Below are 56966 nucleotides of genomic sequence, written 5' to 3'. Positions count from 1 at the left end.
GTGACATTGATAGTTAATGTCGCTGTTGAACCTGTATTAGTGGTGTAGGTGATAACAGGAACTTGGCCGTTCCAATCAGCATTTGGAGTAAAGCTGTAAGATCCGTCGGCATTAATCAGTAATGAACCACCTTCGAGAGTCACCGCGGTGCCCGCAGCAATGGTTTGTCCGTTAACTGAGTAGCTGACAACAGAAAGGGTATCATCAATATCGCTATCGTTATCTAGGACATTTCCGGTAGCTACCGTATCTTCATCGACGGTATTAGTATCGTTTGCTAGTACCGATGGGTCATCAACAGGGGTGACGCTAATGGTTAATGTTGCAGTTGAACCTGTATTAGTGGTGTAGGTGATAACAGGAACCTGGCCGTTCCAATCTGCATTTGGAGTAAAGCTGTAAGAGCCATCGGCATTGAGTACTAAGCTACCACCTTCTAGAGCGACAGTGGTACCCGCGGCAAAAGTGCTGCCTGATACAGTAAAGCTAACAACACTTAAGGTTGAATCCACATCGGTGTCGTTGTCGAGCACATTGCCTGTAGCAATCGTATCTTCATCGACAGTATTGGTATCGTTTGCTAATACCGATGGGTCATCAACAGGAGTGACGTTAATGGTTAATGTTGCAGTTGAACCTGTATTAGTGGTGTAAGTGATGACAGGTACTTGGCCGTTCCAGTTTTCATTTGGTGTGAAGGTGTAAGAGCCATCTGCATTGAGTACAAAGCTACCGCCTTCAAGGGTAACAATCGTGCCTGCGGCGAAGTCGGTACCATTAATATTAAAACCCGCCACACTTAATACTGTATCTGCATCTACATCATTCGTGAGCACATTGCCTGAAGCAACGGTATCTTCATCAACGGTAATACTGTCGTTTGCTAATACTGAAGGAGAATCCGTTGCTACGGTTTGGTCAGGAGCCGCAGTCGTCGTTGCTGTCAGTGTTTGTGAAGAGGTTGAGTAACCTGATGTGGCTAAGGCTTCAGTGCCATCACGGGCAAGGGTGACATAACCTGAGTTACCGTCACTGCCAGCTGGAGCATTACCTGCGGCGGTTTCTGGTAGATTTTGAGTTGGGTCTTCACCAGAGGCGATCAGATCTTGTAGTGCTTGGATTTCGTCTTGGGTTGCTTGATCGCCAGCGTTGGGAGTGGCAGCAATACTCGGTGCAACTTCGTTAGACAGCTTAGTGCCATCATCGAAGGTGATTTCGTAGGTTGCATTTTCACCGATATGGAGAACAGCACCTTTTGGGAGTTGTTCGCCGTCCTTAGCGGGTTGATTTGAACCATTAACCTCGACTTCGATTTGCCCTTTTACCAGTTTGAGCAAACCTTTCTTTGTTGTAATGATCGATCCCATAATAAGCTCCCAACAGCTAACTGTGTTAATCCAAAGATGCACAGATCCAACAAATGTGATGGATTGTGATACAAGTGGTGAAATTTTAGCTTGGTACTAATGGGAAGTCAATTTTTTGACGCGACGCGATAACTTGCTATGACTGGGTTTTACGGAGAGTGGTGCGAAAAATTGGCGTTTAAATCTGCCTTAACTAGATGTGGTATCTTAAAGCAGAATAGACGCTGCATCTAGTACCTTTGTTTTATATATAGAAACATATTTATAACAAAATAGTCTGTGTATAGACATTAAAATTTTATGAATTCTGTTAAAGCGGCGTTTAGACAAGTCAAAATGGAAGTGATTGGTTAGATTTGAGGAGCTGAGAAGCCGCAACTCCGATAGTGGAGCTGCGGCTGAAGCACATTACAGGTTTATCGCTTGGCGATAGCTTTGATTAGCGTTGCCCTGTTCGCCTAACTGCTCTTGAATACGGGCTAGCGCTAGCCAAGAGTCTTTACTCGGCGCAAGACGACACACATTCTGCCAGCAGGTTTTCGCTTCTTTCATGTCGCGGGTTTGTTGATACAGCAGCGCTAAGCATTTTTGGTAATCAGCATTATTCTCATGGGTGATTTCATGCTTGAGCAATTGCTTGCGGATCTCTTCGTCATGGGCGGTGACTATCTGTGGTATCACTTCTAACAGTGCCGACTCTGGCGAACTACGCAGCTTTTTCGAGAGTAATTTAAGCGCTTGGTCTTTGCGATTGAAGCGGCATAAGCCCATGGCGTAAATCGCTAAAAACTCAGACTGGTTACGTTCATCGCGTGAAAGCCATTGCCAACATTGCTCTAGGGCGTCTTCCCCTTTAAGACTCGCTGCTTTTAATAGGGCGCAATGGGTTTCAACGCAGAGTGCAGTTAACTTTGCATCATCTAGAATTTGGCGTTTCTTCAATATTGGCAGCAATAACTTAAGCGCTTCCCAATCTTGTTGCGCCCGGTATAACTCTAGGGCGAGTTTCAGTACAGGAGCTTTGCTCTTACTGGTTGGCGCTAACTTATCGAGTTCCGCTCTGGCTAAGGTTAATTCCCCTTGCTTGAGCAAGTAACGGGTACGAGTGGTTGCCACCGCATTGGCCGTCATAGGTTGGGCTTCTGCTCGGGCAAGATATTGATCTCGCTCGGTGATTTTATTTTGGTGTTGCGCGGCACGCGCTGCGGCTAACAAATTTAATGCGGGCAGTTCCCCGTTGTCGGCCCCTTTAATCATGGCGCGTTCTGCCGCAGGCCAATCTTCTTCGGCAATCGCGAGTGCGCCGATTAAGGTGTTTTTCTTGGCGGAGCGGCGACGCCAATGTTGTGGGATAAAACGGCTGCGTAGCAGCAGGTTAATCACAGTGATCACTAGCCATTCCAGTACTTGGAATAGGGCATAGAACACGATTAACATGATGATCCCAAAGACTAAACTGGTTTCAAGCTGATAATCACCCGCTGCAATATACACATAGCCAGTATTGCCGACAATCCAAGGGCTGATACACAGGCCTATTAATATGATCCCAAGAAATATCAATGCCTTAATCATAGCTGTGGTTCCTCTGAAGAGGTGAGTTCACCATAGCTGGTTAACTGTAATAACAGTGGTTTAGCGGCAAAGGATTTCAGCGTAATAGGGTCAAGTTCCAATGTCGCCAGTTTGTCGATTTCGGCAATGGCTTCAGTGGTTGGGTGTGCTTGAACATCAAAATAGGTTTGGATCCACTGGCGTGCCATCATCAGTGATTGATGATAAGCCGCTCTATCATAGCGATAGAGTGCCAGTTGTGCTTGCAGCAGTTTATGGCGCACATTCTCAACCAGATACCATTGTTGCTCAGGCGCTAGCAGGGCTGGCGCATCGGCGGTTCTGTGGCGAATGGTAATAAAATCTTGGGTCAACGCCTTCCAAGTTTTACTTAGATTGCTTTGCCAATCATTCAGATCGCCAGAAATGGTGGTGTCTTCTGGGGCGCTTGCGTTAGTATCGGCACGGTTTAGCGGTAATTTGTCGAGTTGATCGATTAAGGCATCGATTGCTAACACGCTGCCTTCAATATCCGCACTCTTAATATTGGTGGTCGCGGCGATATCCTTGGCTAGCGCCTTACGGATTGGCAGTAAGGCTGGGTTGTTCATCGCGGCAATGGTTTCATCGGCGGACTTTAATAAGTCGGTCGCCGTGCGTGGATCTTTTTCGAGCCAAAGTTTACGCCCTGCCATGTTCACCAAATATTCGGCTTCCGAGGCCATCCAGTGAGTTGGGCTGCGCTGGGCCAGTTTATTTAACCTGTCCTGCAACTGGCTTTGGTCTGTAGCGAGTTTCGCTAGCTCTTGGAAGGTTTTGGCATCGGACAGTTGTTGTTGCTCAAGCTGTGCAATGCGCTGATTCGGGGCGAGTAAAGCCTGCTGCAACTGATCTTGTAGGGCTAGATTTTTTGTCTCTTGCAGTTGAAGCTGTTGCTGCATTTGTTGATACAGCAAATAGCCGCCACCTATGGTGCAAACGGTTAAGCCTAAGGCCAGTAACACACCGAAACGAATCGCCCAAGAGCTGCGATTCACTTGCACCACTTGGCGAGTCGCTTGGGTCGATTCGGGTTTGCTGGCTTGCGGCTTAGTATCGGCAGGTTTGACAGCTTTATCTTCGAGCGGATTGACCTGCGGTTCAGTCGCTTCGGTCTTTGCTGCAACGTCATCGGTATTGACCGATGGAGCGAGAACTGGGGTAGCCTGTGACTCTGGGCTTTGGGCGTCGTGCTTGTTGTTATCCATTTAACAGTCCTTAAAATCATGCTACTGCCGAAATTCGAGTAAAATCGGGCTAAATAGCGCTTAGAGTTTAAGGGCGTTTAGCACGGCTTTGCTGTTGGCGGCATTGGCATTGGTGACTTGGGTTATACCAAAGGCATGAGCTTGAGCTTCTACTCGGTTACTGGGGACTATGATATGACATGAGCGCAGCCATGCAAATAACTCTTTTGGCACTAGATTAATCAGATTATCCAGTACTTCACCACTCGTTACGACGATAGTATCTATCCCTAAGTCACGCCAGTGTTGGCTAACCGCAGCGCCATCGAGCGGCGGGCAAGCGCGTTGATAGACTTCCCAATAGCGTACCTTCGCACCTCTGGCACTCAGTTGCTCGGCGAGGGCTTCACGACCACCGACACCTCGAATGATAGTGATGTGTTTGCCTTGGATATGATGTAGCTGAGGCAATGTCAGCAAGCCTTCCGTTTGCTGGCAATCATCCGGTGCTTCGAGAGCTTCAATTCCTTTCTCTTGCAGCGCTTCCCAAGTCGCATGACCCACGGCGAAATAAGGTACGCTTGGCCAGCCTGTAACTTGGGCAGTATCGACTTTAAACGCAGCATCAGCAAAGCTCACCGCATTAGCGCTGATACAGATAACCAGATCGACATGGGTTAGGGGATGCGAAGTGTCAGGCGGCAGAGGAGGCGTAGCCTCGACACAAAGGAGTGGGGTAACGCAGTGGTCGATACCTTTTTCAGTTAAGGCATCGACCATGGACTGATTGCGCCCCTCGGGGCGCGTCAGTAAGACTTTCATCGTCTTAGGCTTTTGCGTAAACAGCGTCGAGGATGCTTTTAGCGCCTTTGCTGAGCAGTTCTTCTGCAAGGGCGACACCGAGTTGCGTCGCTTCGGTCTTTGGACCTGTGATCACGCCTTCGATGATTTCGCTACCATCGGGATTACCCACGAGGCCGCGCAGAGTCATCTCATCACCGTGGATTTCGGCAAAGGCACCAATAGGTACTTGGCAACCACCTTCGAGACGAGTATTCATGGCGCGCTCGGCGATCACGCGGTAGCGAGTCTCTAAGTGTTCTAAAGGTGCTAAGAGTGCTTTTACGCGTGCATCGTTAGTGCGGCATTCGATACCGACAGCGCCTTGTCCGTTGGCGGGTAAGGATTCTTCCGCAGAGATAAAGCTGGCGATACGCTCAGACAATTTCAGGCGGATTAAACCTGCAGCAGCCAGGATAATCGCATCGTATTCGCCGTTATCGAGTTTCGCGAGGCGAGTACCCACGTTGCCGCGCAGATCTTTGATAATTAGGTCTGGGCGTGATGCGCGCAGTTGGCACTGACGACGTAGGCTTGAGGTGCCTACTGTGGCGCCAAGTGGCAGCTCACTGATTGACTTATACAGGTTAGACACAAAGGCATCGCGCGGATCTTCACGTTCACAAATCACTTCCAGCCCTAAGCCTTCGGGGAAATCCACTGGCACATCTTTCATTGAGTGCACTGCGATATCGGCTTGATCTTCCAGCATGGCGACTTCGAGCTCTTTCACGAACAGGCCTTTACCGCCAACCTTAGCTAATGGGGTGTCTAAGATAACATCGCCCTTAGTGCTCATTGGCAATAGCTCCACCACGATACCTGGGTGAACGCGTTCTAATTCTGCTTTAACAAATTCAGCTTGCCACATGGCCAGCGGACTCTTGCGGGTAGCGATACGTATGCGGTTTTCAGACATGCCTAGTTTCCATCCGAGATCTTAGTTGCGCCAATGCTAACATTGGCTATTCGTGAATGTAAGGAAGCCGTATCGATTCTTTGAAGTCGGCGGTGTTCTAAATAGCTAAAAAGTGTGATGGAGTTCTCATTTAGTTGCTCAGCTTTGCAAAAGTGTTAACATGAGCACACTTCTTACTCGTGCTTGAGCGTCGTTTTCTTGGATGGATCAACAAGGTCAATTTCCTGATATCGCAGAAAGACTTAATCAAGTTCGTATCGCACGAGCTTTAGCCTTGTTGTCGCCGCTGCAAAAGCATTTGTTCCGTTTAATCCCCTTTCTTATTCAGCAGAATAGCGTTCAGTATCCTGGTTTTGTTGACCCCAATACCCCAAGTGGCATTCAAGGCTATAGCCCAGAGTCATTTGAGGCGCAGGCCTGCGATGTGTTTAAGCTCCCCTTTAGCGCCAGCGAGGCTGAAAATCCGGCTTTTGAAGGGGTTTACGCTATGGGCAGCACAGCCAGTTTTGGTCAGAATGCCAAGAGCGATGTGGATGTATGGTTAGTGCACCATGCACAGCTGTGTGATGACGACTTAGCCTCAATTAAATTAAAAACTGAGCGCTTAACCGCTTGGTTTGCCGAATATCAATTTGAGGTGAACTTTTACTTGGTTCACCCGCAGCAGTTTTGTGGCGATATGTCGCAGCGTTCGGGTTGCCAATCGTCGATGGCCCATGAACACAGCGGCAGTACGCAACACTGGTTATTGCTTGAGGAGTTTTACCGTAGCCAAATTCGGTTAGCGGGTAAAACCATTGCATGGTGGCCCGATGCCAAGCTCAATCCAGAGCTGTTGTATCTAGGTAATGTGCACGAGCTACCGGCGAGTGAGTACTTTGGGGCGTCGCTGTGGCAGCTCTATAAAGGCCTTAATAAGCCTCATAAGGCGTTGATAAAAGTACTGCTACTGGAAGCCTATGCGAGTGAATATCCCCATTCGCAGCTGTTGTGCGATAGGTTGTGGCAAAAGACCTTAGCGGGCGATTTCTCCACCTCTAACGATGCCTATTACGCGATTTATGAGGTCATTGAGGCTTACCTGTTAAAGCAGAATGATAATCGTAGACTCGAGATTGTGCGCCGCTGTTTTTACCTCAAATGTGGCGTGTATTTGAGTGTGGCGGACCAAGGCAAAGACTGGCGCTACGCCAAAATGCAAAAGCTCGTGCAAGAATGGCAGTGGCCCGACAGTTTGATTTCGACCTTAGATGACTGTGAGCATTGGCATAGCGGACAACTGAACTGGTTTAACGAGCAACTCAACGAGTTGCTGCTGGCGAGTTACCAGACGCTGCTGCGCTTCGCCTCGACCCATGAGTTGAACGAGGGACTCAGGATTGAAGAGCTGGGGATGCTCACCCGCAAGCTGCACACTTACTTCAGCCAAGATGAAGACCAAATCGCTAAGTTAAACCTGCTCTGGAGCCGCTCGGTCGCCGAATCTGAAGTGACCATGGTGTCTAGCACCAAGGAAAACCAATATTACCTCTACCGCCAAGGGCCAAAGCCGCAAAATCTATTGGGTGAATCGGCGATATGCAAGGGGAAAACCCCCTCGGCATTGATGATCTGGGCTTGCTTGAATGGTGTGTCGACGCCAGAAACCAAATGGTACGAGTTTGGCCAGAGTAAGGTTAAATCTCGGCGCTTAACCGAGGCATCAAGGCGACTGCTTAACTTTATCGACCATGACTGGCGGGTATCGAAACTCGACCTATGCCAGCCTTGGCATTTTAGAAAGCTTATTTTTGTGCTCAATCTTGACTGCGACCCAACCGTCCACTGGCACGGGCAGGAGATGATGGTCGATGTGATGAATGCCAACGTGTTTTCATTGGGCCGTAAGAAGGAAAATATGCTTGGCGCCCTCGATGCCATCTGCCTCAATAGTTGGGGAGAATGGCAATGCCACCGTTTTGAGGGCGAAACCGCGGTGTTGCAGGCGCTATCGTTTGTCACCCCTGGATTAAGGCGAGCGACCCATCCAGTGGATATGGATGTGATTAGCTGCTCGCAAAAACTCAGACCTCAGCTTAAGTTAGCGGTGAAAAACCTGCTGAAACAAACCGTGCGCCTATGTCAGCAGGTACAACAATCGAGCACCTTAGTGCAGCCGCTGCAAATCAGTCATACCCGTTATGGGATCTTCTTTAATCCCTTGGGGATGGCGTATCAGGACTTGAGTGATGCCAAATCCTTTTATCAGCAGTTGTCACGCAGTCATCTAGTGCAATTGCCTCGGCCAGAGTTGGGCGACGATCCCTTTTCGAGTATGCCGAAAATTATTCAGAACTTTGCGGCTAAGGGGGCGATTCAATATTTCTTACGGCAGCGGCCCGAAAGCTTGGACGTGTTTATTCTCGATGAAGATAATCAGCTCAGTCATTATGTGCAGCCGGGCTCGAATATGGTGGAGTTGGTCAACAAAGTGAGTCATCACTATGTGTTTGATGAGTATTATGCCGCGAAGGCGAGGTTTAATATTCCGCAGTTTTTCCATCTGGTGCGGGTGGCGGGCGAGCTAACGGTGATGCCCTTTGGGGTCGATATCAATAACGCTAATGTGGAGTTTTAAGCGGGAGTTGCTCCCGCTTAGCAATGCTGCACGCGCTTATTAGAAGCTCAGTGCGATACCGCTCTGGCGAAGGATGGAGTCCTGCACAAAGGGCATAAACTCGCCGCCATTACGACCATCAATCCATTTACCATCAACAAAACCAAAGTGATAGCCACCGAAACGGGTTGCAACCCAAATCTCATGCAAAGGTTCTTGTTTGTTGATGACGATTTTCGAACCATCGACAAATTCCAGCTGTAACACGTTACCGCTGGCATCAATATCGACATCGGCGTCTTGTTCATCAATTGCGGTTTCGATAGCGGTCTCTATCGCTTGGAACATGTCATCGGCGAGCTGGTGAAATTCTGTATCTGTCATGGCCATGCATTTCTGTCCTTTGCTTTCGTCAAGATGGGTGCGATTATAAGGCTATTAGTCACCAGATGCACAGATGTTGAGAAAAATGAGACTGTTTTTATTGTTATTGCTTGGTAGCCTATTCATTACAGCATGCGGTCAAAAAGGCCCCCTGTATAAATCCTCTCCCGCAGAGGTGAGTCAGCCTACAAAAATCAAGGCGCCGAAGAGTGAGGCAACCCCAGCCGACACGGCGGAGCCTCAAGCTGAAACTGAAAAAACACAATAATAATCAGCATAATTACAACAAAGCGCAGTAAGGAATCGGACATTGGATCACTTTCTCTACCAAGACAATACCCTGTACGCCGAAGGCTGTCGGGTCAATGATTTAGCCCAGCAGTATGGCACGCCACTGTATATCTATTCCCGTGCGACGCTCGAACGTCACTGGCATGCATTTAACAATGCGGTGGCCGACCATCCACATTTAGTGTGTTACGCGGTGAAAGCCAACTCGAACTTAGCCGTACTGAACGTCTTGGCTCGTTTAGGCAGTGGTTTTGATATTGTCTCGGGCGGTGAGTTAGCGCGGGTGATTGAAGCCGGTGGCGACCCTGCCAAAGTGGTGTTTTCGGGCGTAGGTAAAACCGTTGACGAAATGGAGCAGGCGCTTAACCTTGGAATTTATTGCTTTAATGTCGAATCGAGTGCTGAGCTAGAGCAGTTGAATCAGGTCGCAGGCCGCTTAGGTAAAGTTGCCCCCGTGTCACTGCGGGTGAATCCCGATGTCGATGCCGGTACGCATCCTTATATCTCGACGGGTCTCAAAGAAAACAAATTTGGTATCGCCATGGATGAGGCCGAAGTCGTATTTGCCCGTGCCCATGCGCTGCCACATTTGCTGGTCAAAGGAGTCGATTGCCATATTGGTTCACAGCTGACCGAGATCCAGCCTTTCCTCGATGCGATGGACAGAATGTTAGCCCTTATCGACCGTCTGGCCGAGCAAGGCATTGTGATTGAACACTTCGATGTAGGTGGTGGTTTAGGAGTGACCTATGATGATGAAACCCCGCCGCATCCAGATGTTTACGCCGCTGCACTGCTCGCGCGTTTAGGCGAACGTAAGCTCAAGTTAATTTTCGAGCCGGGTCGCGCCATTGCCGCTAACGCGGGGATTTTCGTCACTCAGGTACTGTACCTTAAAGAAAACAGCGATAAGCGTTTTGCGATTGTCGACGGCGCGATGAACGACTTAATTCGCCCCGCACTCTATAGTGCTTGGCAAAATATCATTCCGGTAAATCCAAGGGATGAACAAGCGCAAGTATTTGATATCGTAGGGCCAGTGTGCGAAACCGGTGACTTTTTAGGTAAAGACAGAGCACTCGCGATTGCGGCGGGGGATTTACTGGTTGTGCGCTCGAGCGGCGCCTACGGTTTTGCCATGGCCTCAAACTATAACACTCGTCCGCGTGCGGCCGAGGTGATGGTCGATGGTGACAAGGCTTATCTGGTGCGTGAGCGAGAAAAATTAGCGCAGCTCTGGCAAGGTGAGCAACTCCTGCCGTAAACTAGAAAATTATATTGATTCAGGCGCTTGGCTAGTTAATGGCGGCGCCTAGGCTTAAAGGATAAGTATCTTGATCCAATTCACTAAGATGCACGGACTGGGCAACGATTTTATGGTGGTCGATGGTGTCACGCAGAACGTGTTCTTTTCGCCTGAGCAGATCCGCCGTTTAGCTGACCGTAACTTTGGCATAGGTTTCGACCAACTTTTACTGGTTGAGCCGCCCTATGATCCCGATTTGGATTTTCACTATCGTATCTTTAATGCCGACGGTGGTGAGGTCGAAAACTGCGGTAATGGCGCCCGTTGTTTTGCGCGCTTTGTTCGTAATAAAGGACTGACGAATAAGAATAAAATTCGTGTAAGCACCTCTGCGGGTAAGATGACTCTGCGCCTCGAACGTGACGGCACAGTCACTGTGAACATGGGCGTGCCCGTGCTCGACCCAAGCCAAATTCCTTTCAAAGCCAAAAAGGCCGAAAAAACCTATCTGTTGCAGACGCCGCAACAAACCTTTTTATGTGGTGCGGCGTCGATGGGCAACCCCCATTGCGTGCTCGATGTCGAAGATGTTGCTAAGGCCAATGTCGCCGAAATTGGTGCGCTGCTCACTAAGCATGAGCGATTCCCGCGCGGAGTAAACGTCGGCTTTATGCAGGTAGTTAACTCGGGCCATATCAAGCTTAGAGTTTATGAACGTGGTGCGGCCGAGACCTTAGCCTGTGGTACTGGCGCTTGTGCCGCCGTGGTGGTAGGGCAGATCCAAGGCAAACTTGACCAACAGGTACGTGTCGACTTACCGGGGGGCACCTTAACCATCAATTGGGAAGGCGAAGGCAAACCCCTGTGGATGACGGGACCTGCGCAGCACGTTTACGATGGACAAATTCAGTTATGACCGAGCCTTTGATGCCGCAGACCGATCTTCCTTTTGATGAGTTGATTATTCGCGAGTACCTACTCGATAACCCGGACTTTTTTAATCGTTATCCCGAGCTGTTATTGGCGATGCGTTTACCCCATTCGGAGCGAGGCGCGATTTCCTTGGTCGAGCGTCGTCAAGAGTTGCTGCGCCAACGGGTTGGGCAACTCGAAGAAGAAATTACCAGTCTGCTGGCGATGGCGGCACGCAATGAAAAGATATTTCGGTTTAACACTGAGTTGTCTTTCAAGCTACTCAATTGCGTTAATTTAGAAGCCCTTAAAGAAGTGCTGGCCGATAGTTTAAAGACGCAGTTTAATTTTACCCATGTGCGTTTGATCAGCGTGTTAGATGCCGATGTGGAGATGCAAGCGATTTGGGCGCAGCGTCTGCGTAAGGATTACTACTTTGGCCGCTTAACTCAGCAGGAAGCGAAACGCCTGTTTGGTAGCGAAGTGGGCTCAGTCGCGTTAGTGAAGTTAGCCGATGAAATTCCGATGATTTTTGCCGTTGCCAGCCAAGATGCGGCGCATTTCCATCCCGATATGGACAATATGTTGCTCGAACAATTACGCCGATTACTCGCACATATGCTGGCCAAACTTTAAGGTAGATCGTTCGTCTTGCCTCAATTCCCTAATGATGAGGAGCTGGAGATGACCCCGCGGTGTCAGTCCTATTTGCAGCAGTTTGAAACCTATATGCAGTCTGAGCGCCAGTTATCGGCACATACGGTTCGCAATTATATGTACGAATTGCAGCGGGGAAGCGAGTTACTGCCCGAGGGCGTTGATTTGCTCAATGTGGGTCGTGAGCATTGGCAACAGGTGCTTGCTAAGCTGCATCGCAAGGGTTTGAGTCCGCGCTCGTTATCATTGTGGTTGTCGGCTATCAAACAGTGGGGAGAGTTTTTATTGCGCTCAGGCGTGATAGAACTTAATCCCGCCAAGGGGCTGAGCGCGCCCAAACAGACCAAACCGTTACCTAAGAATATCGACGTTGATTCTATCTCGCATCTGCTCGCGATTGAGGGTAATGATCCCCTGATCCTGCGTGATAAAGCCATTATGGAGCTGTTCTACTCCAGCGGATTGCGCTTGGCTGAACTGGCGGCGCTGGACTTATCCAGTGTGCAATACGATCAACATGAAGTGCGCGTGTTAGGCAAAGGCAACAAAGAGCGCATCGTCCCCGTTGGGCGTTACGCCATAGAGGCCATCAGTGCTTGGCTTAAGTGCCGCAAACAAATTTCCTGTGAAGATAACGCATTGTTTGTCACCGAGAAGGGCAAGCGTTTATCCCATCGCAGCATTCAGGCGCGTATGAGTAAATGGGGGCAGGAGCAGGCGCTTTCTATGCGGGTGCATCCCCATAAGTTACGCCATTCCTTTGCGACGCACATGCTGGAATCCAGTGCCGATTTACGGGCGGTGCAGGAATTATTGGGCCACGAAAACCTGTCGACCACGCAAATTTATACCAGTTTAGATTTCCAACACTTAGCTAAGGTGTATGATAACGCCCATCCTAGAGCGAAAAAACAACAGGATAAATAATGCGTTGTTATCTTAGACCCCAGAATATCCGTGCGATCAGCTTCGATCTCGATGATACCCTATACGATAACGAGCCTCATATTCTGAATGCCGAAGCCGAGCTAACGCAGTTTTTGCATCAGGCTTTTCCGCTGACTCAGGCATGGCAACCGCAGCAATGGCGACTGCTCAAGTTACAGTTATTACAGCAAAATCCCGCCCTAGCCCATGACACCTCGGCTGCGCGAATTGCGACTCTGCATAAAGGCCTATCGCTGCTCGGTTATAGCGAATCGGAGGCAAAACGGGGCGCGCAAGAAGGTTTGGATTGTTTTTATTTTCATCGCAGCCATTTCCAGGTTTCAGACGACGTCTTGGCGTTACTCACACGCTTATCGGCCCATTTTCGGTTGATTGGTATCACCAATGGCAATGTGGACGCAGAGCGTATTGGCTTAAGTAATGTGTTCGAATTTGTGCTGCATCCTGGCAGTGGTGTACGGATGAAGCCTGCTAAGGATATGTTTTCACAGGCCTGTGAAAGGTTAGATATCGGCTTAGATGAACTGCTGCACGTTGGTGATAGTATGAATGCCGATGTTCGCGGTGCACGTTTGGCAGGGTGTCAGTCTGTTTGGCTCAACCCGAGTTTTGGCCGCGTGGCGTCGCTACCTATCGCAGCGCTCTTGCCCCATATGGAAATTGCGAACCTCGATGCGCTACTGGAAATGTTACTGCCTTAACTTGGTTTAAGAACTTGAGCAATGTTATCGGTTGAATTAAGCGATAGCTTAAGGTGATAAGGATCAAAGACTGCTTCGCGGCTTTACCGTAGAGTGTTCACAATCATTTCACTCGGTTGTTACGCCATCACTAACAAGGAATTTGTATGGTGCGTTTAAGTTTGTTGCTGCTCTTGAGTCTATCTTTTATTGCCCCTGCCTCGGCGCACGAAATCCACTCCGGTGGTGGTTTTATGGCGGGCTTTAACCACCCTGTTTTAGGGTTTGACCATCTCCTTGCCATGTTGAGTGTGGGCATGCTCAGTACTCAATTGGGCGGCCGCGCCATTTGGACTGTGCCCTTAGCCTTTGTGTGTTTTATGTTGGTGGGTGGCATTTTAGGTCTTTATGCGATTCCGGTGCCCTTTGTCGAAATTGGTATTGCGCTATCTGTCTTATTGCTTGGGCTCGCGATAGCCTTCGACCGCCAACTTCCGCTGTTGTTTGCCATGGCCTTTGTGGGCGTGTTTGCGATTTTCCACGGTCATGCCCATGGGATGGAAATGCCTGAACTCGCCAGCCCCGTACTCTATGCCTTCGGTTTCTTGTTTGGCACTGCGGTCATTCATCTCGGCGGAGTGATGTTAGGATTAGGCATGCAGCGCCTGACGGGCCAGCGCAGCTTAATGCGGGTATCGGGCGTGGCGATTGCCGCTATGGGTGGATATTTACTCGCAGGTTTTTAATGGCTTAACGTGCCTTGAGTTGCTTAGTGCAATGATGGGCGCGGCGCAGCATTTGTGTGACTTGTCTTCGGCTGGCGTGCATGTCGGCATCCCCCACGCGAAAATAAGTCCCCGTATAAGCATCGGTGCCGATAAACACCGGCTTTAGGTGCTCTGGCGCGAGTGGTACACGAATTCTTATCAGCTTTTTATTCATAATTTCAATTAGCTGCACATCGGAAATCGCCAGAATATTATGGCTGGTGCGGCTTGGATCATCGAGGATTTCCCAAAACTCCTGTAATACGGGTAGGGGATTCGGAATGCCTTCAATGGTGAAATGACCGTGTTCTTCACGCACCCCGAGGATAATCTCGCCGCCTAAGGTGTTGGCGAAGGAGCTGTAGGTCGCCCAAATATCTTCGGGGAGTTGACCTTGACCATCGCGGCCCCGCGCGAGTTTAAACTCCACTTGGGCGGATTCATGCAGTGAACCAATATCATCGAGTGCAAATGTTGGGTATGTCATGGCGGCGGCTCCTTGCGTAGCACACCACTTTTTGTAACACGCCAAAATAACAAAGGCCAGCAGTTGTGCTGGCCTTGGGTGTGAACGAGCAGTCTGTACTAGGCAAGTTGTAGCGCCTTAGGGAAGAGAATGTTGTTCTCTAAATGGATGTGTCGGTGCAAGTCCGCCTCAAATTCGACCAGAGTCGCGTAACAGACGCGCCATGTGGTGCAGGCGTATTCCGGCGGTGTAAAGTCATTGGTTAACTCGTGTAGCTTTTGCAAAATTTGCCCAGCTTCTTCGTGCTCGTATTGCATCGCATTGATCGGGTTGCCTATATGGCCGAAACAACCTTGCACTTGCTCGCCTTGGCTCATGGTGCGGATCGCGGGGAAGAGGATATTTTCTTCCTTCATCAGATGCGGCATTAAGTCTTCAATTAAGGCGCGCACCCAGCCAGCGAAGGGAATAATCTCCGCATAATGTTCGCCATGGGCGCGTACCATTTTTTCGGAATATTCGAGCAATAACGGCGCCTTAGCACGAACGTATTGATGGTGGGTGCGCTCGATATAATCAATCAACTCGTCGAGTGGCAATTGATTGAGTTCATCTTCTTTGGCACCCGAGTGGGAAACCGCCTCCAATGCCGCAACAACCTGCTCAGGATTGGCCTCTGCTCGCTCACAGGCATTGGCGAGTACTCGACCACCCCCGCAGCAGAAATCGATACCAAATTGGCTAAATACGTGGGCGCGGCGAAAATCCTCCGCGACTAATTCACCCACTTTGCGTTCAAGCCATGGGGTGATTGAGGCTGACGGTGCTTCAACTGGGTTTTCGGATGAGAGATGGGCAGATAACATAGCAACACTCCAAAGCGAGAATAATTTTACATGCATAATATTTGCAGCTTTATGTTGGCGCAATAAATCCTGACTAAATTAGTCGGGCATATCACATTTCATGCGATGAAATATCTCTAAGGGAGTAGCGATGTTGCCTCAAGGTCAGTGCAATTCTATTGCTGTACTACGGCGAAGAATTGTCGCTAATAAAGCAAAAAGGCGAGTCATTGCTGACTCGCCTTTTTAATACAACAGCTTAATCCTTGCGGATTAGTTCATGCCGTAGATTGCATTTAGGTGTTTTCAGTGGTTTTCACATGTCTCTGTTTCACATAAGTTTTTATTAGTTATCAACAGCTAAGAGGATTTTAGTGTCTTGGTTGGTATTGATGCGTATTGGTTCCTATGGTGACATGGGGGTACATATGGGGGTACATGGATTTGACCCTTTTTCTGCCTTTATTGAGTGAAAAATGCCATGTTATACGAAACCAGTCTGCGCGCCTTAAACGGTAAATCTCAACCTAAACCGCTAGAGCTTTCTGATGGAAGAGGTCTTGGCGTACGAGTGTCTAAAGAAGGTAAAATCCGCTTTCAGTACCGCTATAAAATTCAAGGTCGAAATAAGCGAATGGACTTAGGTAGCTATCCTGACCTATCGCTCAGCAAGGCGCGGGATATCGCAGAGGAATGCCGCACATGGCTCGCTGAAGGACATGATCCCAAAATTAAGCGTTCTATGGGGCGAGAAAAATCATTAGCTCCCGTTACTGTTAGGCAAGCGCTTAACTACTGGATAGATGAATACGCCCGCGAGAATCGTGTCAACGTAGATAAGTGCCTTAAGCAGTTTGAACTTCATCTATACCCCTACATCGGTCATTTTCCATTAGAACAAACGGAAACTCGCCATTGGATTGAGTGTTTTGACCGTATCCGTAAAGGCATTAAGGGCAAGCAGAAGCCAGCCCCTGTAGCATCAGGCCAAATTCTACAAAATGCGAAACAGGCGCTGAGGTATTGCCGAGTTAGGCGGTATGCTGTGAGTCATGTGCTTGATGATTTGATCGCCAGTGACGTAGGCAAGAAACAGGGGAAAAAAGATAGGGTGTTAACCGATGTTGAGTTACACGATTTATTAAGTGCAATTCGTGAGCGGCAAGGCAGTTTATATATGCGCTATCTGTGTCAGTTTTTAATCATTTTTGGTGCCCGTACACAGGAGTTACGGTTATCAACCTTTGATGAATGGGACTTAGAACGCGGCATTTGGACAGTGCCAAAAGCCCACAGCAAAACTGATAAGATCATCATCAGACCCATACCTGCTAAAGTAAGGCCGTTGCTTGATTTACTTTATAAACGCCACGGCCATACGGGTTACCTTTTAGGGGAGCTTAAAAGTGGTGAAACGGTCAGTGCTTCTGGCAGTAAATTTCATCAAAAACTAAAGCAAAATGAATGTTGGTCATTACACGATTTGCGGCGAACCTTCGCAACCAAGCTTAACGATTTAGGCGTTGCCCCCTATGTGGTCGAACAGCTATTAGGGCATACCCTTGGTGGTGTTATGGCTATTTATAATCGCAGCCAATACTTACCAGAAAAACAAGCCGCACTCGATATGTGGTGCGATTGGTTAGATTTACTGATTAATCCCGCTGACAATGTCGTGTCTATTAACGCGAAAAGGGCGGGTTAGGCTGGCCCGATGTTATAGACGTTGTTTGGTTCCGCAACATAGCAGTCTGGTAAATCCCTTTACTGGAAGCGACAGGGTCATTAAGCATGATCTCCATGCGTTCGCGTATGTAGCGTTTACAGCGAACCTCAATACGGCTCAATGATTACGTCAATAATCGCCCATGACCAGCCATGGTATTCAGGTGCCATTTTTAGCGCCTCTAGTTGGCTTGCCTGTGGCGGTGGTATTTGGCGTTCGGCCAAATCTTCGAGAAACATTTTAGCGGCCTCATGGGCGTTGTTAAGCGCTTCGTCTAGCGTGTCGCCAGCTGAAAAGCAGTTGGGTAAATCGGGAAAGGTAACCCCGTAGGCGTGTTCGTTGTCGCCAGTTTCGATGGCCACTGGATATAACATAGTCATTCCTTAGTGATTTAAGCTTAAAAACGTAGAGTCGCCAATCATCCTATAGCTATATGACAACGAGCGGCCCTTGTTATGAGGTGTTAGCTTTTTAAATGAAAAGCGCACGGGGGATATTAAAACGCGCGGCTAACTTTTGGATATGGGTAAGGCTCAATTGCATCTTGTCATTGACTATCATGGATACAGTTGCAGCATCGCCGATTTCCTCTTGAAAATCGCTATTATTTAGGCCGTGCTGAGTCATTAAAACACGCAATACTGCTGCGCCTTTATCGGTGTTATTCACCGTATCGTTAAAATCTTTGAATTCGTCGCTTTGTGCTTCGTACTCGCTAATCCTCAAGACGAGTAAGTCGAGCAACAGCCCATTCGTCTCTAGGTCGCCAATTAAATCGTCGATCAAGTTCAGAGCCGCTAAATAATCCTGTTTGCTTCGAATACCAATGATAAATGGAATTTCGGTTTCTAATTCAGCCACCAGCTGCCTTACACGCGCAATATTCATATACGTTGCCATGGATTAACCCGTCGCTAACGATTATGCGCTTTGCTTGGGGTGTTCACAAATTAAACCGAGCTAACCTATTGCGAAATAACAAAAAGGGAGCATTGTATTGATTGGCTCAGATAATTGGCACCCAAACAACGGATTGAAGGTTTAGATGACAACAGTAAGGCTGTTAGTTGATGGCGAGGTTGATGTGTTTTTGCTGGTGGCTGAGCCTCGAGGTATGCGCCGCTCTTATGAGAAGGAGATCGACGCCCCGTATGAATTCGACTCGGTCCCCCCTGAGTGTATCCGCAGTCTTTCATATATTCTTGATGGATTCATGCTGTGCGGGCATATTTCCCATGAGGGCGGGGATGCGGTTATATGCTCGATACCCAAGATGATTGGGCTTTTGCAAAGCATGGGCTACGAAGTTACCCCTGATGAAAATTATGATGCCATGGTCGAGGATGCCGCTATTCCCCTGACCGATGCGCAGTTGCGCGCAATGAAAGCTGATATGCAAAAAGAGCGCGAACAAGGAATCGTGTATTAATGAGCCGAAAGCCTCGATATCATCAGTTTGGCTGGTTGGCGTATATTTAGCTTATGGTTCCGTGCTCATTACCTGACTGTATTAAACCTTCACCACTAAGTTAACACTCTTGGTGTTACGCCTTACATCGTAGAGCTGCTATTGGGTTATACCTTAGGGGTGTTATGGCTATCTATAGTCGCAACACGTATTACCCGCAAAAGTCATGTCACTGAATATAGTGGCGTGGCTTGGAGCTCTTTGCAAACCCTGTTGAGAAAGTGCTCTTCATTAACCCCCATTAAAGCAGGCTAACAATGCGTCAGAGCGACGTAATCCGAACTTAGTCATCTACACCTTATTTCCATTATCGCGCGTCAATTCTGTTTTTAGCCGCATTTAAATTGATATTGATTGTTGACGTGGTAAGGAGGATTAATGCCCTCTTTATAACGTCAGCTTATCTATACCGTTAAGCGCTAAGTATCTTTTTGATCTCGCACTGAATACGCTAAGGAGTATTGTGTATAATCGATGCCATTATCGGTGCATAACACCCCATTTTTATACTGAGTCATCATGGTCGAACTACATCAACAAGAGCTGAAAAAGCAGCTATGGAACATCGCTAATACCCTACGCGGTAACATGTCGGCTGACGATTTTCGTGATTACATCTTAGGGCTGATTTTCTACAAATACCTGTCTGACAAACTTAATCGTTATGCTGATCATCTCCTTGAGCAAGACGGCTTGCACTTTGCTGATATTGATGAGACAAGCGCTGGCGGCAAAGAGACGTTAGACGACATTAAAAAAGAGACCCTCGATAAACTCGGCTATTTCTTTAAGCCATCCGAGCTGTTTCATGTGCTTGCCGAGCGAGGCGAAAACGGCCAGTTTATTCTTAGCGATTTGACTAATGTGCTTAACCATATCGAGCAAAGCACCATGGGCGCAGACAGCGCCGATGACTTTAATGGCCTGTTTGATGAGCTCGATTTAACTTCAAATAAGCTCGGCAAAACCCCTGATGCGCGTAATAAGCTGATCGCGCAGGTGTTAGCGCATTTAGATAATATCGACTTTCACCTTGAACACACCGAAATCGACATCCTTGGTGATGCCTACGAATACCTGATTGGTATGTTTGCCAGTGGCGCGGGTAAAAAGGCGGGGGAGTTTTACACCCCGCAAATGGTGTCTAAATTGCTTGCCAAGTTAGTGACCCAAAATAACGCAAATCTTAAAAGCGTATACGACCCTACCTGTGGCTCCGGCTCCTTGCTGCTTCGGGTCGCTAAAGAAGCTAATAATTCCGACCTTAAATTTTTCGGCCAAGAGAAAAACCCAAGTACCTATAACCTTGCCCGCATGAATATGATTATGCATGACGTGCACTATAGCCGCTTCGATATTCAAAACGACGACACCTTAGAAGCGCCGCAGCATTTGGATTTGCGTTTTGATGCCGTGGTGGCTAACCCGCCGTTTTCGGCGAGCTGGTCTGCCAGTCCCTTGCACCTTAATAACGACCGTTTTGCCGACTATGGCAAGCTTGCGCCGCAATCTAAGGCCGATTTTGCCTTTGTACTGCATATGCTCCACCAGCTTAACGACACTGGCACCATGGCGGTGGTCTTGCCCCATGGAGTGCTGTTTCGCGGCGCGGCCGAAGGTCATATCCGCCAGCACCTGATTAAAGATAAAAATTACCTCGATATGGTGATTGGCCTGCCTGCTAATATCTTTTTTGGCACCTCCATCCCCACCTGCGTACTGGTGTTTAACAAACACCGCCAAGCCGATGACAATGTGCTGTTTATCGATGCCAGCCAATACTTTGAAAAGGGCACCAATAACAACCTGATGCGCGAAGAGGATTTAGAGCGCATTTTGGACGCCGTCGCCAAGCGTGAATCCATCGCTAAATTTGCCCATGTTGCCAGCCCTGCTGAGCTTAAGGATAACGACTACAACCTTAATATCCCGCGCTATGTCGATACCTTTGAGGATGAAGACGCAGTCGATTTAGCCCAAGTGGCGAAACAGCTGGTGGCTAATGATAAATCCATGCGCGAAACCGATAAGATGATTGAAAAATTCTGTGTTGAATTAGGCATTGATAAGCCGTTTGGAGGTTTTTGATGCCTGTATCTAGCTTGCCAAGTTTAAGATTTTTCGATTTCACAGATAAGTGGTCAGAGAGCGACCTTCAAGAAGTTTCCGCAAAAAATATCTCTTATGGCATCGTTCAAACTGGAGAATACGTAGATGATGGTGTTCCTTGTATTCGTGTAATGGATTTAACTAAAGAAAAAATTAATACAAACGAATTGATCAAAACTAGTGTAGAAATTAGCCAGTCATACAAAAAGACCATTTTAGAAAAAGATGAACTAATGATCGCACTGCGTGGTGAAATCGGTCTTACTAAACTAGTTAATTCAGAACTCGAGGGCTGCAACTTGACTAGGGGGATCGCAAGAGTATCACCCAAACTTGATATTATTGACCCTCGCTTTTTAGAGTTATATTTAAATAGTGAGAGTTCTCGTGTCATATTCGATAAACGGAAAAATGGCTCAGCATTGAAAGAAATCCCTATTTCTGAGCTAAAAAAAATTCCGGTTCGTTACCCTAAGCTAAGCGAACAGCAAAAAATCGCTGATTTCCTGACCGCTGTCGATAGCAAAATTAGCCAGCTTACGGAGAAGCATCGCCTGCTTAATGAGTACAAAAAAGGCGCTATGCAACAGCTGTTTAGCCAACAACTGCGCTTTAAAGATAAGGATGGCAACGCGTTTCCAGATTGGGACGAAAAGTCTATCGGCGATATTATGAGCGAAAGTCGCGTTAAAGGTAGTGGTGGTGATATTGCAAAAAAACTGACCGTCAAAATTTGGGGTAAAGGTGTCATTCCAAAGAATGATGATGGCAGGGGGAGTGAAAATACCCAATATTACAAACGCAAAGCTGGCCAATTTATTTATGGGAAATTGGATTTTTTAAATTGCGCTTTCGCAATTATTCCTGATGATCTTGACGGTTACGAAAGTACACTCGATTTGCCAAGTTTTGATGTCTCTAGCAGTGTAAATAGATATTTCATTCTTGAATTGGTCAAGCAAAAGAAATTTTACAAACGTTTTGGGGAAATTGCCGATGGTAGCCGAAAGGCTAAGCGGATTAATGTAAACGTTTTTCAGGCTATGCCAATCATCATTCCTTCTAAAGAGGAACAAGATAGAATCATGGCTTTCTTGGGGGCGCTTGACCAAAAAGTCGCGGCCGTAGCCGAGCAAATCGAGCAAACCAAGCAATTTAAAAAAGGCTTATTGCAGCAGATGTTTGTCTAGGGCGCATTAAGGATACAGGCTGAATGACCGAAACTAATCAACCCCAAGAAATTGATATCGCCACGCTACAAGAGAGCGTTGAGCTGGAATGCAAGCTTGCCAGTGGTCGAGATGGCCAAGGCGCACTGCCCCATGATATGTGGGAAAGCTATAGTGCCTTTGCCAACACCCGTGGCGGGCTGATTTTATTGGGGGTGAAAGAAAAAAAAGGTCAGTTCAGCGTTGAAGGTATACCGCAGCCTGCGCCCTTACTTAAAAACCTGTGGGATATAGTCAATAATCCACAAAAAGTCAGTGTTAACCTGCTGAGTGAGGCTGATGTGCGCTTAGCAACACTTGAGGGCAAAACCGTGATTGCCATTCAGGTGCCGCGCGCCCCCCGTGAAAGCCGCCCTGTATTTATTAATGGCAATCCCCTTAATGGCACTTATGTGCGCCGTTATGAGACCGACCAAAAGTGCCAACAGCTTGCCATCCAGCGCATGTTAGCCGAGCAAGAAGAAGTGCGTGATAACCGGATTTTTGAGCATTTCGGTTTAGAGGATATCGATGCTGAAAGCCTGCGGGTATATCGGCAGATGTTTGTGGCGGCAAAACCGGATCATGTGTTTTTGACCTATACCGACCTTCAGTTTCTAGAGTCGATTCGGGCGTGGCGCAAAGACAGGGCTACGGGTAAGCAAGGGCTCACGTTAGCGGGCATTGTCATGTTCGGTACATGGCAGGCGCTGCAAGACGCATTACCCTCCTACGCGTTAGATTACCGCGAACAAGATGGACACAATGAGCGCTGGATCGACCGTATTTATACCGATGGTTCATGGTCGGGTAATGCCTTTGATTTTTATCGTAAGGTGTATCGCAAGCTGACTGCTGATCTCAAGGTGCCTTTTGGCCTTGTGGGCGACCAACGTATTGACCACACTCCCGCCCATGAGGCAATCCGCGAAGCCTTAGTCAATACCCTTGCCCATGCCGATTACACGGCTGATGGCAATATTTTGATAGAAAAACATCCGGATTTTATTGGCTTTCGTAATCAAGGTTTAATGCGCGTGCCAATACAAGAAGCCATTGCGGGTGGCAATAGCCAATGCCGCAACCCCGCTATTCATCAAATGTTTTTAAACATCGGCTTAAGTGAAAAGGCGGGTTCAGGCGTGCCTAACATCTACCGCAATTGTAAGCGGCAAGACTGGCAGATACCGCACCTGTATGAAAATGATGTGTTAGGCCAGACTTTGCTCGAATTGCGCATGGTGAATATTGTCTCAGATGAGCTAATTCAGCGGCTGGTGGCACGATTTGGCGCTGGCTTTAATCAATTAAGCCAGCTTAAACGCACGATTTTAATCACCGCTATGACAGAGGCGTGGTTTAACCATGAGCGTATTTGCTCGCTGACCTCTGAGCATACCCGTGAAGTGACCATTGCCTTAAGCCAGCTGGTTTCTGGCGGCTATTTAGAGTCATCTGGTCAACACAAAAGCAAGATTTATCATTTAAAAGGCATTGAGGTGCCTGCGCCTGATAATAATGCAGGCAAAAGCATTAGCTTTGTAACATCGCCTACAGACGTGCAGCTTTCGCTATTTGCGGCGGATTCGACAGCGCTTGTTACTGACGCTGAATATAGCGACACCGACGGCAATAATGATCTCGCTGTGGATATAGACAATAGAGGTCCGGACCTGACTCCGGATATCGACAATAGAAGTCCGGACCTAGCTCCGGACATGGGGAATAGTGGTCCGGACTTAGCTCCGGCTCATGAGGCCGCTTTCGATAAGCAGGCTCAACATTTATGGGCAAATTTAAAGCAAATCACACAACCGCTCCTCGGGCTGTCTGAACGAAAAAGAACTAAGGCGGCGATTGAGCAAGTGATTGTTGAACTTTGCCAAGCTGCGGAGCCGCGTTGTCTAAAGCTTGCCGACATTGCCCTTTTACTCACGATGAAGCCGGACACGCTTAGAAAAAATTATCTAAGAGAAATGGTAAAACGGCAGCAATTATATTTAGTCTACCCGACAGTGCCTAACCACCCAGAGCAGGGCTATACCACTAAAAATAATACACAACAGAACTAACACCGCTAAGGAAGGCAATACGACGCTATGGATTACCAATCAGAACAGCAACTTGAAAACAACCTAATCAAACAGCTCAGCACGCAAGGCTTTGAGGTTGTGAGCCTGCCAGATAATGCCGCGCTACTGGCGAACCTGAAAAAGCAGCTTGAGCGGGTGAATGGCATAGTGTTGTCTGATCGCGAGTTTACACAGGTGTTGGGTAAGCTTGAGGGCGGTAATATTTTTAGCAAGGCTAAGATGCTGCGCGACCAGCTCGATGTCAGCCTTGATAACGGCGATAGCTGTCATTTGACCTTGCTGTGTGATGCCCCTGAGGCGGGAAAGCCTCATCGGAATCATTTTCAAGTCGCTCAGCAAATTACCGTTAAAGGTGTTTACCTTAATCGCTACGACGTGACGATTTTGGTTAACGGCTTGCCTTTAGTGCAAATAGAGTTGAAACGCCGAGGTCTTGAGCTTAAGCAGGCGTTTAATCAAGTTAAGCGTTACCAAAAGCACTCCTATCATGCCAATCACGCGTTGTTTAATTATGTGCAGCTGTTTGTGATATCTAATGGGGTGAATACGCAGTATTTTGCCAATAACAGTGAGTTATCCGCTAAGCAGACTTTTGATTGGACCGATGTTAATAATCGGCGCATCGCTAAGTTGCCTGAGTTTGCGAGTGCATTTTTACAACCCGCTCATCTTACGGCCATGCTGTGTAAATACATCGTATTGAACGAGACGGAAAAGTGCTTGATGGTGCTGCGCCCATATCAGTTTTATGCGGTTGAGGCGATTGTTAAGCAGGTACAAAAATCTACAGAGCCCCAAGATGAACAGCGCTATCCTAATGGCTATATTTGGCATACCACGGGCTCAGGTAAGACGCTGACCTCGTTTAAAGCGGCGCAAATTATTACGTCATTAAGCGAAGTCGACAAAGTCGTGTTTGTGGTGGATCGAAAGGACCTTGATTATCAAACAGCCCTTGAGTTTAACGCCTTCTCGAAAGGCTGTGTTGATAGCACCGACAATACTAAGGTGCTGTTCCACCAGCTACTGGATAAGGCTGTGACGCCGCGTAAGGGGCAAAAGGAAAACCTCAATCGTAATACTAAGCTGGTGGTTACAACGCTGCAAAAACTCAACAATGTGGTGACGAAAAAGCGCTATCTTGATGAAATGGCCGCATTGAAACACAAGCGAATTGTGTTTATTTTTGATGAATGCCATCGCAGCCAGTTTGGCGACACCCACTTAAACATTACTCAATTCTTTAAAGCGGCTCAGCTATTTGGATTCACGGGGACGCCGATATTTACTAAAAATGCCGTTACTAAGAGATCAATCAAAAAGACGACCAAGGATTTATTTGGCGAGTGTTTGCACACCTATGTGATTGTTGATGCGATACGTGACCAAAACGTGCTTAAGTTCGCTATCGAGTATGTCGGGCGTTACCAGTACAAAGACGGCTCGAATAATAATCTCGATATTGAAGTGGAAGACATCGACACCAAGGAGCTTTTAAGCTCGCCAGCGCGCTTAGAGAAGATTACCGATTACATTATTGCGAATCACAATCGTAAGACCCATAGCCGCGCTTATAATGCCATGCTGTGCGTGTCGGGCGTGCCTGAACTCATTCAATATTATGAATTGTTCGCTAAGAAAAAGGCTGAGGGTAAGCATAACCTTAAAGTTGCAACCATTTTTAGCTATGAGGCAAACGAAGAAGAGGAATACGAACTCGGCGGTAGCGATGTGGATGAGGTGCGTGAGGTCGCCGCTAAGTATCTCAATGAAGGGCAAGCGAACAAACTACATAGCCGCGATAAATTAGAGGGCTTTATTGCCGACTACAATGCCATGTTTGGCTCTAGTTATAACACCTCCGACACAAAGCTGTTTTACGATTACTACAAGAACATTGCCAAACGGGTAAAGGCGAAGGAAATCGATATATTGCTGGTGGTCAATATGTTCTTAACGGGTTTTGACGCGCCTAAGCTCAATACCTTGTATGTAGATAAAAGTCTTAAGCAGCATGGCCTTATTCAAGCATTCTCGCGCACCAATCGATTGTTAGACGAGACAAAGTCCCACGGTAATATCGTTTGCTTTAGAAATCTTAAAAAAGCCGCCGACGAGGCGTTTACGCTGTTTTCTAATAAACAGCCTAAAGAAGACATCGAGACCCCATCCTACAACGAGTTGCTTGCTGATTTTAACAAGGCCTATGCCGCGCTATTGGCTATTACGCCAACCGTGGATGATGTTGATACTTTGCCCGACGAAGACGCACAAAAGCTGTTTGTATTGCAATTTAGGAAGCTATTACAGCTTAAGAACATGCTAAGCAACTTTGCCGATTTTGATATGGCCGAGACGGGCATGGATGAGCAAACCTTTCAAGATTTTACCAGTAAGTATGCTGACTTAAATCGCCAGATCCGCGAGAGTTCAACCAAAGAAAAAGTGTCAGTTTTAGACGATGTTGATTTTGAATTGGAGCTATTGCACCGCGATGAGGTCAATGTCGCCTATATTTTGCAGCTATTACGCGACCTTCATGATGAGGATAGCGACGAAGGCAAAATTAAAAAACGCCAAGTTATCGCCAACCTTGTAGCGGCTGATCCAACCCTCTTGAGCAAAAAAGCATTGATCGAGAAGTTTATCAATGACCACCTAGACGGCATACCAGCGGGCGGCGACGTAGAGGAAGAATTTGAATTTTTCTGGGAAAAGGAAAAGCGTCTCGCGTTAGAAGCGCTTGCTCAAGAGCAGCAGCTCAACCAAGAGCGCCTACTCAAGCTGGTGGCGCGTTATGAGTTAAGTGATGAAATGCCGCTGCGAGAGGACTTTGCCGACGCCTTAGAGACTAAGCCGACCTTATTGCAGCGCAAGCGGGTGCTACCCATTATCACGGATAAATTTAAACGCTTTGTCGATACGTTTATGTCAGGATTTTAAACCGTAATTATTTGGCCTCAGTTTTACGCTCCTTGAATGACGGTATGTGAGCGTATTACATATCGCAATGCACGGCTAAGCGACATGATAGGTATCGGTGTATGCCATTGCTGTTAATGCGTTAATGTTAGTTTTGGGGCCATTGATGTCGGCTTTTTTAAATATGATCTCTACTGATTTAACATTTTCTAAAGTGCCGCTCTGTTATGGAGCGGATTGCACTTAGCAGAAAATACTGCGTTGTGACATGCGTTCTAACCTGCATTTTGTTCCCGACTGAAAGTCGCTTTCATTACAATCCCCATACATATGCTTCGGAATTGGCTGGCTTGAGTGATCACAAAAAAGTGATCACAGGACTGTTCGTCGAATTTTTTGATCAGTTTTTAGAAATGTCTAAAGCTTAATTATTTGGAAAATAGATTTTTTACCTAGGGCGTTTGATCAGGATTGTGCATTAAAAATCTAAATATTTAAAAAGCAGAACAACGGTTAACTTTTTTTTAACATTATTTGTAGCAAAGTTACGATGAGTTGAGTAAACGAGGAGGGAGACTGAAAGTCGGCCATTTTATCGTTTATGCTTTATGCGGCTAATGAAATAACCTTTGGCGGTGCTTGGCTTACCATTTTTTGAGTCATTTTTAGCTAAATAACTAAGCCTGAATAGCGCTTTTTGAAAGGATGCAAGCGAATTACGTTTAATCTCATAGCCGCAGTTTTCGGGGAAATAGGCGTAGATATCTACAACTAAGGCCAAGGCGTGCTGCACAATGTTGAAGGTAGTATTAGTGCTATTGGCTTTATGGCCATTGAGTAACACAAAGCAGTGATAATGGCATTTGTCGTCAGTGCTGTTTTGTTCTCTTACCCAGCCGAAAACTACGGTCGATTGGTAATATGATTCCAGCGACTTAACGACAATACTTCTGAATTTACTGATTTTATGATTGTGGGGTAAGGAGTCATATAGCGAGATATCGAAGCGGATCATATAAGCCTTAGAATGCCACGACAGGAAAGCGCTAAGAACACCGTATAGCTTGTTAAGCAATGGTCGATTAATCCCTGAGGGAAATGACATAATTTTCCATACGCGGCCTTCTATTACGACGTCTACCGTTGGTGCGATACTGGGCAATATCGTAGGCTTTGTATTCGTTGAAATAGCTAAAGCAGGTTTCTTAACAAAAGCTTGAGTCATAATAATATTTAATTACCTAGTGCAAAATCGTAACCGCTCAGGCTGTAAGCCTTGTGTCATCTGGTTTTCAGCGTACTAATTTCGATTTATTCAGTTCGACAACCCGCTAGAACAGCCCAAGTTGTCTCACTTCAACTTTAAGGAAAGGGCAACGTATTGCCCTTGTATCCTCGGCTAGAGCTATCGCTTAGCTTGACGTTCCCAGTGCTGATAATCTGATAGCCTTACCATCCATTGGTTTTGGTCTTTAAAGGCTCTAGGCGCATCCTCGCCCCGTTGCAGCCAGCGCCTCACGGTTTTGGTATTTCGACCGAGTCGAGCGGCGATTTGCGCGCAGGTAAGAACACGCTCAACGGTATGAGTTAATGCGATGTACTCGCATGGTCTTGGTTTCTTTTGGCGTAGGACGTTAGCCACAGTTGATAGAGTCATTGATTGCCCTCCATTTGCTTTAGCTCTACCACGGGGCAGGCGCGCACCCATGCGACAATTTCGCTGAGCTTCCAAACGTTAGTATTCGCATTTAGCTTGATGCGCTGAGGGAATTGCCCAAGTCGCTCCAATTGAAAGGCGTGCGCTCGACTTACCGATGTAATGAATCGGCGCTGTTGTTCATTGATGACAATCTCATTGGGCTCAGATTCAGGTGTAAAGAAGGATGTATTCATTCGTCTCTCCTAGGCTTCAAAGGGTTTTTGCCGCTTGCGTCGAGGAGTTTGCTTAAGATGCAACTAAAAATTAAATTTTCGGGGATTTTAGTGTTTGATTTCAAATCTGGGCGTTGAGGGCATTGTTTACGGTTAAAAATTAATACCTATTCGCTGGTGGTTTGGCCACCAGCGTGCATAGAGGCGTTAGTGTTTTGGGGCGTTGTCTTGGCTTAACTGCCAGCGTTTAAATTCATTCGGGCACCAGCCGAGGGTGCGCCTATTACGATAGACTGGCGCGATAAGCTTTTGCGATTTAACCCATCTATGGACAGTGGCGCGACTCTTTTGCAATGCTGCGCACATGTCAGTAATGCCTATCAACGGGTTGATATCAAATTCAATTGACTGATTAACGCGATCGCTCGGCATTATTTCGCGCCTTCAATTTGGTTATTTGAGTTAACGGCCTCTCTTGATTTGACCCAATGAAGTAGCTCGGAAAGCAACCATCCTACTGAACGATTTGAGATCCTTCTGCGTCTTGGATACATGCCTTTGCGTTCGAGTTGAAAGGCCTCGGCCCTACTTATCGAAGTAATGAGACGACGCTCTTTTTCCTTAACTATACGGTCGAACACAAGCTCACTGGCAACATCTGTGTCCATCATTGCTAAATTGACGTTTGTCATTCGTTTCTCCTCGTATTCATAGCGCTTGAGTGCGCGGAAATGAATGTTGAGGGCGGCGCAAGTAAAAGCGAAATTTTAGGGCGTTTTAGTAAAAAGGCCGCATTCACGACAACTAAAAATTTTTCCATGAAATCTTTTAGGGGTGAATTTGTGAGGATAAAACGTAGAGGCAATCAAACAACGGGGGTACATATGGGGGTACATATAAGCAAAAACGGGCTTTTTCGTGAGAAAAAACCCGTTTTCTTACAACAGCCTAAGAGAAAATCTTAGTTCATGCCGTATTTCTTTAATTTTTTACGCAGAGTACCGCGGTTGATACCTAGCATGTTTGCTGCGCGGGTTTGGTTGCCGCGAGTGTGTTGCATGATGATGTCAAGCAGAGGTGCTTCAACTTCACTTAGCACCATTTCGTACACTTCTTGTGCTTCCTGACCGTCCAACTGTGCGAAGAAGTTAGTTACGGCACGCTTAACGGCGTCACGTAATAACTGGGGCTTGATAGTGCCGTTTGCGGTTTCGATTTTGCCAACGGTAAGCTGGTGAACTTCTGTGTTAGTTGTCTGATCAAACATTCTATTCTGCTCTTTATTAATTCTGTACTAATTCATCAAAATAATATTCCACTAGGGAATACTGTTCTGCAGCGGTTTCCAGCTGATTAAAGTCAGCCCGAAACTGGCGCTGATCCTCTTGGTCTAGGTACCATCCAATATGCTTTCTGGCGAAGCGGATACCCTTATATTCACCATACAAATCATAAAGTTTGGTGAGGTGTTCCAGCATCACTTGACGCTGTTCAGCCACCTCAATGGGCGCTAGCTTATTACCCGTGTCCAAGTAGTGCTGGATTTCTCTGAAAATCCAAGGCCGTCCTTGAGCACCCCGTCCTATCATCAGAGCATCGACACCGGTATAGTCCAGCACGAAGCGGGCTTTCTCCGGACTGTCGATATCCCCATTCGCGACAACAGGAATCGAGACATTCTGTTTAATTGCTTTGATGGTGTCGTACTCGGCGTTGCCTCTGTACATGCATTGTCTCGTGCGACCGTGAACGGCGAGCGAGGCGATACCACAATCCTCAGCAATCTGGGCGATTTGAACACCGTTCCTGTGTTCAGGCTCCCAGCCTGTGCGAATCTTTAACGTGACAGGTACCGTTACTGCAGCGACCACGGCTTGTAAAATTTCTTTCACTAAGGGTGGGTTTTGCATTAGGGCAGAACCGGCCAGCTTTTTATTCACTTTTTTTGCCGGGCATCCCATGTTGATATCAATGATGTGGGCACCTTGTTCGACGTTGAACTGGGCGGCCTGCGCCATTAACTCTGGATCTGCACCTGCAATTTGCACTGAGCGAATACCTTCCTCGCCGGAATGCGTCATACGCTGGCGGCTCTTATCTGTATCCCAAACTTCAGGATTCGATGAAAGCATCTCCGACACCGCTAAGGCTGCACCATAACGAAGACAGAGATTACGGAAAGCTTGATCGGTGACACCTGCCATTGGTGCCACGATCAGCTGATTCTTCAGTTGATAGGGTCCAATCTGCATTTACTGTTTCACCTTAGCTCTTCAAAGGGGCGCTATAGTAGCCCTTTTTATTGGCCGTGAAAAGGTCAATAAATGACCTAGGAGCAATTTTTTTTCTTGACTTTTTAGCCTTGAGAAGTCATCGACAAAATAAGCCTAAGCCAGTGGTGGCGCATGTTGCGCCACCCCTTTAGCGTTATTTGCGCTTACCTGTCAAGCGGCTCCAATCTTCTTTGTGAGCCGCTTCGTCCATGTCGAACCATTGGCTATAGAAGTCAGAGATTTCTTGCGCTTGCTCTTTAAGTAGTCCAGAGAGGGCTAATTTACCGCCAGATTTGACGCGCTCGGCGATAAGGGGGGCAAGTTCACGCAGTGGGCCTGCGAGAATATTGGCAACTAACACATCGGCCTTAAGATCGGCGGGTTGATCTTCTGGCAGATAAAGTGCCAATTGGTCGGCAACATCGTTACGCTCGGCATTGGCTTTAGAGGCTTCGATGGCTTGATAGTCGATATCGATACCTGTGACTTTTTTCGCGCCCAGTTTCAGCGCTGCCACGGCGAGGATGCCTGAGCCGCAGCCAAAGTCGATCACTTCTTCTTGGCTTAAATCTAAGCTATCTAACCACTCTAAACACAATGCCGTTGTGGGGTGGGTGCCTGTGCCGAAGGCCAGACCCGGATCTAAGATCACGTTTACTGCGCTTGGATCGGGGACTTCACGCCAGCTTGGGCAAATCCATAGGCGTTTACCAAATTGGATTGGGTGGTAGTTATCCATCCACTCGCGAACCCAGTCTTTGTCTTCAATTTGCTCGATTTTGTGGCTGAAGCTTTCACCTAAAAACGGCAGGGTTTTCAGCATCTCAATAGTCGGTGCTAAATCCGTGTCAGCCTCGAATAGGGCAACAACTACGGTATCTTGCCACAGAGGGGTTTCGCCCAGTTTAGGCTCAAAAATCGGGGTGTCTTTACCATCTTCAAAGGTAATAGAAACGGCGCCTTCTTCCATAAGTAAGTCGCTGATGGTTTCAGCATCATCACTGTTGGTGTTAATGCGAAGTTGGATCCAAGGCATGGGTAAAATCCTGTGGCTAGGTTTAAAAAATATCGCGCTATTGTATACCCAAACCGCGCTAATTTGCAGAATTCGGTGGCAATTTAACACCAGTAACTGTGTTTTGGTGCGCTGAGGAATTCGCGCTAATAATCTGAGGGATTTATGGTAGGAATTGAGGTTTATTTCAGCATGTACAAGGAGTTAGCTTGTCATCTTTTGGTTGTACGCAAAATCGAACCACTCGTTTCGATTTTTAATATAAAGTCATGATATATAATGGTTAATTGGTTTTACCTTTGTTTGGTTTTTACGGCTTTTTTGTGATCCTCTTCTAAGAGTTGACGCTTATCCCGTGAGTTGCCTCACGCTTTAAATCTGTGACACTCAGCCGCGTTTTTTGTTGCTGCTATGGTGTAGTTTGCAAAGAGGCGTCAACAAACCATTAAAGGGTAAAAGCAAGATGACAAGCGTAACGCGCGTTCACACTAGCGTGAAAACACAGGGGATAGGTCACCCTTGGTCGGCTAAGGCCGATAGATTACAGAGCGCGACTGGTATTATGCTGGGATGCTTTCTGTTGTTACATATGCATTTCGAGTCGAGCATTCTGCTGGGTAAAGAAGCCTTTTACCATGTGGTGCAGTTGCTCGAAGGTGGTATGTTTAGCAGTAGTGGCCATGGCTTTCCGATAGTCACTAAAGTTTTCTCAGTCTTTATGCTATTCGTCGTCATCTTGCACGCCGCCGTTGCCCTTAGACGATTTCCGGCGCAGCTTGGGCAGTGGCGAGCGTTGCGATCACACTTAGGTGGCATTAAACACCGCGATACCCATGCGTGGTTTTGGCAGTTGATCACGGGTTTTATTCTGTTTTTCCTCGTGCCAGTGCACCTCTTTACCATGATCTTAAATCCTGAAATTGGCCCACATTTATCGGCCGAGCGCGTCTATCACGATAACGCTTGGTTGCTCTATGCCTTGTTGCTACCGGCTGTGGTTATCCACGCCATGATTGGCTTATACCGAGTGGCAGTGAAGTGGGGCATCACGACCCAGCGCTCCGGCCTACGTAAACTTGCTAAAGTATTGATTATCTACTTGTTATGCCTAGGTAGCGCGAGCTTAGTTTCCTATATGTTTATCGGTAGCGAGCTAAGTGTGCCCGTGCAGCCCTACGTGCCCCATTGATTGAAACCCAATACTGCAGCGTTATCCCATGAGGAATTGGGCGCAGCAGGATTTTGTTTCGCTGCTAATATTTAAGCATTCGATTAATTATTCGCCTCCTAGTTGATCTAACTCAGGTTTTTTGATGGATTTGTGAGCGATATTAATTTTCGAGGACAACTTAATGAGCAGGGCTCACGGAGCCTGTGGCGCGAGGCGAAAGTAATGGCAATCAAACTAAGTATAAAAAAATGGAGTGCGTGGCTGGATTTAAGCCAGAGTTTGTCGGGTGTCATTCTGGCGGTGTTTTTGTGGACCCACTTAGTATTGGTGTCGTCCATTTTATTGGGTGGCGATGCCATGAACTGGGTGGCTCGCACTATGGAGCTGAGTTTTCTCTCCAGTGATGGTCATGGCTATCCCTGGGTGGTGACTTGTATTGCCGTCGGTATTGCCGCCCTAGCGCTAGTGCATGTGATTGTGGCACTGCAAAAGTTACCCATGAGTTTGCGTCAACAAAGGGCGCTGCAACAACAGATGCAAGTGATCAATCACAGCGATACTCGCCTCTGGCGTTGGCAGGCCATTACCGGCGTGGTGATCCTGTTATTGCTGCCGGTGCATTTGTGGCTGATCGGCTCGGCGCCAGAAACCATAGGCCCGCAGGGCAGTGCCGAGCGGATTTGGAACCAAGGCGTGTGGATGGTGTATCTGCCGCTATTGCTGACAGTTGAGTTACATGCGGCCATCGGGATTTACCGCGTGGCACTGAAGTGGGGCGCGGCGCGGGATCTCAATAGTCGCAGCCGTTTACGTAAAATCAAAACCATTGTGAGTATCGCGTTTGTCACTGTAGGGATTGCCTCCTTATTGGCATTTTTACCCCACGCGAGTTAAGCGAATTATAACAAAAGAGTGTTGTCCTAAAACAATAACAGCAGTACCCGTTAAGGAGCAGGCGTGAAACTGATTTATACCGATTCATTAGTGGTTGGTGCCGGATTGGCAGGCCTGAGGGTGGCCATTGCCTCTAAAGAGCGTGGGCTGGATACCTTAGTGCTATCGCTTATTCCTGCCAAACGTTCTCATTCCGCCGCAGCGCAGGGGGGAATGCAAGCAAGCCTTGGCAACGCAGTTAAAGGCATGGGCGATGATGAAGACGTGCACTTTCAAGACACTGTGAAAGGTTCGGACTGGGGCTGCGATCAAGAAGTCGCCAGGATGTTTGCCCATTGTGCGCCCAAGGCGGTACGCGAGTTAGCCAACTGGGGCGTGCCTTGGTCGCGCGTGAGTGCAGGGCCTAGGGAAGTGATTGTTAACGCCCAAAAAGTCACGTTGCAGGAAGCCGAAGAAGCCCACGGGCTGATCAATGCCCGCGATTTTGGTGGCACCAAAAAGTGGCGCACTTGCTACACCGCCGATGGTACCGGCCACTCCTTGCTCTATGCCATGGATAACAAAGCGATTTCGATGGATATTCCCGTCCATGAGCGCGTCGAAGCACTGGCGATTATCCACGACGGTCAACGCTGTCACGGGGTGATTGCCCGCTGTTTAATCACGGGCGAGTTGCGTGCCTACGTCGCGAAATCGACCACCATAGCTACCGGCGGCTATGGCCGTATTTATGAGGTCTCAACCAATGCGATTATCTGCGAGGGTATAGGTCAGGCGCTGGCGCTCGAAACGGGAGTCGCGACCCTTGGTAATATGGAAGCCGTGCAATTTCACCCCACGGCGATTGTGCCCGTGGGGATTTTAACCACTGAAGGTTGCCGCGGTGACGGTGGCTTGCTGCGGGATAAAGACGGTTATCGTTTTATGCCGGACTATGAGCCAGAGAAGAAAGAGCTAGCGTCGCGGGACGTGGTGTCTCGCCGCATGACTGAACATATGCGTAAAGGTAAGGGCGTCGATAGCCCCTATGGCCCACATTTATGGCTCGATATCACCCTGCTGGGGCGCAAACATATCGAAACTAACCTGCGTGAAGTGCAGGAGATTTGTGAGAACTTCCTCGGCATTGACCCTGCTAAGGATTGGATCCCCGTGCGCCCGACTCAGCACTATTCGATGGGCGGGATCCGCACTAAGGCAACGGGCGAGAGTCCGCAGCTTAAGGGTCTGTTCAGCGTGGGTGAAGCGGCCTGTTGGGATATGCATGGTTTTAACCGCTTGGGCGGCAACTCGCTCGCTGAAACCGTGGTTGGCGGCATGATTATCGGCAAATATGTGGCTGATTTTTGTGAAAATAATAGCCTTGAAATCGACACTCAGCTTGCCGAAAAGTTTATGCGGCAGGTACAGACTGAAATCGATACTTTAGTCGATGGTGAAGGCCACGAAAGCCCCTTCGAACTTAAGCGCGAAATGCAGCGGATTATGATGGACTACGTGGGGATTTTCCGTAACGGCCCTGAGCTTGATAAAGCGGTGACTGAGCTAAAGGCGCTGCTTGAACGCTCACGTAAACTCGGAGTTAAGTGCAAGAAACGCCACGCCAACCCAGAGCTGGTAGAAGCACTCAGGGTGAAGCGCATGCTCAAAGTCGCGCTGACCGTTGCTTGCGGCGCTGCCGCTCGTACCGAGAGCCGTGGTGCCCACGCCCGTGAAGATTATCCGCAGCGTAACGACAGAGATTGGCTCAACCGTACTCTCGCCAGTTGGCCCGATGCCGAGGCGTTGGCCCCCGTTTTAAGCTACGAGCCGCTGGATGTGATGAAGATGGAGCTGCCGCCGGGATACCGGGGTTATGGTATCGATAATGCCATTGCTCACCCCGATACCGCCAAACGCGAGCAGCAAATTGCCGAGATTTTGGCAGGACTGGGTGACGATGCCGATCGATATCAACGCCAGGCGGCGCTGATGCCCTTTGAGCTGCCACCGAGCCTACAAGCTAAAAATGAACGTTTAAGTGATACCTTACAAAGACCATCTGCCAATGCGCTAGGAGAAAAATCATAATGAGCCAAGGTCGCCAGCTAACCTTTAATATTTTTCGTTATGATCCGCAGGAGCCGAACGATAAGCCGAAGATGGTGCGTTATCATCTCACCGAAACGCCGGGGATGACGGTGTTTATCGCCCTCAATAAGCTCAGAGAAGAGCAAGATACGTCGTTGCAGTTTGACTTTGTTTGCCGTGCAGGGATTTGCGGTAGCTGCGCCATGGTGATCAACGGCTTCCCTACTTTGGCATGCCGAACGCTCACCGCCAAATATCCCAAAGGTGAAATCACTCTGATGCCATTACCAGGCTTTGAATTAATTGGTGATTTATCGGTTAACACGGGTAAGTTTATGCGCGAACTCGCCGAGCGCTTAAAGCTATGGTTACATCCCAAAGCGAATGATATCAGTATCCACCGCCTCGAGGAGCCGATGGCGCCGGAGGAAGCGGCGCGGCTCTATGAGTTAGAGCGCTGCGTCGAGTGTGGGGTTTGTGTGTCTGCCTGTGCCACTAAACAAATGCGTGAAACCTTTGTCGGCGCTGTGGGGATGATGAAAATCGCCCGCTTTGAACTCGATAGTCGCGATGCGCGTACGGCTGAAGATTTTTACCATGTGATTGGTAATCAGGACGGGGTATTTGGCTGTATGACTTTACTTGGCTGCCAAGACAACTGTCCGAAGGATTTGCCCCATATGCAGCAGATTGCCTATCTGCGCCGCAAAATGGCGATGACCTTAGTGTAATTCTATTAGCTGTTTGATTAAAAAAGTAAAGCGCCTTTTTAGGCGCTTTACTTTTGGTCGTTAACAGACATAGGTTTTATGAATATCGACCCGCTTAACGAGTTCTTCTGAGGCGGTTACAAAAGCACTAAAATGTGGACTTGCCATATGTGCCTCCAGGGCTGCTTGAGATTGCCACACTTCATACATCCAAAACTGATTAGCATCATCTAAGGCATTGTGAAGCGTATATTCAATGCAGCCAGCCTATGTGTGGGTGTCCCTCACTAACTGTTTGAGCAAGTTAAACAGCGAATCTGTTTGGCCAGGATGCGCTTGGATTTGCGCAAAAACCGTCACTTTCATTGGCTAAATCCTTCCAACACAATTTTACCTATGGCCTTACCCGACTCAATTTGTGCATGCGCTTTAAGCAAGTTTTGTGCATTGATAGTGCCGTAATGCTCACCAAAAGTACTTTGCACTGTGCCTGCATCAATCAGCTCGGCGATACGGTTGAGCAGATGGTGCTGGGCAATCATATCTTCAGTTTGATACAGGCTGCGGGTAAACATAAGTTCCCAATGTAGCGACAGGCTTTTACGTTTAAGCTTCATCACATCCAGTGGACCGACTGGATCATCAATTAGCGCCAGTTTTCCTTGGGGTCTAAGCACTTTTACGATTTCGTCAAAGTGCTTATCGGTTTGGGTTAGGCTAATCACATGGGTAACGTCGGCAATACCCAACTGCGTTAGCTCCTCCGAGAGCGGCTTGTTGTGATTTATGACCGCATCGGCACCCAAGTTTTTAACCCAAGTTGCGGATTCAGGCCGTGATGCAGTGCCAATCACCTCGGCGCCAGTTAGCTTGACCGCAAGTTGAGTGATGATAGAACCTACGCCGCCAGCGGCACCGATAATCAGAATACGTGCATCCGTGGCTGAGCCGTCCTGCGGTAGACCTAAACGGTCAAACAGCAATTCCCAAGCCGTGATACTGGTTAAGGGGAGCGCTGCTGCTTGTGCATTGCTTAGGGTTTGAGGTTTACGGCCCACGATACGCTCATCGACTAACTGATATTCGGCATAGCTGCCGCTGCGGCTAATATCGCCGGCGTACCAGACCTCATCACCTACTTTAAACAGGCTCACCTTGTCCCCCACGGCTTTAACGACTCCGACCGCGTCCCAGCCGAGGATTTTATATTCCCCTGCGGTTGCAGAGCTGGATGCGCGGATTTTGGTATCAACAGGGTTAATGGATATGGCTTTCACCTCGACCAACAGGTCAAAACCCTGTGGTGTGGGTTCGGCTAGTGTAATGTTTTTTAATGCATTTGGAGCGTCGATTGCCCCTGCGGCTTGATAACCTATGGCTCTCATATTTATTCCTCACTGGCGACTCGTGTCTGTCACTTGTCATTGAATGCCATTGTGTGAAATATTAATTCCTAGATAAACGGGGTAAAGTTTGTAATTTTTTCAAAGGAAATTTGATAATCATGCTGCTGAATGATCTCGCATTATTTGTTCGCGTTGCCGATTGTGGCAGCATTTCTGCGGCGGCAGCCGAGATGGAGCTCTCGGCAGCATCGGCGAGTGCTGCGATTAAACGCCTTGAAAAACAACTTGATACTAGTTTGTTTGTGCGTACGACTCGAAGTCTGAGATTAACCGCTCAAGGTGAGCGCTATCTTATTCATTGCCGGCGCGCTTTGAGTGATCTCGCCCTCGGAGAGCAAGCGATCGCCAGTGATAAAGGTAAAGTCTCTGGCACGTTGAGCCTGTCGGTTTCATCTGACTTTGGGCGTAACTTATTCGTCCCTTGGCTCGATGACTTCCTCCTTGATTTTCCGCAGCTGCAGGTACGGCTGCATTTGGGCGATAACATCAGCAGCTTTTACCACGACAAAATTGATGTGGCGGTACGTTACGGTAAGCCGCAGGATTCTAATCAGGTCGCCTTCCCGATTTGTACTGCGGACAGAGTGTTATGTGCCTCGCCTGAATATCTTGCCAAATTTGGCAAACCCGAAACCTTAGAGCAGCTAACACAACATAATTGCTTGTTTTATAAATTAGATGAGAGAACTCACGACCAATGGCAATTTGAGCGTGATGGTCAGGAATATAAAATCCGCGTGACGGGCAATCGCAGCGCTAATGATGCGGAAATTGCGCGCCGTTGGGCGGTGGCTGGTAAGGGCTTAGTATTTAAATCGAGCTTAGATCTCGCTGAGGATATTATGGCAGGGCGCCTTGTGCCTTTGCTGCCTGAATATCGGGGGGAGCCGGTTAATTTATACTTAGTTTGTCCAGGGCGCGAGCATGTCACTCCCGTGGTGCTGTTGCTTCGTGAAATGCTCAGACAACAGACTCAAATCTTAAGCCGCGCCTTAGCGACATACCTTAAACCTGAAACGTAGTTTAAATAACCATCGAATGCGGTAATCTAGGAGAGCTCGCTCAGTCTTGGTGAGCTGACTGTATGTGCCATTCCTCGCGGAAGATGGTCCATCGTTTGCGATTCAATAGGGGGAAATACCTAACTCAGGCGCAATAAAAAAGCCGCATTAAGCGGCTTTTTTGGAAGATGAACCCTAAACCTAGATTAAGACTTAGCGCGTTTCATCGCGGTGAAGAATTCTTCGTTGGTCTTAGTCATCGCCAGTTTATCGATCAGGAATTCCATTGCGCTGACTTCATCCATTGGATTTAAGATCTTACGCAGGATCCACATCTTTTGCAGCTCATCAGGCGTGGTCAGTTTTTCTTCGCGACGAGTACCACTGCGGTTGAAGTCAATCGCAGGGAAGACGCGTTTTTCGGCGGCCTTGCGTGACAGATGCAATTCTTGGTTACCAGTACCTTTGAACTCTTCGTAAATTACTTCGTCCATTTTCGAGCCGGTATCAACCAGTGCGGTAGCAATAATGGTTAAGCTACCGCCGTTTTCGATGTTACGAGCCGCACCGAAGAAGCGCTTAGGACGGTGTAGGGCGTTTGCATCCACACCACCGGTTAACACTTTGCCCGATGATGGGATAACAGTGTTGTAGGCGCGAGCCAAACGGGTGATAGAGTCGAGTAGGATCACAACGTCTTTCTTGTGCTCAACTAAACGCTTGGCTTTTTCAATCACCATTTCTGCCACTTGCACGTGACGGCTGGCTGGTTCGTCGAAGGTTGATGCAATCACTTCGCCTTGAACGAGACGTTGCATCTCGGTCACTTCTTCAGGACGTTCATCGATCAGCAGTACCATCAACACGACTTCAGGGTTGTTGTAGGTGATTGACTGAGCAATGTTTTGCAGTAATAAGGTTTTACCCGCTTTTGGTGGCGCGACGATCAGACCACGTTGACCCTTACCGATAGGAGAGCATAAATCCAGAATACGGGCAGTGATGTCTTCGGTAGAGCCATTACCACGCTCCATACGCATACGTTCTTCTGCGTGGAGTGGAGTTAAGTTTTCAAAGAGGATTTTGTTGCGAGAGTTTTCAGGTTTATCGAAGTTAACTTCGTTAACTTTTAGCAGGGCAAAATAACGTTCACCTTCTTTTGGTGGGCGAATCTTGCCAAAAATGGTGTCGCCCGTTCGCATGTTAAAACGGCGAATTTGGCTTGGTGATACATAAATATCATCCGGGCCAGCTAAGTAAGATCCATCTGCACTACGTAAGAAACCGAATCCGTCTTGGAGGATTTCTAATACACCGCCACCGAAAATGTCTTCGCCGCTTTTGGCGTGGGCTTTAAGAATAGAGAAAATAATGTCCTGCTTGCGAGCGCGAGCCATATTTTCGAGTTTCATGTTTTCGGCTAGCGAGACTAGGTCGGATATCGGCGTGTCTTTTAATTCAGTTAAGTTCATGTTGGGGATCTTGTGTTACGCGACAAAGCTTACCGCAATCAATCAGTAAAGTTTGTGATTCAGGATAGTGATTGACGAGCGAGAAGTGGTTTAGTTAGAAAGAATCTGGTTATTAAAGTAGCACTAACAAAGCGGGGCGTCCAGAAATTTAGGGGTATTCCGGCACAATTAATTAAAGCTTGTGCCGGAGGTCACTCATAGCGACAACAAATTAGATTTGTGCGTCGATGAACTCTTTTAATTGAGTTTTAGACAGTGCGCCAACTTTAGTTGCCGCTAATTCACCGTTCTTGAATAACAGTAAAGTTGGGATACCACGAACGCCATATTTCGCTGGAGAAACGTTGTTTTGGTCAACGTTTAATTTAGCGATAGTCACACGACCTGCGTACTCTTCGGCAACGTCATCAAGGATTGGAGCGATCATTTTACATGGACCACACCATTCAGCCCAAAAGTCTACCAATACTGGTAAATCGGCCTTTAATACGTCGTTTTCGAAGCTGTCGTCGCTCAGGTATATAATTTTATCGCTCATGATGTTCTCCAGTTTGGTTGCCATTGCTGGTTTGTTAATGGCTTACCATGTATATTGGGGCTGAAAAATAGCTTTTCAAGTTACCTTTTTACAATGTGGCTATTTCAAACGATCGAGTATCTTATTGCAACCCCAAATGGTATGCTTGCGCTATGAGCCAAACACATTTATCTAATCAAAAATTTGCCGACCTTCCTCTACATCCAGAGGTTAAACAGGCACTTGCCGAAAACGGCTTTGAATTTTGTACGCCGATCCAGGCGTTATCATTACCCGTATTACTTCAATCAAAAGATATCGCCGGCCAAGCCCAAACGGGCACGGGTAAGACAATGGCGTTTTTGGTTGCCACATTTAACCATTTATTGTCGACACCAGTCCCTGAGAACCGTCAGCTAAATCAGCCGCGCGCCATCATTATGGCTCCTACCCGCGAGCTGGCGATTCAAATCGCCAAAGACGCAATTCTCCTCGCCAAACACAGCCACTTAAAAGTGGGCATTGTCTATGGCGGTGAAAGCTATGATGTGCAGCGCAAGACGCTCGACCAAGGTGTAGATATTCTGATTGGTACCACAGGTCGTATTATCGACTACGTGCGCCAAGGCATTATCAATCTCGGCGGCATTCAAGCGGTTGTGCTAGATGAAGCCGATCGCATGTTCGACCTCGGTTTTATCAAGGATATCCGTTTCCTATTCCGACGTATGCCCAGTGCCGATCAGCGTCTGAATATGCTGTTTTCGGCGACACTTTCGATGAAAGTGCAAGAACTCGCCTACGATCATATGAATGATCCTGTGAAAGTCGAAATCGCCCCCGAAGAAAAAACCTCCAAGAACATCAAAGAAGAAATTTTCTATCCTTCCCAAGAAGATAAAATGCGTTTGCTGCTGACGCTGATTGAAGAGGATTGGCCAGAGAAAGCCATTGTTTTTTCAAACACTAAACACAGCTGTGAAAACCTATGGTCTTGGCTTGAAGGGGATGGCCACCGTGTAGGTTTGCTGACAGGTGATGTGCCGCAGAAGAAGCGTATTCGCATTCTCGAGCAATTCACTCAAGGCCAATTGGATATTCTGGTCGCGACCGACGTTGCGGCGCGCGGACTGCATATCTCCGATGTTTCCCACGTCTACAATTATGATTTACCTGATGATTGTGAAGATTACGTCCACCGTATTGGTCGTACTGGGCGTGCGGGTAACAAAGGTGTATCGGTCAGTTTTGCCTGTGAAGAATACGCTCTGAATTTGCCTGCGATTGAAACCTACATCAATCACTCTATTCCTGTGAGTAATTATGACCGTGATGCCTTGCTGGAAGATATTCCGCCTCCGGTCAAAATTCATCGCAAGCACCCTGCGGGAGCACGTAATTTACGCGAACGCTCAGGTGCAGGGCGACCACAAGGTGCCCATCGTAGTGGTGGACGTCCACCTCGCCATGACAGGACGCGTAGACAGCCTTAAATGCCAACACCCGCTTATGCCGCCATTACTTTAGGCTCTAATAGCTTTAATATGCTGATCGCTAAGACAAAAGGCGGTCAGCCACAGATTATTGCTAAATACAAACGTAAAGTAAGGTTAGCCGAAGGCATTGGCGAAGATGGTCATTTAACCGCAGAAGTGATGCAGCGTGGCCTAGATTGTCTAGCGATGTTTGCCCAGATGTTAGCGCTGCATAAAATCCATCCTAATCATGTCGCTGTGATTGCAACAGCAACATTGCGCTGTATCCATAATGCCGATGAGTTTAATCAGAAGGCGATTCCGCTCTTGGGTCATCCTATTGAGATTATCTCAGGCATGCGTGAGGCCGAGCTGATTTATCAAGGCATGGTGGCGACCACTTGCGGCCAAGGTCGACGTTTAGTGATCGATATTGGCGGCGCGAGTACCGAGTTTATTATTGGTGATGGTCACCAAGTTCAGTTTAAGACTAGTTTACCCATGGGCAGCGTGACCTTTAACCGTCGCTTCTTTAACAATGCACCGTTGCAAGAGCTCGATTTCGACGATGCCAAGCAGGAAGTGTTGGAAGTCTTAGGTGAGCATAGGCAAAGGTTAAAAGACTTAGGATGGCACTGTGTGGTGGGGGCTTCTGGTGCGGTGCAATCTGTGGTCGAAGTCTTAATGCACCGTAAGCAGTCTGAAATCATCACCTTAGCTGTGTTGAATCAGCTTAAAGCGGAAATCCTTGCCGAAGAACATGCCAGCCTTATGGGGATTATCGGCCTAAGTGCCGAACGCGCACCGACATTTGCCGCTGGTGTGGCGATCTTATTCGCGCTCTTTGAGTTCTTGGGGATTGAGCAGTTGTCACTATCTGGCGGTGCACTGCGTGAGGGCGTGTTAGTGATGCTGGCACAGCGAATTTTAGAAGAAGCGATTTAACCTCTGCTCCATTTTAAAAAGATAAAGGCCGCCAAGTGTAGACTTAGCGGCCTTTATTATTTAGCGACTCGAGGTTACTTTAAAATCTCGGCTAAATCTTTTTCGAGTGAGACGGTTGGACGTTCAACGATGCGGCCAATTTCTTTACCCTGTTGTAGCACGATAAAGGTGGGAATACGTTTGAAGTCGTATTTTGCCGCCAGTCCTTCGGGATCTTGCTTGCTGCGATCAACCCCAATATAAGTCACTTTGATATTGGGGTTAGCCACTTCTTCCATAATGCGAATAAAGCGTGGGGTTTCGCGATGGCAGTCTGGACACCAAGTGCCGATGATGACCACGATTTCGGTTGGCTCAGCGATGTTCTTAAGAGGGGCTAAGGCTGCGGTATCCACCTGATAGCTCTTGTAGCCCTCAGCAAACTCATTGAGATCTTTTACTAAATGTTGCGCTTCAACTACACCGGTTAAAATCACTTCTTGTTTCTCCTCGCTGCAGGTAGCAATCAAGCCCTGTTGTTGCTCTTCAAAGCCACAGCCGCCATTTGCTAGTACTTGGCAACTAAAAAATAACGCGGTCGTGGCGAGTAATGCTTTAACGTTATTGTGCATGATATGCCCTCGAAATCGAAGAAGAATAATGAGTTTGCATTCAAACACTAATTTGCGCTTTCTAAAAGTTGCGGATGAATTTGCTGCAACCCAGATCACGTAACGCTAATGTAAAACCTAAATCTTGCCTGCAAAATAGCGGTTTTGTTACTCGGTTTGGGCTAATAATTTACTAAGGATCGGTTTATTGGCTTCTGGGAAGTCGTAATGGCTTAGCTCATGTTTATTGACCCAAGCAATCTGTTGCCCTTCAAGCCCTTGCGCCTCTCCCGTAAATTCACTCACAGTGTGAATATCGAGTAACACTTGTTTATCGGGATAATCGTAGCTTAGCGCCATAAAAGGCTCGCTTGCGCTGACGATTAGCGCGACTTCCTCTTTTAGCTCACGAATTAAGGCTTGGGTGACGGTTTCGCCCTGTTCGACTTTGCCTCCAGGAAATTCCCACTTACCGCCTTGATGTAAATGCTCGGGGCGCTTAGCGAGTAGGATTTGTCCGTTAGGGTTGAGGATAATGCCGACGGCAACATGAATGCGTTTTGTCATAAAATTCTGCTTATAAAGGGCTGATTATTGAGTATTACTCTTTGAAAAAGCTTTCTTCGTCGTAACCGAGTTCATCTAATGCGTCGAGGTCAAACTCAGATTTGACTGGAATAGCATGTTTTTCGGAGGCCCAATCGCCGAGGTCAATCATCTTGCAGCGCTCGCTACAAAAAGGTTTGAATTCCGATTGTGGAACCCATTCTACTGGGGTTTTACAAATTGGACAGTTGACGGTTAACGGCATAATAGACTTCTCCTTAGCAGTCGACTGAAATAACAAGGGAATCGCTGAGAATCAAAAGTATGCCAGTAGGCAAATTTTGGCTTTAACTCGGCAGCAGCTTAGAGGTCGTTAGTGTAAAGGCTTCAGGCACAGGTCGCTAGTAGGAATTCGATGCTGCGGTCGGAGTGGCGCTGTTGGTCGAATTGGACAAAGTGGATGGCGTAGCGATTGCGATGACCACTGATGGTGGGGTAGCAGCCGTGGGCGGCATCGACTTTGACGCGCACTAATGAGAGCGCTTGAGCACTATCACCTTGGTAAAAACCGGCATGGGCGGTGGCGTTATCGAAATGGGCGGTACTACGAGTTAACTGAAGCAAAAGCGTGATGGGAGTGAGAAGGGGATCAAAATGGCTGATCCAAGCTTGGTAATCTTGCTGTCTTTCTTCCCAAGGTTTGGCGAGCCAAAAATGCAGTTGGGGAAGGTCGAAGTTGCAGCAGGCGCCTGGCATACCAAAACGCTGTCGCAGAGCCGATAAAAAACGGTCTTGTTTGAGCTGGCTGCCGCAGCGCTCGGGACGTTGTAGTGGCTCCCTGGCTTGCATTAATGCTTGAATGTAAAACTCAATCTGTTCGCTATCGACATGGTCGAGCTCTTGCCATTTACTCAGTTGCAGCAGATTGCGCTCGATATCTTTAAGGACTTCATTGCGATAGTCGCAACGCTCCGATAATTCACACAGGGAGAAAAGAGGGTAGAAACATCTATGCTGGTGGTCGTGATTTAGGTTATTACTGAGCTGTTTATTGAGATATTCGAGCCGCAAGTAGCTACGGATTTTCTCATTTAAAGGCTGTTCATAAACTAAGTCAGTCATGGGCGTCGTGATTACCGGATAATTGTAAATAGCGCTGGTGCAATGCTTGCACCTCTTGTTTTAGTGTTGATATCTCTCCCTGATTATCAATAATGTCGTCGGCTCTGGCGAGTTTTTCACTGCGACTACATTGGCTATTAATGATGTTATTTACCTGAGTGGCGTCCACATTGTCCCGTTTTACGGTACGACTGATTTGCAACTCCGGCGAAATATCCACCACTAAAGTCCGATTGACTAACCTATCTAACCCGTTCTCAAATAGCAAGGGGACAACCATAATTACATAGTCAGAGGTCGCATTTTCGACTTGAGAAAGCATTTCTTGGCGGATCAGAGGGTGGAGTAACTGATTCAACCATTGGCGCGCTTGTTCATCGCTAAATACTCGTTGTCGTAGCTTTGCTCGGTCAAGCTCACCAGCCTCGGTTACTATTTCAGTGCCGAAGTGAGCGATAATGGCTTCGAGCCCCTTTGAGCCTTTTGCGACCACCTCGCGAGCGACTATATCGGCATCGACTAAATCGACACCTTCTTCGGCAAATAAGTTGGCAACGGTAGTTTTTCCGCTACCAATGCCACCCGTTAGACCTACAACAAATTTGGACATAAGATTCCCATCAAGATAAGGCTCTGAATCGATTTGAACTATATCTGCACAAAATTGAATGCTAAACACTGAAGAAAGGTACAGACAGTGTTTTTATAGCGTACTTAGATACCAATCGACTATAGGTTGTCCCCATATCAGGGCTATCCAACCTGCTGCGGCAATATAGGGCCCAAAGGGGATTGGATTAGCAAGCTGATTACGTTTGAGTACGATGAGCGTGATGCCGACAAGGGCGCCGACTAAAGAGGACAGTAATATGACTAGGGGGAGCATTTGCCAACCTAGCCATGCACCAAATACGGCGAGCAGTTTAAAGTCGCCATAACCCATACCTTCTTTACCTGTGAGTAGCTTAAACAGCCAAAATACCGACCAGAGACTCAAATAGCCCGCTGCAGCACCTATAACGGCATCGGTTGGAGTAGTAAAGGTATGGTTGAGGTTAATGAGTAATCCTAGCCATAGGAGTGGAAGGGTCATCTGATCTGGCAGTAGCATCTCATCCAGATCGATACCCGTTAATGCAATCAATACAAAGGTTAATACTGCAGCAAACACAAATTGCCAGCTAGGACCAAAATGCCAAGCGAGTGTTGCAACTAATAATCCTGTTACTAACTCAACAATCGGATAGCGTGAGGAGATCGATGTATTGCAGGCGGCGCATTTTCCTCTGAGCATTAACCAGCCCACAATCGGCAAATTATGCCAAGGCTTGATTGCGGTCTTACATTTAGGACAGGCGGAACCTGGTACCACTAGATTGTATTTATCAGGGTAAGTATCTATCGGCTTATTGAGCTTTTCTATGCCAATCTGCTTTACAACATCAGCATGATATTCCTGTAGATATTGATTGCACTCCTGTTGCCATTCGCGCTTCATCATTACCGGAAAGCGGTGAATGACGACATTTAAGAAGCTGCCAATAGTGGCGGCAAACACAAAACTTAACGTAATAAACAGCCAAGGACTCTGAGCAAGAGAGTGGCCTAAAAGGGATATAAAGTCAGTCATCATTGTTACTTGTTATTATTAAAAGTAAAGTTTCAATATTGGGAAACATTGGTTCTACAATGGCTTAACCACTTACAACTTTACCCATTTGGAAGATTGGTAAATACATAGCGACAATGAGGCCGCCGACAACTGTGCCAATAACTACCATCATAATGGGCTCGATAAGGCTTGATAAGCCATCAACCGCATCATCGACCTGCATCTCATAAATATGCGCCACTTTGTTTAACATATTATCGAGTGAACCTGACTCTTCACCAATCATTACCATTTGGATCAACATATCGGGGAAAAGCCCTGTGGTACGCATGGCGACATTCATTTGCATCCCTGCCATCACCTCTTGACGGATTTTCAAAATGGCTTTTCTGTATACAGCGTTTCCTGAAGCTCCAGCCGCAGATTCTAAACCATCGATTAACGGAACCCCTGCGGCAAAAGTTGTGGCCAAGGTTCGAGCAAAACGCGCCATAGCACCTTTATGCAAAATAGGTCCAATGGCAGGAATTTTTAATATGGCTTCATCCACTCGATCTCGAACCATTTGTGAATTTCTATGGGCGCGAACAAATAAAAATACTCCAGCTACGATAGCTCCCAAAAAAATATACCAAGAGGATTGTAAGCCTCTGGATATATGAAGAACCAACTGAGTAAAAGCGGGTAATTCCGCGCCAAATCCTTTAAAAATCTCTTCAAACTGCGGTACAACAAAGAGTAACAATAGCGTCGTGACTAAAACTGCAACAACAACAACTGCAGCTGGATAAAACATGGCTTTTTTTATCTTAGATTTCAATGCTTCAGACTTTTCACGGTAAGTAGCTATACGATCGAATACTACATCCAAAGAGCCTGAGTGCTCACCCGCAGCCACTAAGTCAACATAGAGATCATCGAAATAGCGCCTATGGGGGCGAAGTGAATCTGAGAGAGGGATACCTGATTGGATTTCAGAAAGAATGGAGCCGAGTAACTCACGCATTTTTGCTTTTTCATGACCGCGACCGAGTAACTCGATAGTCGTAACTAAGGGGACGCCCGCAGCAAGCATTGTCGCAATTTGCCGTGTAATCATGGCAATATCCATTGGACTAATTTTTGCGTCACCTAGCTTAAATAGGGCTGCTGATTGCTTGCGGACTGTTTTAGGATTTACACCTTGGGATTTGAGTTGGCTACGGATTTCCGCGACAGAAGCACCCCTTAGCTCACCGCTCGTTTTTTGGCCATCACGGTTTATGCCCTTCCATTCGAAAGTGTATATTTTGGGTTGGCTTTTTTGCTCGCTCTTTTTGGCACGAGGCTTTTTTACAGTAGTTGCCGTAGCCATAGATAATCCCTGTTAGGCGTGATTAATTAAAGCTTTATTGGTACTAGGTTAGTACAAAAAATGGAACCAAAGCGACTAAATATAAACTATCGAGCAGTTTATGCGTCATAGATGAGTAGATTTTAAAAGCTCGTCACCCTATTGACTTCCGCAATGCTAGTTACCCCTTGAAGTACTTTTAGAAGGCCTGATTGCCGCAGGTCTCGCATGCCTTGAGCCTTAGCTTGATCTGCTATCTGTAATGAATTGCCCCCTTCCATAATAGTGCGAGCAATTTCATCGGACATTTTCATCACTTCGTAAATACCGACCCGTCCTTTGTAGCCGCCAGAACAATGTTCACAACCTACAGGCTTGTAGGTGGTAAACCCTTGAGCGATTTGCTCATCGGTAAAGCCTAAACGTTGTAACTCATGTTCGGGGATCTGTTCGGGTTGTTTGCATTCGGTGCAAAGTCGCCGTGCAAGTCGCTGAGCAATAATAAGATTCACAGAACTAGCGATGTTATAACCGGGTACACCCATATTAATTAAACGGGTTAAGGTTTCAGCGGCCGAGTTTGTGTGTAGTGTGGATAATACTAAGTGGCCAGTTTGGGCGGCTTTAATGGCAATTTCTGCGGTCTCAAGATCGCGGATCTCACCCACCATGACTACATCGGGGTCTTGACGCAAAAATGAGCGTAGAGCTGAGGCAAAAGTTAAACCCGCTTTTAAATTAATATGAACTTGGTTGACCCCTTCAAGGTTTATTTCAACCGGGTCTTCGGCGGTAGATATATTGCGCTCGGCAGTATTGAGAATATTTAAGCCTGTATAAAGCGAAACCGTTTTACCCGAACCTGTTGGGCCTGTGACTAAGATCATCCCTTGGGGTTTAGCCAGCATCTCAAGATAGAGTTTTTCTTGATCGGGTTCATATCCTAATTTTTCAATACCTAGCTGTGCGGAAGAGGAATCTAAGATCCGCATTACAATTTTTTCGCCCCAAAGGGTCGGTAGTGTACTTACCCGAAAGTCGATTGATTTAGTGCGGGAAAGCTTCATCTTAATCCGACCATCCTGAGGGACGCGGCGCTCGGCAATATCGAGTTTCGACATAACCTTCAAACGAGCAGATAGACGCCCAGCTAAGCTAATTGGCGGTTCGGAGACTTCATGCAAAATACCGTCGATACGAAAACGAATGCGATAACGTTTTTCATAGGGCTCAAAGTGAAGGTCTGATGCCCCTTTACGAATGGCGTCTGTAAGAATCTTATTGATATAGATGACGATTGGCGCATCATCACTGGCTTCGCCAGCGTTTTCATCTTGGCGCTTGTCGGTATCAGTAATCTCGATACCAGCGAGCGCCGCCTCATCCATACCACTTAAATCAAGCCCGGTAATATCTTCTTCTAATATCTTTTCAAGGGCCTTGGCTAGCTTATCTTCTTCCACCAAAATCGCTTCTGCATGCAGGCCAGCACTAAATTGGAACTCTTCGAGGGCGGCAATATTGGTTGGATCTGAGGTGGCTATATAGAGGCGATTACCGCGTTTAAAGAGCGGTAAGCAGCGATGTTTTTCTATGAGTTTTTTATTCGTAAACTCTTCGGGAATGGCACTAATATCAAATTCAGCTAAATCCAGTAGCGGAGTGCCATACTCTTCATAACAAAGCTCAGCAATAGAGCGTGCAGAAATCAGCTTAGTCTGCACTAAGGTCGTGACTAAGGTTTGTTTGTTTTGTCGGGATTTTGTGATGGCACTCGCCATCTGCTCTTCATTTAACAGCCCTTTACGGATAAATAGGGTAGATAAACCTAAATGTAAGCCTGTAGTGGGCATTAGATAAACTCAATCAAAAAAGAAGGTTGATACGGTGCTAAAACCATATCAACCACAAATCGATGTTTAGAGGCTATAAACCTGCACCCTCTTGACATTGAGCTGCTGTCGCTTTTCCTGAAGCATTAGCAGATGCAGTATATGTTAAGCTACCATCTCCTGAGATTGCAGCTGTGACAATACACGTACCATCATCGTAAGCTAGTGAAACGCCTGTTGCTTCGGCAACAGTACCTGGTGTAGGTGTAATCTTAGTGTCAGCAGTTAGCTCTGCGTTTAAACTTGTGCAACCGACATTTGTTTGTATGCATGCTTGAGTCTTTGAAATATAGCCAGAAAGTCCTTTCATTGCAGCACCTCCGTGGGAGGTTGCAACATACTCACGATAAGCAGGTAATGCTACAGCAGCCAAAATACCGATAATGGCAACTACAATCATTAACTCGATCAAGGTGAAACCCTGAGCTTGCTTGTTTAAACCTTTATTCATTGCTTTCATTTCTTTCTCCAGCTTACGCAGTATTAATTAACAAGTTAACTTGTAGTCACCCGATGATAAGTAAAAATGTTTATTTTACAATCACTTTTACTTATCTGTTTTACTTTTAAGCTTTAGTCGCAGCGGACATTGCTTACAACCGTTAAGCCTATACTATATTGGCTGATAAATCGATTCAAACTGTAACAATTTACCAACATACCATCTTGTATAGGTCATCGTCTGTTGTGTCGTCAAACATTTTGCATCTTTCAACGTGCTCTTTAATGTGGCCTCAGTGCTATTGAGGCCTCAAGCCGCATCAAATTACATTGGTTGCGCATATCAGGGGAAATTGCCCAAAACAATCTCACCTGTTACAGACGCTATACCTAACTCGCTATACTTAACTCTTTTGGCAAGAAGCTATGTGTAATGAATAAGCACCTCACATATCCCTTGCGCCAATCCTTTGCTGTCTTTCTGTATCCCTTCATACAGTGAGTGAGATACAAAAATTCCATGTCTTTAGTGTGTCTAGCATGCAGCTATTTCCACTTCAGTAAAAGTTAGTACAAAGTTAAAAAAAAGGGAACTGCTTTTTGGTGAAAAACACTAATAAAATGATTATTTTGTCTAAAAAGTTGACATTAAAACGTATTGCGTTCTAACAAAAAATTGACAGTGATACAAATGTTGGCGTTATTTAACTTTGTGTCAAAACTGTGACGTGATTTTAGTGATAATTGAGTTGGGTGAAATTTGAAGATAGACGCATTAGTTCGTAATACTCTCCAATCATCAAAAAGGCATTTTGATGGTACTAATGGCTTTAAATCAATTGCTTAAATTTTTATTTTGTTGTGTCTGCGCCCAGTTTTTGAAAAGTCTAAGACTAACACTTTGTCTTTATTGTTTATAATTTAGCGTAATATCGAAGCTATTTTAGTCAGTATTTATGAATTAATAGCGAAAGCGGCTAGCTCGTTATCCACAGTGAGCAATTTATCATTACAAATGCCGGCATTTTTTGTGTTTAAAAATGAGTGAAACGGAACAGTTATAGCAATATGCCATTTTATATATTGAGAAAAAACGATAAATGCGAGAGGGCTGTGAACAAAATTTGGAAAGAGCAGCTAAAAAACGCAGGCAAAGCTGGTAGATAAAAGCGGCTTCGTGTTAAGCCGCTTTTGGTTGGATGACTCAAAGTTGAATATAAAGTTGAATATCTAGTGGATCAAAGGGCTTTTGATAGCCCAAGCTTGGCTCTAATAAGACTATGACTTGAGTCTGAGTGAGAGGTCGAGGGCGCGAACGTGCTTTGTGAGTGCGCCGACGGAGATATAGTCAACCCCGGTTTTGGCAAATTCAGCTAAGGTATCTAAGGTGACATTGCCTGAGACTTCCAGCTTGGCGCCGCTACCTTTCGCTTTGTATTGATTATTCAGCTCAACAGCTTCAACCATCATGGTGATGTCAAAGTTATCTAGCATAATGATGTCTGTGCCTGAATCTAGCGCTAATGCGAGCTCTTCTAAGGATTCGACTTCAACTTCTACGGGTTTATTTGGGTGCAAGCTGCGCGCAGCATCCACCGCTTGGCGAATGCCACCGCAGGCCATTATGTGGTTTTCTTTAATTAAGAAGGCATCAAACAAACCAATTCGATGGTTTTTACCACCGCCACAGGTGACTGCGTATTTTTGAGCCGTGCGTAGCCCTGGGATGGTTTTGCGAGTATCGAGTAAGCGTGTGTGAGTGCCCGCTAACTTATCCACATAATGTTTTGTCAGCGTCGCCACTCCTGACAAGGTCTGTATAAAGTTCATCGCAGTACGCTCGCCCGTAAGGATAGTGCGGGCAGGGCCTGATAGTTCACATAACACTTGGTTTGGTAGCACCAGATCGCCATCATCAACATGCCAGTGCAGTGCGACTTCGCCACCTAATTGATTGAAGACTTGTTCGGCCCAAGCTTTTCCACAAAAAACACCTTCTTCGCGGGTAATTAAGGTCGCTTCGGCATATTTATCAGCAGGAATAAGTTGGGCGGTAATATCGCCGTAGGCAATGGCTTTGCTGTGCTCGTTGATCTCAGTTCCACCAAGGTCTTCATTGAGTGCGGTTTTTACGGCGTGGCGAATATCGTTCTCTAGCATGATTGGGTCCTTGCATTCTTGCATGCCATAGGAGGCGTGCTTGAAATTGCTTGCTTGCATTTAGGGCTAAGATTACCACCTAGTGCGGGTGATAAAAAGTCACAGGGAGTGTGCCGATTGTGATTATCCTGCTAACTGATGATGGTTTGGGACGTGGCGGGTTATTTCACCTTTGTCATTGAATTGCATATATTCAGTCACTTAATGCTGTTAGAGTAGTGGCATTATGCCTGTAATATAGGAAGAGCTTATGCGCTTTGATGCCGGATGGTTTTCCTCGGCTCGACGCTGTGAGTCACCGCATTTTAACCGTCGCCCATTTGGGGAAATTAGCCTGTTGGTGATCCATAATATCAGCCTGCCAGCGGGATGCTTTGGACTTCCCTATATTGATCAATTATTTCAAGGGTGTTTAGATACTGAGGCCGATGAAAGTTTCGCCGATTTAGCGGGGCTACAAGTGTCAGCACATTTTTTAATTCGCCGCGATGGTGAATGTGTGCAGTATGTCAGTTGCGAAGATAGAGCTTGGCACGCAGGCGTATCTCGTTATGGCGAAAGGGAAAATTGTAATGATTTCTCTATCGGTATCGAGCTTGAAGGCACAGATACTGAGCCCTATACTGCGGCCCAATATCAGCAGCTCACAGAGTTGACTCGGGCCTTATTAGCGCAGTATCCCGCATTAACAGCACAGCGGATTGTGGGGCATAGTGACATTGCACCGATGCGCAAGACGGATCCAGGCCCAAGCTTCGACTGGGAAAGGTATTTAACCGCGTTAGGCTAGAAGCAAAGAGGAGTAAGCGAAGGGGAGGTATTTTTCTCATCACCCTGCGCGTTTCCGGCTTTTTTACAAGGAGTATTACCGATGGCATTATTTTCATTACTGGTCGCCATTCTTGTGGAACGATTAAAGTTCCTTCCCGCTTCGTGGCAGAGTGATCGCGTTCTGCAGTCCTATCAATCCACTTTCTTTGGTGACAAAGCCTCGTTAACCAATACCAGTATGTTGCTCGCCTTAGTGTTGCCAGCCTTGGTCGTGCATGTTTTGGGTTGGGTTGCGTCTGGCATGTTTTGGGGGTTATTAACCCTTGCCCTGTGGGTGGTGGTGGCAATTATTTGCTTTAATCATCAAAAAAAGCGCGATAGCTTTAAAAAGTATATGCAGGCGGCGTGTCGCTCCGACGTGCAAGCCTGTTACCATTATGCCGCCGAATTAGATTGCAGTGAGTGTTTAGATGCTGTGTCTGAAAAAGATTTAGGCGCCAAAGTTGGGCAGAGTGTTGCTTGGATTAACTATCGTTATTACGGCGCAGTGGCATTATGTTTTATCTTCCTAGGCCCGGTTGGCGCTGTCTTATATTGCACCGCGCGTTTTTATGCCGAAGAGAATGTGCGTAAATCCCTTAACCTACCGCTTATCGAAGATATTATGTTTGTGCTGGATTGGATCCCAAGCCGGGTATTTTCCTTTGGCTATGCGCTCAGCGGTCAGTTTAGTGAAGGGCTATCGGCGTGGCGTGATCATGCTTTAAATATCCATGCGAGTGCGAGACGAGTGGTGACAGAAACGGCGTTAGCCTCCCAGCCACTGCCTGAGGAGTCGAGTGCACCAGTTTGTGTACAATCGACCTTAGCATTATTAGTCTTAAGTAAACGCAACTTTACGCTGATGGTTGCTGTGCTGTCGTTATTGACCATTTTTGGCCTAGTGACTTAAGCCGTAGTCGCCTCGATACTTTTTATAGAAGGAATGGGTGAAGGTGATTCGCCAATTCCTTTTTTGTTTTTAGGGCATTTAAACCGACATTTCTGCTACGTCACAGAATGCCATTTCGCCACTGTCTTTTGGGGTTATTTTCGGTGAAAATGCCTTTTACTCAGAGGCTTATTTGGCATTCATTTACTTATGTCAAATGGTCTGACCCCATAGTGACATTTTTAGGCTATGCTCTCACATCGTGAGCGGTTTTGAATGGGATCACCTTTTAAGGTCGATTTTCAATCTAGACATCAAAAGTGTGATTTGATAAAGTGCGCTCACTCATAAAAATTGGTAAGACCAATTTACAACGGAGCTGAGCGCCTAATGGCCTATAGTAAAATTAATCAGCCAAAAATTTCTGATGTGATCATGGCGCAACTCGAGCAGATGATCCTCGAAGGCAGTTTACAGCCGGGTCAGAAATTACCGCCGGAGCGCGAACTGGCCATCCAGTTTGAAGTGTCTCGCCCTTCACTGCGTGAAGCCATTCAAAAGCTTGAGGCGAAAGGGCTATTAATGCGCCGTCAAGGCGGCGGTACTTATGTCAAAGAACAACTCTGGCAGAGCCTTGCCGATCCTATCGTTGAATTAATGACTGCCGATCCAGAAAGCCAATACGACTTGCTGGAATTCCGTCATGCTACCGAAGGCATGATGGCCTATTTTGCCGCATTGCGTGGCACAGACGCCGATATGCAGAATATCAAGCGTATGATCCTTGAGGTGGAAGCCGCCACCAATATCGAACAACAAGCCGCTGCCATTGTACGTTTCTACCGCGCCGTCGCCGAAGCGTCACACAATGTGGCTATGTTGCATCTCGTTCTCAGTTTAACCCCTGTGCTGCATAAGAATGTGGCGCAAAACTTGGAGCTTTTAAGCCGCCGCGAAGAAGCCTCCACTATGGCCAACGATCACAGACGTGCTCTGCTCGCTGCTATCGTTCGTCGTGATCCTGAAGCCGCCAGAGAAGCCTCGAATGAACACCTAAGTTACATCGAAGAGGTGATGTTATCTGTGCGGGAAGAAGATAGCCGGTTGCAGCGAAGTTTGCGCCGTTTAAAGAGTGGCGCTTAAGTTCCCGACTTTAGCACTCGCTAAAGCGGAATATGCCGCAAACACCATTCATCATCATGTATATAGAGAAGGACAGTGTCATGTCTGAAGATATGCTACAAGACTTAGATCCGTTAGAGACTCAGGAATGGGTTGACGCCCTGCAAGCTGTATTAGAACAGGAAGGCCCTGAACGCGCCCATTTCTTATTAGAGAAACTGATCGATAAAGCCCGTCGCAATGGCACGCACTTGCCTTACACTGCGACCACGGCCTATTTGAACACCATTCCAGCGGGTCAAGAGCCGCACATGCCTGGCAACCAAGAGATGGAACGTCGCATTCGCGCCATCATCCGTTGGAACGCCTTAGCTATGGTGCTACGTGGTTCTAAGAAAGAT

Annotated in this window: 56 protein-coding genes and 1 pseudogene (2 of these 57 only partly in view); 25 read left to right on the top strand and 32 right to left on the bottom strand. The window is 47.1% G+C overall.

Annotated features, from left to right (window positions below):
• The 5 genes from B5P39_RS14050 to hemC all read right to left on the bottom strand — a co-directional run.
• Nucleotides 1-1367 carry part of the coding region annotated (locus B5P39_RS14050; RefSeq protein WP_140418336.1) for a retention module-containing protein on the bottom strand (this coding region is incomplete at its 3' end). 1248 nt of the annotated region lie to the left of the window's left edge, so 1367 of the 2615 annotated nt are shown.
• A 408-nt stretch (nucleotides 1368-1775) separates the two neighbouring features.
• The gene (locus tag B5P39_RS14045) at nucleotides 1776-2942 is read right to left on the bottom strand and encodes a heme biosynthesis HemY N-terminal domain-containing protein (protein ID WP_088211945.1); all 1167 of its coding nucleotides are present in this window, start codon (nucleotides 2940-2942) and stop codon (nucleotides 1776-1778) included.
• Nucleotides 2939-4168, bottom strand: a complete 1230-nt coding sequence (locus B5P39_RS14040) for a uroporphyrinogen-III C-methyltransferase (protein WP_088211944.1) — start codon at nucleotides 4166-4168, stop codon at nucleotides 2939-2941. The genes B5P39_RS14045 and B5P39_RS14040 overlap by 4 nt, the downstream gene beginning before the upstream one ends.
• Nucleotides 4169-4228: 60 nt before the next feature.
• Complete coding sequence (locus B5P39_RS14035; protein ID WP_088211943.1) at nucleotides 4229-4969, bottom strand: uroporphyrinogen-III synthase; 741 nt, start codon at nucleotides 4967-4969, stop codon at nucleotides 4229-4231.
• Nucleotides 4970-4973: 4 nt separating this feature from the next.
• Nucleotides 4974-5906 (bottom strand): hydroxymethylbilane synthase, encoded by a 933-nt coding sequence (gene hemC / locus B5P39_RS14030; RefSeq protein WP_088211942.1) that lies wholly within the window; start codon nucleotides 5904-5906, stop codon nucleotides 4974-4976.
• Between the two features lie 202 nt (nucleotides 5907-6108).
• Here hemC and B5P39_RS14025 point away from each other — a divergent pair, with 202 nt between their 5' ends.
• A complete protein-coding gene (locus tag B5P39_RS14025) occupies nucleotides 6109-8523 on the top strand; it encodes a class I adenylate cyclase (protein WP_088211941.1) in 2415 nt (804 codons plus the stop codon).
• A 39-nt stretch (nucleotides 8524-8562) separates the two neighbouring features.
• Here B5P39_RS14025 and cyaY read toward each other — a convergent pair whose 3' ends face one another.
• Nucleotides 8563-8892 (bottom strand): iron donor protein CyaY, encoded by a 330-nt coding sequence (gene cyaY, locus B5P39_RS14020; RefSeq protein WP_011621196.1) that lies wholly within the window; start codon nucleotides 8890-8892, stop codon nucleotides 8563-8565.
• 67 nt (nucleotides 8893-8959) lie between these two features.
• Between cyaY and lptM the strand changes: the two genes are divergently transcribed.
• The 7 genes from lptM to B5P39_RS13985 all read left to right on the top strand — a co-directional run bounded on the left by lptM (nucleotide 8960) and on the right by B5P39_RS13985 (nucleotide 14366).
• A complete protein-coding gene (gene lptM / locus B5P39_RS14015; protein ID WP_088211940.1) occupies nucleotides 8960-9154 on the top strand; it encodes an LPS translocon maturation chaperone LptM in 195 nt (64 codons plus the stop codon).
• A 42-nt stretch (nucleotides 9155-9196) separates the two neighbouring features.
• Nucleotides 9197-10441 (top strand): diaminopimelate decarboxylase, encoded by a 1245-nt coding sequence (lysA, locus tag B5P39_RS14010; protein WP_088211939.1) that lies wholly within the window; start codon nucleotides 9197-9199, stop codon nucleotides 10439-10441.
• A 70-nt stretch (nucleotides 10442-10511) separates the two neighbouring features.
• Entirely contained in the window at nucleotides 10512-11339 is an 828-nt protein-coding gene (gene dapF, locus B5P39_RS14005; protein WP_088211938.1) for a diaminopimelate epimerase, read from the top strand.
• Nucleotides 11336-11971, top strand: coding sequence for a DUF484 family protein (locus B5P39_RS14000; RefSeq protein WP_088211937.1), 636 nt, complete (start codon nucleotides 11336-11338; stop codon nucleotides 11969-11971). Before dapF ends, B5P39_RS14000 begins: the two co-directional genes overlap by 4 nt.
• A gap of 48 nt (nucleotides 11972-12019) precedes the next feature.
• Nucleotides 12020-12919, top strand: a complete 900-nt coding sequence (gene xerC, locus B5P39_RS13995) for a tyrosine recombinase XerC (protein WP_088211936.1) — start codon at nucleotides 12020-12022, stop codon at nucleotides 12917-12919.
• Entirely contained in the window at nucleotides 12919-13641 is a 723-nt protein-coding gene (locus tag B5P39_RS13990; protein WP_088211935.1) for an HAD-IA family hydrolase, read from the top strand. Before xerC ends, B5P39_RS13990 begins: the two co-directional genes overlap by 1 nt.
• 146 nt (nucleotides 13642-13787) lie before the next feature.
• Complete coding sequence (locus B5P39_RS13985) at nucleotides 13788-14366, top strand: HupE/UreJ family protein (RefSeq protein WP_088211934.1); 579 nt, start codon at nucleotides 13788-13790, stop codon at nucleotides 14364-14366.
• Nucleotides 14367-14370: 4 nt separating this feature from the next.
• Here the strand turns inward: B5P39_RS13985 and B5P39_RS13980 are convergent, their stop codons facing one another.
• Together B5P39_RS13980 and ric are read right to left on the bottom strand one after the other, a co-directional pair.
• Nucleotides 14371-14874 (bottom strand): AlbA family DNA-binding domain-containing protein, encoded by a 504-nt coding sequence (locus B5P39_RS13980; RefSeq protein WP_011715618.1) that lies wholly within the window; start codon nucleotides 14872-14874, stop codon nucleotides 14371-14373.
• 98 nt (nucleotides 14875-14972) lie between these two features.
• Nucleotides 14973-15719 (bottom strand): iron-sulfur cluster repair di-iron protein, encoded by a 747-nt coding sequence (gene ric / locus B5P39_RS13975; protein ID WP_088211933.1) that lies wholly within the window; start codon nucleotides 15717-15719, stop codon nucleotides 14973-14975.
• A 460-nt stretch (nucleotides 15720-16179) separates the two neighbouring features.
• Between ric and B5P39_RS13970 the strand changes: the two genes are divergently transcribed.
• Nucleotides 16180-17403: a tyrosine-type recombinase/integrase gene (locus B5P39_RS13970; protein ID WP_023268977.1), complete on the top strand. Its 1224-nt coding sequence runs from the start codon at nucleotides 16180-16182 to the stop codon at nucleotides 17401-17403.
• Between the two features lie 128 nt (nucleotides 17404-17531).
• Here B5P39_RS13970 and B5P39_RS13965 read toward each other — a convergent pair whose 3' ends face one another.
• On the bottom strand, nucleotides 17532-17798 hold the full coding sequence (locus B5P39_RS13965) for a type II toxin-antitoxin system HicB family antitoxin (protein WP_088211932.1): 267 nt from the start codon (nucleotides 17796-17798) through the stop codon (nucleotides 17532-17534).
• Between the two features lie 97 nt (nucleotides 17799-17895).
• On the bottom strand, nucleotides 17896-18312 hold the full coding sequence (locus B5P39_RS13960) for a helix-turn-helix domain-containing protein (protein ID WP_088211931.1): 417 nt from the start codon (nucleotides 18310-18312) through the stop codon (nucleotides 17896-17898).
• A gap of 157 nt (nucleotides 18313-18469) precedes the next feature.
• Here B5P39_RS13960 and B5P39_RS13955 point away from each other — a divergent pair, with 157 nt between their 5' ends.
• From B5P39_RS13955 to B5P39_RS13935, 5 genes are all read left to right on the top strand, one after another.
• Nucleotides 18470-18853, top strand: a complete 384-nt coding sequence (locus B5P39_RS13955) for a hypothetical protein (protein ID WP_088211930.1) — start codon at nucleotides 18470-18472, stop codon at nucleotides 18851-18853.
• A 558-nt stretch (nucleotides 18854-19411) separates the two neighbouring features.
• Nucleotides 19412-20980, top strand: a complete 1569-nt coding sequence (locus tag B5P39_RS13950) for a type I restriction-modification system subunit M (protein WP_088211929.1) — start codon at nucleotides 19412-19414, stop codon at nucleotides 20978-20980.
• Nucleotides 20980-22191, top strand: a complete 1212-nt coding sequence (locus B5P39_RS13945) for a restriction endonuclease subunit S (protein WP_088211928.1) — start codon at nucleotides 20980-20982, stop codon at nucleotides 22189-22191. The genes B5P39_RS13950 and B5P39_RS13945 overlap by 1 nt, the downstream gene beginning before the upstream one ends.
• Nucleotides 22192-22214: 23 nt before the next feature.
• Nucleotides 22215-24281, top strand: a complete 2067-nt coding sequence (locus B5P39_RS13940) for an RNA-binding domain-containing protein (RefSeq protein ID WP_088211927.1) — start codon at nucleotides 22215-22217, stop codon at nucleotides 24279-24281.
• A 27-nt stretch (nucleotides 24282-24308) separates the two neighbouring features.
• Nucleotides 24309-27245 (top strand): type I restriction endonuclease subunit R, encoded by a 2937-nt coding sequence (locus tag B5P39_RS13935; protein ID WP_088211926.1) that lies wholly within the window; start codon nucleotides 24309-24311, stop codon nucleotides 27243-27245.
• Between the two features lie 571 nt (nucleotides 27246-27816).
• On the opposite strand, the gene B5P39_RS13930 is transcribed toward B5P39_RS13935, so the two are convergent.
• The 8 genes from B5P39_RS13930 to prmA form a co-directional block, all read right to left on the bottom strand.
• Nucleotides 27817-28329, bottom strand: coding sequence for a YagK/YfjJ domain-containing protein (locus B5P39_RS13930; RefSeq protein WP_176399939.1), 513 nt, complete (start codon nucleotides 28327-28329; stop codon nucleotides 27817-27819).
• 300 nt (nucleotides 28330-28629) lie between these two features.
• Entirely contained in the window at nucleotides 28630-28881 is a 252-nt protein-coding gene (locus B5P39_RS13925; protein WP_088211924.1) for a helix-turn-helix transcriptional regulator, read from the bottom strand.
• The gene (locus B5P39_RS13920) at nucleotides 28878-29117 is read right to left on the bottom strand and encodes an AlpA family phage regulatory protein (protein ID WP_088211923.1); all 240 of its coding nucleotides are present in this window, start codon (nucleotides 29115-29117) and stop codon (nucleotides 28878-28880) included. Before B5P39_RS13920 ends, B5P39_RS13925 begins: the two co-directional genes overlap by 4 nt.
• A gap of 186 nt (nucleotides 29118-29303) precedes the next feature.
• Nucleotides 29304-29528 (bottom strand): helix-turn-helix transcriptional regulator, encoded by a 225-nt coding sequence (locus B5P39_RS13915; protein WP_088211922.1) that lies wholly within the window; start codon nucleotides 29526-29528, stop codon nucleotides 29304-29306.
• On the bottom strand, nucleotides 29528-29788 hold the full coding sequence (locus B5P39_RS13910) for an AlpA family phage regulatory protein (RefSeq protein ID WP_023268966.1): 261 nt from the start codon (nucleotides 29786-29788) through the stop codon (nucleotides 29528-29530). Before B5P39_RS13910 ends, B5P39_RS13915 begins: the two co-directional genes overlap by 1 nt.
• A gap of 269 nt (nucleotides 29789-30057) precedes the next feature.
• The gene (gene fis, locus B5P39_RS13900; RefSeq protein ID WP_006083371.1) at nucleotides 30058-30363 is read right to left on the bottom strand and encodes a DNA-binding transcriptional regulator Fis; all 306 of its coding nucleotides are present in this window, start codon (nucleotides 30361-30363) and stop codon (nucleotides 30058-30060) included.
• A gap of 16 nt (nucleotides 30364-30379) precedes the next feature.
• Nucleotides 30380-31348 (bottom strand): tRNA dihydrouridine synthase DusB, encoded by a 969-nt coding sequence (dusB, locus tag B5P39_RS13895; protein WP_088211921.1) that lies wholly within the window; start codon nucleotides 31346-31348, stop codon nucleotides 30380-30382.
• A 175-nt stretch (nucleotides 31349-31523) separates the two neighbouring features.
• Complete coding sequence (prmA, locus tag B5P39_RS13890; RefSeq protein ID WP_088211920.1) at nucleotides 31524-32405, bottom strand: 50S ribosomal protein L11 methyltransferase; 882 nt, start codon at nucleotides 32403-32405, stop codon at nucleotides 31524-31526.
• A gap of 442 nt (nucleotides 32406-32847) precedes the next feature.
• Here prmA and B5P39_RS13885 point away from each other — a divergent pair, with 442 nt between their 5' ends.
• From B5P39_RS13885 to B5P39_RS13870, 4 genes are all read left to right on the top strand, one after another.
• A complete protein-coding gene (locus B5P39_RS13885; RefSeq protein ID WP_088211919.1) occupies nucleotides 32848-33573 on the top strand; it encodes a fumarate reductase cytochrome b subunit in 726 nt (241 codons plus the stop codon).
• A 204-nt stretch (nucleotides 33574-33777) separates the two neighbouring features.
• Nucleotides 33778-34449: a fumarate reductase cytochrome b subunit gene (locus B5P39_RS13880; protein WP_011627397.1), complete on the top strand. Its 672-nt coding sequence runs from the start codon at nucleotides 33778-33780 to the stop codon at nucleotides 34447-34449.
• A 63-nt stretch (nucleotides 34450-34512) separates the two neighbouring features.
• Nucleotides 34513-36519 carry a fumarate reductase flavoprotein subunit gene (locus B5P39_RS13875; protein WP_088211918.1) on the top strand — a complete coding sequence of 669 codons (2007 nt, stop codon included), beginning with the start codon at nucleotides 34513-34515 and terminating at the stop codon, nucleotides 36517-36519.
• Nucleotides 36519-37250 (top strand): fumarate reductase iron-sulfur subunit, encoded by a 732-nt coding sequence (locus B5P39_RS13870; protein ID WP_086903871.1) that lies wholly within the window; start codon nucleotides 36519-36521, stop codon nucleotides 37248-37250. The genes B5P39_RS13875 and B5P39_RS13870 overlap by 1 nt, the downstream gene beginning before the upstream one ends.
• Nucleotides 37251-37310: 60 nt before the next feature.
• On the opposite strand, the pseudogene B5P39_RS25180 reads toward B5P39_RS13870, so the two are convergent.
• Nucleotides 37311-37595, bottom strand: a pseudogene (locus B5P39_RS25180) (putative quinol monooxygenase).
• A complete protein-coding gene (locus tag B5P39_RS13860) occupies nucleotides 37592-38614 on the bottom strand; it encodes a zinc-binding alcohol dehydrogenase family protein (RefSeq protein WP_088211917.1) in 1023 nt (340 codons plus the stop codon). Before B5P39_RS13860 ends, B5P39_RS25180 begins: the two are co-directional and overlap by 4 nt.
• Before the next feature lie 119 nt (nucleotides 38615-38733).
• On the opposite strand from B5P39_RS13860, the gene B5P39_RS13855 reads away from it, so the two are divergent.
• Nucleotides 38734-39657, top strand: a complete 924-nt coding sequence (locus B5P39_RS13855) for a LysR family transcriptional regulator (protein ID WP_088211916.1) — start codon at nucleotides 38734-38736, stop codon at nucleotides 39655-39657.
• 185 nt (nucleotides 39658-39842) lie between these two features.
• Here the strand turns inward: B5P39_RS13855 and rho are convergent, their stop codons facing one another.
• Together rho and trxA are read right to left on the bottom strand one after the other, a co-directional pair.
• Nucleotides 39843-41108 carry a transcription termination factor Rho gene (rho, locus tag B5P39_RS13850; RefSeq protein ID WP_011621213.1) on the bottom strand — a complete coding sequence of 422 codons (1266 nt, stop codon included), beginning with the start codon at nucleotides 41106-41108 and terminating at the stop codon, nucleotides 39843-39845.
• A gap of 211 nt (nucleotides 41109-41319) precedes the next feature.
• A complete protein-coding gene (trxA, locus tag B5P39_RS13845; RefSeq protein ID WP_011070766.1) occupies nucleotides 41320-41646 on the bottom strand; it encodes a thioredoxin TrxA in 327 nt (108 codons plus the stop codon).
• A gap of 152 nt (nucleotides 41647-41798) precedes the next feature.
• Here trxA and rhlB point away from each other — a divergent pair, with 152 nt between their 5' ends.
• Both rhlB and B5P39_RS13835 read left to right on the top strand, forming a co-directional pair.
• Nucleotides 41799-43118 carry an ATP-dependent RNA helicase RhlB gene (rhlB, locus tag B5P39_RS13840; protein ID WP_086903875.1) on the top strand — a complete coding sequence of 440 codons (1320 nt, stop codon included), beginning with the start codon at nucleotides 41799-41801 and terminating at the stop codon, nucleotides 43116-43118.
• Entirely contained in the window at nucleotides 43119-44045 is a 927-nt protein-coding gene (locus tag B5P39_RS13835; protein WP_088211915.1) for a Ppx/GppA phosphatase family protein, read from the top strand. It abuts the gene before it with no gap.
• A 74-nt stretch (nucleotides 44046-44119) separates the two neighbouring features.
• On the opposite strand, the gene B5P39_RS13830 is transcribed toward B5P39_RS13835, so the two are convergent.
• From B5P39_RS13830 to nadC, 10 genes are all read right to left on the bottom strand, one after another.
• Nucleotides 44120-44656, bottom strand: a complete 537-nt coding sequence (locus B5P39_RS13830; protein WP_088211914.1) for a thioredoxin family protein — start codon at nucleotides 44654-44656, stop codon at nucleotides 44120-44122.
• 147 nt (nucleotides 44657-44803) lie between these two features.
• The gene (gene mutT, locus B5P39_RS13825) at nucleotides 44804-45202 is read right to left on the bottom strand and encodes an 8-oxo-dGTP diphosphatase MutT (protein ID WP_088211913.1); all 399 of its coding nucleotides are present in this window, start codon (nucleotides 45200-45202) and stop codon (nucleotides 44804-44806) included.
• A 34-nt stretch (nucleotides 45203-45236) separates the two neighbouring features.
• Complete coding sequence (gene yacG, locus B5P39_RS13820) at nucleotides 45237-45446, bottom strand: DNA gyrase inhibitor YacG (protein WP_011621218.1); 210 nt, start codon at nucleotides 45444-45446, stop codon at nucleotides 45237-45239.
• Nucleotides 45447-45568: 122 nt separating this feature from the next.
• Nucleotides 45569-46303: a cell division protein ZapD gene (gene zapD, locus B5P39_RS13815; protein ID WP_086903878.1), complete on the bottom strand. Its 735-nt coding sequence runs from the start codon at nucleotides 46301-46303 to the stop codon at nucleotides 45569-45571.
• Nucleotides 46296-46913, bottom strand: a complete 618-nt coding sequence (gene coaE / locus B5P39_RS13810; RefSeq protein ID WP_088211912.1) for a dephospho-CoA kinase — start codon at nucleotides 46911-46913, stop codon at nucleotides 46296-46298. Before coaE ends, zapD begins: the two co-directional genes overlap by 8 nt.
• Nucleotides 46914-47006: 93 nt before the next feature.
• Nucleotides 47007-47933, bottom strand: a complete 927-nt coding sequence (locus tag B5P39_RS13805) for a prepilin peptidase (RefSeq protein WP_088211950.1) — start codon at nucleotides 47931-47933, stop codon at nucleotides 47007-47009.
• Nucleotides 47934-47997: 64 nt separating this feature from the next.
• Nucleotides 47998-49269: a type II secretion system F family protein gene (locus B5P39_RS13800; protein ID WP_088211911.1), complete on the bottom strand. Its 1272-nt coding sequence runs from the start codon at nucleotides 49267-49269 to the stop codon at nucleotides 47998-48000.
• A gap of 122 nt (nucleotides 49270-49391) precedes the next feature.
• Complete coding sequence (gene pilB / locus B5P39_RS13795; RefSeq protein ID WP_088211910.1) at nucleotides 49392-51101, bottom strand: type IV-A pilus assembly ATPase PilB; 1710 nt, start codon at nucleotides 51099-51101, stop codon at nucleotides 49392-49394.
• A 73-nt stretch (nucleotides 51102-51174) separates the two neighbouring features.
• The gene (locus B5P39_RS13790) at nucleotides 51175-51600 is read right to left on the bottom strand and encodes a pilin (protein ID WP_088211909.1); all 426 of its coding nucleotides are present in this window, start codon (nucleotides 51598-51600) and stop codon (nucleotides 51175-51177) included.
• 1259 nt (nucleotides 51601-52859) lie between these two features.
• Entirely contained in the window at nucleotides 52860-53741 is an 882-nt protein-coding gene (nadC, locus tag B5P39_RS13785; RefSeq protein ID WP_088211949.1) for a carboxylating nicotinate-nucleotide diphosphorylase, read from the bottom strand.
• Nucleotides 53742-53991: 250 nt separating this feature from the next.
• On the opposite strand from nadC, the gene ampD reads away from it, so the two are divergent.
• From ampD to aceE, 4 genes are all read left to right on the top strand, one after another.
• A complete protein-coding gene (gene ampD / locus B5P39_RS13780; RefSeq protein WP_088211908.1) occupies nucleotides 53992-54531 on the top strand; it encodes a 1,6-anhydro-N-acetylmuramyl-L-alanine amidase AmpD in 540 nt (179 codons plus the stop codon).
• An 81-nt stretch (nucleotides 54532-54612) separates the two neighbouring features.
• The gene (ampE, locus tag B5P39_RS13775) at nucleotides 54613-55464 is read left to right on the top strand and encodes a beta-lactamase regulator AmpE (protein ID WP_088211907.1); all 852 of its coding nucleotides are present in this window, start codon (nucleotides 54613-54615) and stop codon (nucleotides 55462-55464) included.
• Between the two features lie 369 nt (nucleotides 55465-55833).
• Entirely contained in the window at nucleotides 55834-56586 is a 753-nt protein-coding gene (gene pdhR / locus B5P39_RS13770; RefSeq protein WP_011070781.1) for a pyruvate dehydrogenase complex transcriptional repressor PdhR, read from the top strand.
• Nucleotides 56587-56666: 80 nt separating this feature from the next.
• Nucleotides 56667-56966, top strand: partial view of a pyruvate dehydrogenase (acetyl-transferring), homodimeric type gene (gene aceE / locus B5P39_RS13765; RefSeq protein ID WP_088211906.1) — the 5' end (the start) only. It continues 2367 nt past the right edge of the window; only the first 300 of its 2667 coding nucleotides appear in the window; the start codon lies at nucleotides 56667-56669; its stop codon lies beyond the right edge, outside the window.

Origin of the sequence: Shewanella sp. Shew256 (assembly GCF_002196695.1) — a bacterium.
Lineage (GTDB): Bacteria > Pseudomonadota > Gammaproteobacteria > Enterobacterales > Shewanellaceae > Shewanella > Shewanella mangrovisoli.
The sequence above is the reverse complement of the archived record's forward strand: the minus strand, read 5'-3'. Positions and strand labels throughout refer to the sequence as shown.

Excerpts from the sequence above, each read along its gene's own strand:
- B5P39_RS14045 (WP_088211945.1), bottom strand. The coding sequence starts at position 2,942 with ATGATTAAGGCATTGATATTTCTTGGGATCATATTAATAGGCCTGTGT.
- B5P39_RS14040 (WP_088211944.1), bottom strand. The coding sequence starts at position 4,168 with ATGGATAACAACAAGCACGACGCCCAAAGCCCAGAGTCACAGGCTACC.
- B5P39_RS14035 (WP_088211943.1), bottom strand. The coding sequence starts at position 4,969 with ATGAAAGTCTTACTGACGCGCCCCGAGGGGCGCAATCAGTCCATGGTC.
- hemC (WP_088211942.1), bottom strand. The coding sequence starts at position 5,906 with ATGTCTGAAAACCGCATACGTATCGCTACCCGCAAGAGTCCGCTGGCC.
- B5P39_RS14025 (WP_088211941.1), top strand. The coding sequence starts at position 6,109 with ATGGATCAACAAGGTCAATTTCCTGATATCGCAGAAAGACTTAATCAA.
- cyaY (WP_011621196.1), bottom strand. The coding sequence starts at position 8,892 with ATGGCCATGACAGATACAGAATTTCACCAGCTCGCCGATGACATGTTC.
- lptM (WP_088211940.1), top strand. The coding sequence starts at position 8,960 with ATGTTGAGAAAAATGAGACTGTTTTTATTGTTATTGCTTGGTAGCCTA.
- B5P39_RS14000 (WP_088211937.1), top strand. The coding sequence starts at position 11,336 with ATGACCGAGCCTTTGATGCCGCAGACCGATCTTCCTTTTGATGAGTTG.
- xerC (WP_088211936.1), top strand. The coding sequence starts at position 12,020 with ATGACCCCGCGGTGTCAGTCCTATTTGCAGCAGTTTGAAACCTATATG.
- B5P39_RS13990 (WP_088211935.1), top strand. The coding sequence starts at position 12,919 with ATGCGTTGTTATCTTAGACCCCAGAATATCCGTGCGATCAGCTTCGAT.
- B5P39_RS13985 (WP_088211934.1), top strand. The coding sequence starts at position 13,788 with ATGGTGCGTTTAAGTTTGTTGCTGCTCTTGAGTCTATCTTTTATTGCC.
- B5P39_RS13980 (WP_011715618.1), bottom strand. The coding sequence starts at position 14,874 with ATGACATACCCAACATTTGCACTCGATGATATTGGTTCACTGCATGAA.
- ric (WP_088211933.1), bottom strand. The coding sequence starts at position 15,719 with ATGTTATCTGCCCATCTCTCATCCGAAAACCCAGTTGAAGCACCGTCA.
- B5P39_RS13970 (WP_023268977.1), top strand. The coding sequence starts at position 16,180 with ATGTTATACGAAACCAGTCTGCGCGCCTTAAACGGTAAATCTCAACCT.
- B5P39_RS13965 (WP_088211932.1), bottom strand. The coding sequence starts at position 17,798 with ATGTTATATCCAGTGGCCATCGAAACTGGCGACAACGAACACGCCTAC.
- B5P39_RS13960 (WP_088211931.1), bottom strand. The coding sequence starts at position 18,312 with ATGAATATTGCGCGTGTAAGGCAGCTGGTGGCTGAATTAGAAACCGAA.
- B5P39_RS13955 (WP_088211930.1), top strand. The coding sequence starts at position 18,470 with ATGACAACAGTAAGGCTGTTAGTTGATGGCGAGGTTGATGTGTTTTTG.
- B5P39_RS13950 (WP_088211929.1), top strand. The coding sequence starts at position 19,412 with ATGGTCGAACTACATCAACAAGAGCTGAAAAAGCAGCTATGGAACATC.
- B5P39_RS13945 (WP_088211928.1), top strand. The coding sequence starts at position 20,980 with ATGCCTGTATCTAGCTTGCCAAGTTTAAGATTTTTCGATTTCACAGAT.
- B5P39_RS13940 (WP_088211927.1), top strand. The coding sequence starts at position 22,215 with ATGACCGAAACTAATCAACCCCAAGAAATTGATATCGCCACGCTACAA.
- B5P39_RS13935 (WP_088211926.1), top strand. The coding sequence starts at position 24,309 with ATGGATTACCAATCAGAACAGCAACTTGAAAACAACCTAATCAAACAG.
- B5P39_RS13930 (WP_176399939.1), bottom strand. The coding sequence starts at position 28,329 with ATGTCATTTCCCTCAGGGATTAATCGACCATTGCTTAACAAGCTATAC.
- B5P39_RS13925 (WP_088211924.1), bottom strand. The coding sequence starts at position 28,881 with ATGACTCTATCAACTGTGGCTAACGTCCTACGCCAAAAGAAACCAAGA.
- B5P39_RS13920 (WP_088211923.1), bottom strand. The coding sequence starts at position 29,117 with ATGAATACATCCTTCTTTACACCTGAATCTGAGCCCAATGAGATTGTC.
- B5P39_RS13915 (WP_088211922.1), bottom strand. The coding sequence starts at position 29,528 with ATGCCGAGCGATCGCGTTAATCAGTCAATTGAATTTGATATCAACCCG.
- B5P39_RS13910 (WP_023268966.1), bottom strand. The coding sequence starts at position 29,788 with ATGACAAACGTCAATTTAGCAATGATGGACACAGATGTTGCCAGTGAG.
- fis (WP_006083371.1), bottom strand. The coding sequence starts at position 30,363 with ATGTTTGATCAGACAACTAACACAGAAGTTCACCAGCTTACCGTTGGC.
- dusB (WP_088211921.1), bottom strand. The coding sequence starts at position 31,348 with ATGCAGATTGGACCCTATCAACTGAAGAATCAGCTGATCGTGGCACCA.
- prmA (WP_088211920.1), bottom strand. The coding sequence starts at position 32,405 with ATGCCTTGGATCCAACTTCGCATTAACACCAACAGTGATGATGCTGAA.
- B5P39_RS13885 (WP_088211919.1), top strand. The coding sequence starts at position 32,848 with ATGACAAGCGTAACGCGCGTTCACACTAGCGTGAAAACACAGGGGATA.
- B5P39_RS13880 (WP_011627397.1), top strand. The coding sequence starts at position 33,778 with ATGGCAATCAAACTAAGTATAAAAAAATGGAGTGCGTGGCTGGATTTA.
- B5P39_RS13870 (WP_086903871.1), top strand. The coding sequence starts at position 36,519 with ATGAGCCAAGGTCGCCAGCTAACCTTTAATATTTTTCGTTATGATCCG.
- B5P39_RS13860 (WP_088211917.1), bottom strand. The coding sequence starts at position 38,614 with ATGAGAGCCATAGGTTATCAAGCCGCAGGGGCAATCGACGCTCCAAAT.
- B5P39_RS13855 (WP_088211916.1), top strand. The coding sequence starts at position 38,734 with ATGCTGCTGAATGATCTCGCATTATTTGTTCGCGTTGCCGATTGTGGC.
- rho (WP_011621213.1), bottom strand. The coding sequence starts at position 41,108 with ATGAACTTAACTGAATTAAAAGACACGCCGATATCCGACCTAGTCTCG.
- trxA (WP_011070766.1), bottom strand. The coding sequence starts at position 41,646 with ATGAGCGATAAAATTATATACCTGAGCGACGACAGCTTCGAAAACGAC.
- rhlB (WP_086903875.1), top strand. The coding sequence starts at position 41,799 with ATGAGCCAAACACATTTATCTAATCAAAAATTTGCCGACCTTCCTCTA.
- B5P39_RS13835 (WP_088211915.1), top strand. The coding sequence starts at position 43,119 with ATGCCAACACCCGCTTATGCCGCCATTACTTTAGGCTCTAATAGCTTT.
- B5P39_RS13830 (WP_088211914.1), bottom strand. The coding sequence starts at position 44,656 with ATGCACAATAACGTTAAAGCATTACTCGCCACGACCGCGTTATTTTTT.
- mutT (WP_088211913.1), bottom strand. The coding sequence starts at position 45,202 with ATGACAAAACGCATTCATGTTGCCGTCGGCATTATCCTCAACCCTAAC.
- yacG (WP_011621218.1), bottom strand. The coding sequence starts at position 45,446 with ATGCCGTTAACCGTCAACTGTCCAATTTGTAAAACCCCAGTAGAATGG.
- zapD (WP_086903878.1), bottom strand. The coding sequence starts at position 46,303 with ATGACTGACTTAGTTTATGAACAGCCTTTAAATGAGAAAATCCGTAGC.
- coaE (WP_088211912.1), bottom strand. The coding sequence starts at position 46,913 with ATGTCCAAATTTGTTGTAGGTCTAACGGGTGGCATTGGTAGCGGAAAA.
- B5P39_RS13805 (WP_088211950.1), bottom strand. The coding sequence starts at position 47,933 with ATGACTGACTTTATATCCCTTTTAGGCCACTCTCTTGCTCAGAGTCCT.
- B5P39_RS13800 (WP_088211911.1), bottom strand. The coding sequence starts at position 49,269 with ATGGCTACGGCAACTACTGTAAAAAAGCCTCGTGCCAAAAAGAGCGAG.
- pilB (WP_088211910.1), bottom strand. The coding sequence starts at position 51,101 with ATGCCCACTACAGGCTTACATTTAGGTTTATCTACCCTATTTATCCGT.
- B5P39_RS13790 (WP_088211909.1), bottom strand. The coding sequence starts at position 51,600 with ATGAAAGCAATGAATAAAGGTTTAAACAAGCAAGCTCAGGGTTTCACC.
- nadC (WP_088211949.1), bottom strand. The coding sequence starts at position 53,741 with ATGCTAGAGAACGATATTCGCCACGCCGTAAAAACCGCACTCAATGAA.
- ampD (WP_088211908.1), top strand. The coding sequence starts at position 53,992 with ATGCGCTTTGATGCCGGATGGTTTTCCTCGGCTCGACGCTGTGAGTCA.
- ampE (WP_088211907.1), top strand. The coding sequence starts at position 54,613 with ATGGCATTATTTTCATTACTGGTCGCCATTCTTGTGGAACGATTAAAG.
- pdhR (WP_011070781.1), top strand. The coding sequence starts at position 55,834 with ATGGCCTATAGTAAAATTAATCAGCCAAAAATTTCTGATGTGATCATG.